The organism is Comamonas sp. C11, from assembly GCF_024496285.1.
Taxonomy (GTDB): domain Bacteria; phylum Pseudomonadota; class Gammaproteobacteria; order Burkholderiales; family Burkholderiaceae_C; genus Comamonas; species Comamonas testosteroni_F.
In genome coordinates, this window is sequence record NZ_CP101743.1 from 2,800,348 (window position 1) to 2,855,249 (window position 54,902).

At 57.6% G+C, this 54,902-nt stretch carries 60 protein-coding genes and 1 pseudogene (2 of these 61 only partly in view); 41 read left to right on the top strand and 20 right to left on the bottom strand.

From position 1 onward, the window contains the following. Together NOX35_RS12765 and NOX35_RS12770 are read right to left on the bottom strand one after the other, a co-directional pair. Positions 1–7 carry the beginning of an efflux RND transporter permease subunit gene (locus tag NOX35_RS12765; protein WP_256496808.1) on the bottom strand. 3,248 nt of this gene lie to the left of the window's left edge, so the window shows 7 of its 3,255 coding nt (coding positions 1–7); its start codon is at positions 5–7; its stop codon lies beyond the left edge, outside the window. Beyond that, a complete protein-coding gene (locus NOX35_RS12770; protein ID WP_256496809.1) occupies positions 8–1,294 on the bottom strand; it encodes an efflux RND transporter periplasmic adaptor subunit in 1,287 nt (428 codons plus the stop codon). It lies immediately after the preceding gene. Between the two features lie 184 nt (positions 1,295–1,478). On the opposite strand from NOX35_RS12770, the gene msrA reads away from it, so the two are divergent. From msrA to NOX35_RS12785, 3 genes are all read left to right on the top strand, one after another. Beyond that, positions 1,479–2,015, top strand: coding sequence for a peptide-methionine (S)-S-oxide reductase MsrA (gene msrA / locus NOX35_RS12775; RefSeq protein WP_256496810.1), 537 nt, complete (start codon positions 1,479–1,481; stop codon positions 2,013–2,015). 91 nt (positions 2,016–2,106) lie between these two features. Further along, a complete protein-coding gene (locus NOX35_RS12780; protein ID WP_256496811.1) occupies positions 2,107–2,613 on the top strand; it encodes a hypothetical protein in 507 nt (168 codons plus the stop codon). 160 nt (positions 2,614–2,773) lie between these two features. Then, complete coding sequence (locus NOX35_RS12785; RefSeq protein WP_256496812.1) at positions 2,774–4,915, top strand: TonB-dependent receptor domain-containing protein; 2,142 nt, start codon at positions 2,774–2,776, stop codon at positions 4,913–4,915. Between the two features lie 62 nt (positions 4,916–4,977). Here NOX35_RS12785 and NOX35_RS12790 read toward each other — a convergent pair whose 3' ends face one another. Together NOX35_RS12790 and pdxH are read right to left on the bottom strand one after the other, a co-directional pair. Then, positions 4,978–6,057 (bottom strand): site-specific integrase, encoded by a 1,080-nt coding sequence (locus NOX35_RS12790; RefSeq protein ID WP_256496813.1) that lies wholly within the window; start codon positions 6,055–6,057, stop codon positions 4,978–4,980. A 143-nt stretch (positions 6,058–6,200) separates the two neighbouring features. Then, positions 6,201–6,848 carry a pyridoxamine 5'-phosphate oxidase gene (gene pdxH / locus NOX35_RS12795; RefSeq protein WP_256496814.1) on the bottom strand — a complete coding sequence of 216 codons (648 nt, stop codon included), beginning with the start codon at positions 6,846–6,848 and terminating at the stop codon, positions 6,201–6,203. Positions 6,849–6,882: 34 nt separating this feature from the next. Here pdxH and NOX35_RS12800 point away from each other — a divergent pair, with 34 nt between their 5' ends. Continuing rightward, complete coding sequence (locus NOX35_RS12800) at positions 6,883–7,515, top strand: NTP transferase domain-containing protein (RefSeq protein ID WP_256496922.1); 633 nt, start codon at positions 6,883–6,885, stop codon at positions 7,513–7,515. 125 nt (positions 7,516–7,640) lie between these two features. Here the strand turns inward: NOX35_RS12800 and NOX35_RS12805 are convergent, their stop codons facing one another. Next, positions 7,641–8,252 carry a superoxide dismutase family protein gene (locus NOX35_RS12805; protein WP_182287035.1) on the bottom strand — a complete coding sequence of 204 codons (612 nt, stop codon included), beginning with the start codon at positions 8,250–8,252 and terminating at the stop codon, positions 7,641–7,643. A gap of 102 nt (positions 8,253–8,354) precedes the next feature. Further along, entirely contained in the window at positions 8,355–8,984 is a 630-nt protein-coding gene (locus NOX35_RS12810; protein ID WP_182287036.1) for a gamma-glutamylcyclotransferase, read from the bottom strand. A 299-nt stretch (positions 8,985–9,283) separates the two neighbouring features. Here NOX35_RS12810 and NOX35_RS12815 point away from each other — a divergent pair, with 299 nt between their 5' ends. Then, positions 9,284–9,808: an OmpA family protein gene (locus NOX35_RS12815; protein WP_182287037.1), complete on the top strand. Its 525-nt coding sequence runs from the start codon at positions 9,284–9,286 to the stop codon at positions 9,806–9,808. A gap of 78 nt (positions 9,809–9,886) precedes the next feature. On the opposite strand, the gene NOX35_RS12820 is transcribed toward NOX35_RS12815, so the two are convergent. The 3 genes from NOX35_RS12820 to NOX35_RS12830 all read right to left on the bottom strand — a co-directional run bounded on the left by NOX35_RS12820 (position 9,887) and on the right by NOX35_RS12830 (position 11,954). Beyond that, on the bottom strand, positions 9,887–10,414 hold the full coding sequence (locus NOX35_RS12820; RefSeq protein WP_256496816.1) for a nuclear transport factor 2 family protein: 528 nt from the start codon (positions 10,412–10,414) through the stop codon (positions 9,887–9,889). 145 nt (positions 10,415–10,559) lie between these two features. Beyond that, on the bottom strand, positions 10,560–10,976 hold the full coding sequence (gloA, locus tag NOX35_RS12825) for a lactoylglutathione lyase (RefSeq protein WP_182287039.1): 417 nt from the start codon (positions 10,974–10,976) through the stop codon (positions 10,560–10,562). Between the two features lie 465 nt (positions 10,977–11,441). Continuing rightward, positions 11,442–11,954 (bottom strand): ClbS/DfsB family four-helix bundle protein, encoded by a 513-nt coding sequence (locus tag NOX35_RS12830; protein ID WP_256496817.1) that lies wholly within the window; start codon positions 11,952–11,954, stop codon positions 11,442–11,444. 120 nt (positions 11,955–12,074) lie between these two features. Between NOX35_RS12830 and NOX35_RS12835 the strand changes: the two genes are divergently transcribed. Continuing rightward, complete coding sequence (locus tag NOX35_RS12835; protein WP_256496818.1) at positions 12,075–12,263, top strand: hypothetical protein; 189 nt, start codon at positions 12,075–12,077, stop codon at positions 12,261–12,263. A 68-nt stretch (positions 12,264–12,331) separates the two neighbouring features. Here NOX35_RS12835 and NOX35_RS12840 read toward each other — a convergent pair whose 3' ends face one another. Together NOX35_RS12840 and NOX35_RS12845 are read right to left on the bottom strand one after the other, a co-directional pair. After that, positions 12,332–12,985, bottom strand: a complete 654-nt coding sequence (locus tag NOX35_RS12840; protein ID WP_256496819.1) for a hypothetical protein — start codon at positions 12,983–12,985, stop codon at positions 12,332–12,334. 1,166 nt (positions 12,986–14,151) lie between these two features. Continuing rightward, the gene (locus NOX35_RS12845) at positions 14,152–14,502 is read right to left on the bottom strand and encodes a hypothetical protein (RefSeq protein ID WP_256496820.1); all 351 of its coding nucleotides are present in this window, start codon (positions 14,500–14,502) and stop codon (positions 14,152–14,154) included. A 144-nt stretch (positions 14,503–14,646) separates the two neighbouring features. Between NOX35_RS12845 and NOX35_RS12850 the strand changes: the two genes are divergently transcribed. From NOX35_RS12850 to NOX35_RS12915, 14 genes are all read left to right on the top strand, one after another. Next, complete coding sequence (locus tag NOX35_RS12850; protein WP_256496821.1) at positions 14,647–14,907, top strand: hypothetical protein; 261 nt, start codon at positions 14,647–14,649, stop codon at positions 14,905–14,907. Beyond that, complete coding sequence (locus NOX35_RS12855) at positions 14,904–15,257, top strand: hypothetical protein (protein ID WP_256496823.1); 354 nt, start codon at positions 14,904–14,906, stop codon at positions 15,255–15,257. Before NOX35_RS12850 ends, NOX35_RS12855 begins: the two co-directional genes overlap by 4 nt. Beyond that, positions 15,254–15,613, top strand: a complete 360-nt coding sequence (locus NOX35_RS12860) for a hypothetical protein (protein WP_256496824.1) — start codon at positions 15,254–15,256, stop codon at positions 15,611–15,613. Before NOX35_RS12855 ends, NOX35_RS12860 begins: the two co-directional genes overlap by 4 nt. Next, positions 15,603–16,790 (top strand): phage/plasmid replication protein, II/X family, encoded by a 1,188-nt coding sequence (locus tag NOX35_RS12865; protein ID WP_256496825.1) that lies wholly within the window; start codon positions 15,603–15,605, stop codon positions 16,788–16,790. Before NOX35_RS12860 ends, NOX35_RS12865 begins: the two co-directional genes overlap by 11 nt. 13 nt (positions 16,791–16,803) lie before the next feature. Further along, positions 16,804–17,130, top strand: coding sequence for a single-stranded DNA-binding protein (locus tag NOX35_RS12870; RefSeq protein ID WP_256496826.1), 327 nt, complete (start codon positions 16,804–16,806; stop codon positions 17,128–17,130). A 1-nt stretch (position 17,131) separates the two neighbouring features. Continuing rightward, entirely contained in the window at positions 17,132–17,488 is a 357-nt protein-coding gene (locus NOX35_RS12875) for a hypothetical protein (RefSeq protein WP_256496827.1), read from the top strand. Further along, the gene (locus tag NOX35_RS12880; protein WP_256496828.1) at positions 17,488–17,652 is read left to right on the top strand and encodes a hypothetical protein; all 165 of its coding nucleotides are present in this window, start codon (positions 17,488–17,490) and stop codon (positions 17,650–17,652) included. The genes NOX35_RS12875 and NOX35_RS12880 overlap by 1 nt, the downstream gene beginning before the upstream one ends. A gap of 26 nt (positions 17,653–17,678) precedes the next feature. After that, positions 17,679–17,885 carry a hypothetical protein gene (locus NOX35_RS12885; protein WP_256496829.1) on the top strand — a complete coding sequence of 69 codons (207 nt, stop codon included), beginning with the start codon at positions 17,679–17,681 and terminating at the stop codon, positions 17,883–17,885. Then, positions 17,882–18,139: a major capsid protein gene (locus NOX35_RS12890; protein WP_256496830.1), complete on the top strand. Its 258-nt coding sequence runs from the start codon at positions 17,882–17,884 to the stop codon at positions 18,137–18,139. Before NOX35_RS12885 ends, NOX35_RS12890 begins: the two co-directional genes overlap by 4 nt. Before the next feature lie 159 nt (positions 18,140–18,298). Continuing rightward, a complete protein-coding gene (locus NOX35_RS12895; protein ID WP_256496831.1) occupies positions 18,299–19,834 on the top strand; it encodes a hypothetical protein in 1,536 nt (511 codons plus the stop codon). 3 nt (positions 19,835–19,837) lie between these two features. Beyond that, a complete protein-coding gene (locus tag NOX35_RS12900; protein ID WP_046462558.1) occupies positions 19,838–20,140 on the top strand; it encodes a DUF2523 domain-containing protein in 303 nt (100 codons plus the stop codon). A 12-nt stretch (positions 20,141–20,152) separates the two neighbouring features. Then, entirely contained in the window at positions 20,153–21,349 is a 1,197-nt protein-coding gene (locus tag NOX35_RS12905; RefSeq protein ID WP_256496832.1) for a zonular occludens toxin domain-containing protein, read from the top strand. 196 nt (positions 21,350–21,545) lie between these two features. Continuing rightward, positions 21,546–21,773 carry a hypothetical protein gene (locus NOX35_RS12910; RefSeq protein WP_256496833.1) on the top strand — a complete coding sequence of 76 codons (228 nt, stop codon included), beginning with the start codon at positions 21,546–21,548 and terminating at the stop codon, positions 21,771–21,773. A 543-nt stretch (positions 21,774–22,316) separates the two neighbouring features. Then, on the top strand, positions 22,317–22,772 hold the full coding sequence (locus tag NOX35_RS12915; RefSeq protein ID WP_256496834.1) for a hypothetical protein: 456 nt from the start codon (positions 22,317–22,319) through the stop codon (positions 22,770–22,772). Between the two features lie 642 nt (positions 22,773–23,414). On the opposite strand, the gene NOX35_RS12920 is transcribed toward NOX35_RS12915, so the two are convergent. The 6 genes from NOX35_RS12920 to NOX35_RS12945 all read right to left on the bottom strand — a co-directional run bounded on the left by NOX35_RS12920 (position 23,415) and on the right by NOX35_RS12945 (position 32,877). After that, a complete protein-coding gene (locus NOX35_RS12920; protein WP_256496835.1) occupies positions 23,415–24,545 on the bottom strand; it encodes a hypothetical protein in 1,131 nt (376 codons plus the stop codon). 1 nt (position 24,546) lies between these two features. Then, positions 24,547–27,243 (bottom strand): MobH family relaxase, encoded by a 2,697-nt coding sequence (gene mobH, locus NOX35_RS12925; RefSeq protein WP_256496836.1) that lies wholly within the window; start codon positions 27,241–27,243, stop codon positions 24,547–24,549. Beyond that, on the bottom strand, positions 27,240–27,788 hold the full coding sequence (locus tag NOX35_RS12930) for a hypothetical protein (protein WP_256496837.1): 549 nt from the start codon (positions 27,786–27,788) through the stop codon (positions 27,240–27,242). The genes mobH and NOX35_RS12930 overlap by 4 nt, the downstream gene beginning before the upstream one ends. A gap of 223 nt (positions 27,789–28,011) precedes the next feature. After that, positions 28,012–29,199: a hypothetical protein gene (locus NOX35_RS12935; protein ID WP_256496838.1), complete on the bottom strand. Its 1,188-nt coding sequence runs from the start codon at positions 29,197–29,199 to the stop codon at positions 28,012–28,014. Further along, positions 29,196–29,669 carry a hypothetical protein gene (locus tag NOX35_RS12940; RefSeq protein ID WP_256496839.1) on the bottom strand — a complete coding sequence of 158 codons (474 nt, stop codon included), beginning with the start codon at positions 29,667–29,669 and terminating at the stop codon, positions 29,196–29,198. The genes NOX35_RS12935 and NOX35_RS12940 overlap by 4 nt, the downstream gene beginning before the upstream one ends. Then, entirely contained in the window at positions 29,644–32,877 is a 3,234-nt protein-coding gene (locus tag NOX35_RS12945) for a hypothetical protein (protein WP_256496840.1), read from the bottom strand. Before NOX35_RS12945 ends, NOX35_RS12940 begins: the two co-directional genes overlap by 26 nt. A 774-nt stretch (positions 32,878–33,651) precedes the next feature. Between NOX35_RS12945 and NOX35_RS12950 the strand changes: the two genes are divergently transcribed. From NOX35_RS12950 to NOX35_RS13050, 21 genes are all read left to right on the top strand, one after another. Next, complete coding sequence (locus tag NOX35_RS12950; protein ID WP_114862530.1) at positions 33,652–34,155, top strand: hypothetical protein; 504 nt, start codon at positions 33,652–33,654, stop codon at positions 34,153–34,155. A gap of 311 nt (positions 34,156–34,466) precedes the next feature. Further along, positions 34,467–35,522, top strand: coding sequence for a hypothetical protein (locus NOX35_RS12955; protein WP_256496841.1), 1,056 nt, complete (start codon positions 34,467–34,469; stop codon positions 35,520–35,522). A gap of 3 nt (positions 35,523–35,525) precedes the next feature. Beyond that, positions 35,526–36,056, top strand: coding sequence for a hypothetical protein (locus tag NOX35_RS12960; RefSeq protein ID WP_019042358.1), 531 nt, complete (start codon positions 35,526–35,528; stop codon positions 36,054–36,056). A gap of 1 nt (position 36,057) precedes the next feature. After that, positions 36,058–36,597, top strand: coding sequence for a PFL_4695 family integrating conjugative element protein (locus tag NOX35_RS12965; RefSeq protein ID WP_256496842.1), 540 nt, complete (start codon positions 36,058–36,060; stop codon positions 36,595–36,597). Beyond that, positions 36,594–36,764, top strand: a complete 171-nt coding sequence (locus NOX35_RS12970; protein ID WP_256496843.1) for a hypothetical protein — start codon at positions 36,594–36,596, stop codon at positions 36,762–36,764. The genes NOX35_RS12965 and NOX35_RS12970 overlap by 4 nt, the downstream gene beginning before the upstream one ends. Before the next feature lie 11 nt (positions 36,765–36,775). Continuing rightward, a complete protein-coding gene (gene traD / locus NOX35_RS12975; RefSeq protein WP_256496923.1) occupies positions 36,776–39,007 on the top strand; it encodes a type IV conjugative transfer system coupling protein TraD in 2,232 nt (743 codons plus the stop codon). Continuing rightward, positions 39,004–39,780 (top strand): TIGR03747 family integrating conjugative element membrane protein, encoded by a 777-nt coding sequence (locus NOX35_RS12980; RefSeq protein ID WP_256496844.1) that lies wholly within the window; start codon positions 39,004–39,006, stop codon positions 39,778–39,780. Before traD ends, NOX35_RS12980 begins: the two co-directional genes overlap by 4 nt. Before the next feature lie 23 nt (positions 39,781–39,803). Continuing rightward, entirely contained in the window at positions 39,804–40,118 is a 315-nt protein-coding gene (locus NOX35_RS12985) for an RAQPRD family integrative conjugative element protein (protein ID WP_019042353.1), read from the top strand. An 18-nt stretch (positions 40,119–40,136) separates the two neighbouring features. After that, positions 40,137–40,379: a DUF3262 family protein gene (locus NOX35_RS12990; protein ID WP_256496845.1), complete on the top strand. Its 243-nt coding sequence runs from the start codon at positions 40,137–40,139 to the stop codon at positions 40,377–40,379. Between the two features lie 27 nt (positions 40,380–40,406). Further along, the gene (locus NOX35_RS12995; RefSeq protein WP_034372443.1) at positions 40,407–40,790 is read left to right on the top strand and encodes a DUF2976 domain-containing protein; all 384 of its coding nucleotides are present in this window, start codon (positions 40,407–40,409) and stop codon (positions 40,788–40,790) included. Position 40,791: 1 nt separating this feature from the next. After that, positions 40,792–41,220, top strand: coding sequence for a TIGR03750 family conjugal transfer protein (locus NOX35_RS13000; protein WP_256496846.1), 429 nt, complete (start codon positions 40,792–40,794; stop codon positions 41,218–41,220). Further along, entirely contained in the window at positions 41,220–41,960 is a 741-nt protein-coding gene (locus tag NOX35_RS13005) for a PFL_4703 family integrating conjugative element protein (protein ID WP_003055196.1), read from the top strand. The genes NOX35_RS13000 and NOX35_RS13005 overlap by 1 nt, the downstream gene beginning before the upstream one ends. A 5-nt stretch (positions 41,961–41,965) precedes the next feature. Further along, the gene (locus NOX35_RS13010) at positions 41,966–43,054 is read left to right on the top strand and encodes a TIGR03749 family integrating conjugative element protein (protein ID WP_256496847.1); all 1,089 of its coding nucleotides are present in this window, start codon (positions 41,966–41,968) and stop codon (positions 43,052–43,054) included. A 7-nt stretch (positions 43,055–43,061) separates the two neighbouring features. Next, positions 43,062–44,480: a TIGR03752 family integrating conjugative element protein gene (locus NOX35_RS13015; RefSeq protein WP_256496848.1), complete on the top strand. Its 1,419-nt coding sequence runs from the start codon at positions 43,062–43,064 to the stop codon at positions 44,478–44,480. Continuing rightward, on the top strand, positions 44,467–44,952 hold the full coding sequence (locus tag NOX35_RS13020) for a TIGR03751 family conjugal transfer lipoprotein (protein WP_256496849.1): 486 nt from the start codon (positions 44,467–44,469) through the stop codon (positions 44,950–44,952). The genes NOX35_RS13015 and NOX35_RS13020 overlap by 14 nt, the downstream gene beginning before the upstream one ends. Continuing rightward, the gene (locus NOX35_RS13025; RefSeq protein WP_256496850.1) at positions 44,949–47,798 is read left to right on the top strand and encodes a conjugative transfer ATPase; all 2,850 of its coding nucleotides are present in this window, start codon (positions 44,949–44,951) and stop codon (positions 47,796–47,798) included. Before NOX35_RS13020 ends, NOX35_RS13025 begins: the two co-directional genes overlap by 4 nt. Then, positions 47,795–48,241, top strand: a complete 447-nt coding sequence (locus tag NOX35_RS13030; protein WP_256496851.1) for a TIGR03757 family integrating conjugative element protein — start codon at positions 47,795–47,797, stop codon at positions 48,239–48,241. The genes NOX35_RS13025 and NOX35_RS13030 overlap by 4 nt, the downstream gene beginning before the upstream one ends. Before the next feature lie 62 nt (positions 48,242–48,303). Next, positions 48,304–49,533: a TraU family protein gene (locus NOX35_RS13035; protein ID WP_256496924.1), complete on the top strand. Its 1,230-nt coding sequence runs from the start codon at positions 48,304–48,306 to the stop codon at positions 49,531–49,533. A gap of 29 nt (positions 49,534–49,562) precedes the next feature. Continuing rightward, positions 49,563–50,945 carry an integrating conjugative element protein gene (locus NOX35_RS13040; RefSeq protein ID WP_256496852.1) on the top strand — a complete coding sequence of 461 codons (1,383 nt, stop codon included), beginning with the start codon at positions 49,563–49,565 and terminating at the stop codon, positions 50,943–50,945. Continuing rightward, positions 50,942–51,355, top strand: a complete 414-nt coding sequence (locus tag NOX35_RS13045; RefSeq protein ID WP_256496853.1) for a hypothetical protein — start codon at positions 50,942–50,944, stop codon at positions 51,353–51,355. The genes NOX35_RS13040 and NOX35_RS13045 overlap by 4 nt, the downstream gene beginning before the upstream one ends. Positions 51,356–51,360: 5 nt before the next feature. Beyond that, the gene (locus NOX35_RS13050; protein ID WP_256496854.1) at positions 51,361–52,977 is read left to right on the top strand and encodes a conjugal transfer protein TraG N-terminal domain-containing protein; all 1,617 of its coding nucleotides are present in this window, start codon (positions 51,361–51,363) and stop codon (positions 52,975–52,977) included. A 7-nt stretch (positions 52,978–52,984) separates the two neighbouring features. Here NOX35_RS13050 and NOX35_RS13055 read toward each other — a convergent pair whose 3' ends face one another. From NOX35_RS13055 to NOX35_RS13065, 3 genes and pseudogenes are all read right to left on the bottom strand, one after another. Then, a complete protein-coding gene (locus tag NOX35_RS13055) occupies positions 52,985–53,221 on the bottom strand; it encodes a hypothetical protein (protein ID WP_256496855.1) in 237 nt (78 codons plus the stop codon). A gap of 677 nt (positions 53,222–53,898) precedes the next feature. Further along, positions 53,899–54,540, bottom strand: a pseudogene (gene ribB / locus NOX35_RS13060) (3,4-dihydroxy-2-butanone-4-phosphate synthase); the annotation flags it as partial. Between the two features lie 16 nt (positions 54,541–54,556). Next, positions 54,557–54,902: the 3' end of an NAD-dependent succinate-semialdehyde dehydrogenase gene (locus tag NOX35_RS13065; RefSeq protein WP_256496856.1), read on the bottom strand. It continues 1,100 nt past the right edge of the window; only the last 346 of its 1,446 coding nucleotides appear in the window; its start codon lies beyond the right edge, outside the window — the gene reads right to left on this strand; it ends in the stop codon at positions 54,557–54,559.

A 54,902-nucleotide genomic window follows, 5' to 3' on the forward strand; every position in this document is an offset into this window, starting at 1 on the left:
ACCACATTTATGGGCTCCCGGGGCGACCTGCTTCCGCCTCCTTGGCACCGGGGGCCTTAACGGCAGCCTGGTTCGACTCCTCGACCAGCGTTCCTTCGCGCAGACCGCCGGTGCTGCCGGCCAGTATCCGGTCGCCCGCATTCAGGCCTTTGAGGATCTGAACCCAGGTTGCGCCTTCATGGGCGGACTGGCGCCCCAGTTCCACGGTCTTGTGGATCACTCGAAGCTCTGTGCGGGCGACCATCTCCTGGGCCGGCTGCGGTGCGACTGCGGCCACGGCCGGCTTGCCGGCTTGCAGCACCTGCACATAGGGCTGGGGCTTGTCGGTGCGCACGGCGGCCAGAGGCACGGCCAGTTGGCTGGTGTTGCCGGTCAGTAGGCTTCCTTGCAAAAACAGACCAGGGCGCAACTGGGGAGTGCGCTGGCTGCTATTGTTCTTGGCGGCTTCGTCCGCTTGTACTGCCAGATAGACGGCCACGGTGCGCGAGCCGGTCTGGGCGCTGGGGTTGATGCGCACCACCTTGGCGGTGATGGCTGTCATGTCCTGGGGGGCACCGGGCACTTGCAACTCGGCCATCTGGCCGACTTGAACCTGCACCGAATCTGCGGGAGCGAGCTGGGCCATGATTTCCAGCTTGCCTGGATCGACGACTTCGACGATGCGCGCTTCCACACCGACACGCTCCCCGTTCTGGACAAAGCGCTGGGCGATCCGACCGCTCATGGGGCTGGTGATGACGGCGTCCGTGACGGCCTTGCGGGCCGCATCGGCTGCGGCCTGGGCGGCAGCCAGATTGGCGCGGGCCGAATCCAGATTGGCCTGGGAGGTCAGCAGTGCCGTGGTGGAGATAAAGCCTTTTTGCACCAGGGCTGCATTGTTGTCCTGATTGCGCTGGGCAATCGCCAGCTGGGCTCTGGAGGCATCGGCCTGCTGCTGAGCCTGACGCCAGCGTGCCTCGGCTTCCGTAGCATCGACGCGCGCCAGCTGCTGTCCCTTGCTGACACTATCGCCTTCGCGTACCGTCAGGCCGCGCAGTTCGCCCGCGACATAAGCTTTGACCACGGCCGAGTTCACTGCTTGAACCACGCCGTTGAGGGGAACGCTCAAGGCAAGCTGAAGGGGTTGGGCCGTCAGAACCTCTTGGGTAGCCAGTTGTATGGGCAGTTCCAGCGGCGCCGAGCCGTTGACCACGGCCTGCTTTTTATGCTGCAGATTGACGACTGCGCGCCAGCCTGTGATGGCCAGCAAGCCGATCAGGGCCAGACTCAAGGCCCAGCGGCTGGAACGCTTCATGTTATGTATCCCTCTGAGGCAGGTTTTTCTGTTCTATGCGCCCCATGGTAGGGCTTGTATTGCAACGCAGCAAGCAGTGTAGTGGGCGCCCTGCAGCATAGCGGGGCCGCAATCGCTGTCACTGGTGGAAATGGGTAGTTGATTTGAGCTACGCTTGACGCGTCTTAAAAACGAGGAGCCGGTGATGGCTGCGGAAACCATTTATCTGGGCGGAGGTTGCTTTTGGTGCACTGAAGCCGTATTCGACCGTGTGCGCGGCATTGTCGATGTGGAGAGCGGCTATGCCAATGGCCACCTGGATCATCCCGGCTACGACGATATCTGTACCGGGCAGACCGGCCATGCCGAGGTGGTGAAGCTCGACTTCGATCCTGCGGTCATCAGCCTGCGCGATGTGCTGCTGATCTTCTTCGGCACGCATGATCCGACCACGCTGAACCGCCAGGGCAACGACGTGGGCACGCAGTACCGCAGCGCGATCTTCACCACCGATGCGCGGCAAACGGCCCAGGCACAGGCCTTGCTGCAGGAAATGCAGAACGAAAAAGCGTTCGATGCTCCCATCGTCACCCAGATCGAGCCCCTGACCAACTACTGGCCCGCCGAAGACTATCACCAGGACTATTTCCTGCAGCACCCGGGCCAGGGGTACTGCGCTTTCGTGGTGGGCCCCAAGGTGCAGAAGTTCCAGAAAGCGTTTTCACGCTGGCTCAAGGATTAAGCCAGGCTTTCAGCGTATGGCCCGGAGTGCAGATACACTCTGCAACCCTTGGCTGCTATCGTGTCGCCAGAGATCGCTTTAGTCCCTTAACGTGTCACTTCACTCCCATCTGCGCCGACCCAGCCGTTCAGCTCCTGCTGACGACCGCCTGTGCCTGCGCGAAAGCTGGGTGATGCGCTGGCTGATGGGCCTGCTGGCCCTGGCCATGGTTCTGGGGCCGACGCTGGGCCAGATGCACCGTGCCGTTCACCTGGGCAGCGCGCCTGGGGGCAAGATCTATGCGGTGCACAGCCATGCGGCGCCGGCCCTATCGGCAGCCTCTGCCGAAGCGGCGGGAGACTGCCGGGCCGACCGCAGCAGTTGCGCCTCGGACCTTTCCTGGGTGCATGCGCTGTTTGCCGGTCACGGACCGGCAGAATGCCAGTTGCTGGACCAGGCCAATCATGGCTATGCCGGGCCTGTGGCCGTACTCGCTTTCAGTGCGCCGCCACCTGATAGCTTCATCCCCCGGCCCTTTGCTCCCGCGCCCAGAGCCGTCTTTATTGCAGCACCGCTGGCTGCACGCGCGCCCCCTCTGTCTCTCAGCTCCCTGGCCTAGGTTGAGGCCATGCTGCGGCATGGCTTTCCGCACAGGTCAGAAACTTCAGAATTGATAGCTATAAGCGCTTTATAAATAAGCGATTCAAGCTGTTTTTATTGAATATCCGTGCGTACTTTCTTTGATCGTCTGCGTGCGCACGGTTGTTTGTGGAACTGAGATGTCTCAACGTTTTTCGAATTCTTCCGCCCATTCCTTGCGCCGCTCTCCCAAGTCGGCTCTGGCCCGCGCCATCGAGGCGCTGCAGCCGGCAGGGCGCGGACTGGCCCTGGGCACAGGCCTGGGCCTGTTGGCCTGTTCACCCCTGGCCTTTGCGCAGTCCGATGCGGCCAAGCAGGAGTCCAGCCTGGCTGAGGTGACGGTGTCGGCGACCGGCATGGCCGCCGGCGATATGGCTACGCCCGTTCAGGTGCTCGGCGAAGAGGAGCTGCGCCTGCGCCGCGCTGCAACCCTGGGCGAGACCCTTGCGGCCGAGCCCGGCATCAATGCCAGCCATTTCGGTGCGGGAGCCAGCCGCCCGGTGATTCGCGGTATGGATGGTGCGCGGGTCTCCGTGCTCAGCGATGGCTCGGAGTTGCTCGACGCATCGACCGTCAGCCCCGACCATGCGGTGACCACCGAGCCTTTGCTGGCCCGGCAGATCGAAGTGCTGCGCGGCCCTTCGGCCTTGCTTTACAGCCCTGGCGCCATGGGAGGCGTGGTGAATGTGCTGGATGGCAAGATTCCGACCCAGGCGCCCGAGAAAGGCCTGGAAGGTTCGGCCGAGGTGCAGGCTGGCACAGCTGCAGGCATGTCGGCAGGTGCGTTCTCCCTGACCACTGCCACACCGCTGAAGAACGATAACGGCCAGCTGGTGCTGCATGCCGAAGGCGTGGCGCGCAACGCGGGAGACTATCGCGTGGGCAGTGGCTGGGGCCAGAGCAAGGTTCCTGGCAGTTTCAGCCGCGGCAACACGGGCAGCGTGGGTCTGTCCTGGGTAGGCAATCAGGGCTATCTGGGCCTGGCCTACACGCGGCAACAGGCCAAGTACGGCCTGCCCGGCCATCAGCACAGCTTCGAAGGCTGCCACGCACATGGCGATCATCTGCATTGCGGCTCGCATGACGGGCACGACCACGACCATGATCATGATCATGAGGAAAGCGGCAGCGTGCCGGTTGTCGATCTGACCAGCGAGCGCTGGGATCTGCGTGGCGAATGGCGCAAGCCCACCGCCGGTATTGCGGCGCTGCGTCTGCGAGGAGGCCTGACCAATTACCGCCACGACGAGATCGAGGACGGCAGCGTGGCCACCCAGTTCAGAAACAAGGCCCATGACCTGCGCCTGGAGATGGAGCATGAGCCCATCGCCGGCTGGCGTGGCACGCTGGGTCTGCAGACCCTCAAGCGCCGCTTCAGCGCCACCGGCGAAGAGGCCTATGTGCAGCCCACGGACACCCAGCGCCACAGCCTCTATCTGCTGGAGGAATACCGCTGGCAGGATTGGAGCTTTCAAGGGGCCTTGCGTCACGACCGCCAGCGTGTGGAGGCCGAGTTGAGCAACGAACGTCGCAGCCACAGCGCCACTTCGGCGTCGCTGGGCACGGTCTGGAAGTTCCAGCCCGGCTACAGTGCATCGGCTTCGTTCACCAGCGGCAGCCGCATGCCCACGGCGGAAGAGCTGTTTGCCAACGGCCTGCACATGGCCACGGCAACCTACGAGATCGGCAATTCCAATCTGTCGCGCGAGCGCTCGCAGGCGCTGGACCTGGGCCTGGCCAAGACGGCTGGTGATACGACCTGGAAGCTCAATGCCTATCACTACCGTATCAAGGGCTATATCTACGGCGCCACGCTGGATGCCCACGAAGGGCTGCAACTGCTGCAATACACCCAGGGCAATGCGCGCTTTACGGGCTGGGAGGCTCAGCTGAGCCAGCGCCTGAGTCGTGAGTTGAGCCTGAGTGTGTTTGGTGACGGCGTGCGTGCGCGTCTGGAAGACGGCTCTGCGCTGCCACGCATTCCGGCCTTGCGTGCGGGCTTGCGTGTGAATGCACGTCTGGCCGGCTGGGACACCATGGCTGAATGGACCCAGGTGCTGCGCCAGAACCGCACGGCCCAGTACGAAACCCAGACGCCAGGCTACGGCATGCTGAACCTGGGCGCCAGCTACCTCTGGAAGACTGGTGGCAACCAGTGGCAGTTCTATGTCAAGGGCCAGAACCTCACCAACCGTCTGGCCTACGCTGCAACCTCGTTCATCAAGAGTGCTGCCCCGTTGACGGGTCGCAATCTGGTGGTCGGTCTGAGAATGGACTTCTGATCCGGCTCTTGGTGAGTCAAGCCGCATCCGGTCCAGGTTATGGCCTGGGCCGGATACCATGGCTATAGATAGTGCTGCAGATGGCGCAGGGAACGAGTGCTGTCCACGCCTATCCTGGCAATCACCTCCGATTCGGGCACGCCGGCGCGCAGCCATTGCACGATGGCCGTGTTGCGCAAGACCTGCGGCCCCACACGCTGCAGCGGAAATTTCTGGCTGTCCTCGGGCTGGGCCTGATGGGCGCGCTGAATGATCTGCGAAGCCACATGGAACAGCATGCGTACCGACAACTCGCCGCCACGGCGCGAATAGAAGACGATATGGTTGCCGTCGATCACCGACGGCCCGCGCTGTGCGGCGCTGAATCTTCTCCAGCTTTGCAAGCCCTGGGCCACGGAGTCGGGCAGCTCAAGCAGCCTTTGCTGAGCATTTCTGCCGCCTTCTATCTGCAGGTAGCGGGGCAGGGGCGACTCTCCGTTCGCAATGCTTTCCGAGCTGCCAACCCAGACCTGATTTGCGCTTGAAAGCAGGTTCTTCCATAGCAGGCAGCGCACCTCTTCGGGGGCCAGAGCCATCTCGTAGAGCAGCAGCACAATGGCGCGGTCACGTGCGTCCTGATAACCATCTGCGCTGGGAAAGTGCCTTGGCAGTGACTGCCAGAGCAGGGGGGGCAGGCAATGGCCTTTGCCGTCTTCCGAGGGAGGTCGTTCGGCCGGCTCTAGACCGGTTGCAGGGTTGGCGCTGATCCAGCCGTGCTCCATCGCATGGTCGTAGATGCGCTCCAGCAGCCGCCAGTAGCGGCGGCGGGTGACAGGACTGATCTTGCGCTCGGGGTGGTGGTGCGCACGTTGGCCGTCGCGTATCTGCAAGAAGCTCTGCACATCCAGCTCGCTTGCCTGATGCCAGGACTTTGAAGAATGCTGCCTGCGGGCAGGGCGCTCCTTGTCTGCGATCGGTGCCTGCCCGGACAGATGCATCAACCAGGCCTGCCAGACCTTTTCATAATTGCCGTCTGGAGAGGTGTCCAGCGCATCCCAGCTCTTGCTGCCCTCATGCTCGAGCCAGTCGCGAAACAGCTGGCTTCCAGTGGGCAGTGTGGATGAATCTGGGGACTGCTTATCCGGAATGTTCTTGTCTTGCATATGATGATTTTAATGTAACTTACATGGATTATTTATCACTACCAACAAAAATGCATTCACTCAATCACAAACCTGTAGTAATCAGCGAAGAGGGCGCTTTCTGTCCCAGCGCCCTCACATTTTCATGACGGATCCATTAAAACTCAGGGCGCCAGCCGTTCGCGAATCCAGTCCTTACCCTCCTGTCGGTAGCTCAGGCGGTCATGCAGCCGGCTCTTGCGCCCCTGCCAGAACTCCCAACGCTCGGGCACCAGACGGAAACCGCCCCAATGAGGAGGTCGGGGGGGATTGAGTAAAAACTGCGCGCTGTATTTGGCGGCATTGGCCACCAGCACGCCGCGACCACTGATGACCTGGCTTTGTGGACTGGCCCAGGCCCCGATCCTGGAGTCAAGCGGACGGCTGGCAAAGTAGGCATCGCTTTCCTCAGCGCTGACTTTTTCCACGCGGCCTTCGATGCGCACCACACGCTCCAGCTCCACCCAGTGAAATTGCAGGGCAGCGAATGGATTGCCCGCCAGTTGCTGACCCTTTCGGCTGTCGTAGTTGGTGTACCAGACAATGCCACGCTCGTCATAGCCTTTGATCAGCACGATGCGCGTGCTGGGTCGCAGGTCGCCGCTCACGGTCGCCACAGTCATGGCATTGGGCTCGGGTACCTGGGCTCTTACGGCTTCCTGCAGCCACTGGTCGAACTGCTGCAGGGGATTCTGGTTGGAAGAGGATTCGCTCAGCTCTGCGCGTTCATAGCTTTTGCGCAGATCGGCAATGGATGAAGATAGGCTGCTCATGTTCATATTGTGCCGCGCAGCCAAAGCCGGCGTTATGCTCGACAGCAATATGAATCAAGAAGTTTTGCCCGCTCCCATGGTTGATCCGGACCTGCCTTGTGTGATGGTTCTCGCTGCGGGCAGGGGAGAGCGCTTTCTCGCATCGGGCGGCTCCAGCCACAAGCTCCAGGCCATGCTGGGCCTGCAAACCGTTTTGCAGACCACGCTGGCTGCGGTGCAGGTCTCTGGCCTTCCCTGGCATCTGGAATGCGGGCCGCATCCCGGCATGGGCGACAGCATTGCGGCGGCCGTCAAGGCCACGGCCGGCGCCAATGGCTGGCTGATCCTGCCAGCAGATTTGCCTTTGATTCAGGCCGCTACGCTACACGAGTTGGCCTTGCAGCTAACGCGGCTGGATAGCCGTGAGCTGCATGTGATTCAACCCTTCTACCAGGGACGGAAGGGCCATCCCGTGGCTTTCAGCCGAGCAGCAGCTCCTGCACTCGCCCTGCTGAGCGGTGATCAGGGTGCGGCCTCCATCGTGCGCAATGCGGCGGAGAATCAGCGTCTGCAACGCTGGGACTGCGATGACATAGGCTGCGTGCTCGATGTGGACACCGTGCAGGCCTTGGAGGAAGCGCGCAGGATCTGGAATGACCGCAATTCACGGCCGCCAGAAAGCCCCTGAAGTAGGGACTAGGACTCGACAACCATTGACTTTGCCGAGCTCGTCTAGGTTTGCCGCTGTGTCTCAGCCAAGGCCTGGTCTTGCTGGCGCGTGTTCGCGGCTCTTTCCATGCGAGGGCGACGGCTTTACGCGCCGCGCTCGATCACGGCACAAGCCAGGCGCGCGCCGGAATTGCCGGTCGGCTGGGTCGTGTAGTCATCCGGATCATTGTGCACAATCAACGATCGGCCCAGAATACCGTTGCCGCCTCTGTCCAGTTTGAGCTCCTTGCTCACAAAATCGATGGTCGCCACGCCCAGGGTATCGGCGTCAAGGCTGGGCAGGTCACCGATGTGATGGGCCTTGGTGTCGCCGAATTTGCCATGCGCCTGTTGTCCAGGGTTGAAGTGGCCGCCGGCGCTCAAGCCATCGCCGCTGGAGCAGTCGCCTTTTTCATGGACGTGAAAGCCATGCTCGCTATTCGGCGCCAGCCCTTCCACGCGGCCTTGTACTCGAATGCTGCCGTCGGGCTGCGGGAAGAACTGCACCGTGCCCGTTACCTGGCTCCCCTTGGTGGCTTCCAGGCGTGCAATCGATTGCACGCCTTTGCTGCGAGTTGCTGCAGGGGCCGTCTCCGAAGAAGAGGGTGCGGCCGTGTTGCTGGTCGTGGAGCAGGCCGTCACGGCCAGGCTTGCGGCAAGCGCCAGACCTGTCCAGGCAGGGCGCGAAAAGAGGGCGGCAACACGGTTAAGGAGCATGGCAGTCTTTCCGAAATCAAAAGGCCATTGTGCCCCGGATCGCCAGAACTTCAAGCTTTTTTGCCTCGTATCCCAATACAGTAGAGCGATGTTAGCTACGTTTCAAATAGCAGCAACAGCTGAGCACCTGGCTTGCTGGAAGTCCGCATAGGCCAGCAGGCGCCTGAGTGCCTTGTCGTCAATGCCCAGCCGTTGCAACTCGTCAAAAGTGGCCTGGGCGTAGTCCAGTGTCGTGCCGTATATGCCCTGGGCCTGAGAGAAGATGCGCCGGTATTCATCCGGCGCCAGCTCGCCGGTATGGTGCGGGCTTTGGCGTGAGAGCGTGAATGCGAGGGCCTTCACAGCCCCATGCGGGGTGCGGCAAGGCAGCCAGCGCGGGTCATAGACGGCATTGGGCATCTCACGCAACCAGAGCTTGCGCATCACGGTATCGCCCTGGTTTCGCGGAATACGGAAGGCCATGCCCTGGCAACTGCCGCCCGAGAGCATGCCAAACACCAGGCCTGGTACCTGGGGCGTGCCACGGTTGATGGTGCTCCACATTTTCAGAGCACGATGCCAGCCATGTACATGGGCTGAACGGCGTTCGCTGAAGTCAAATTCGGGGCGCCAGATCAGAGAGCCATACCCAAAAATCCACAAATCCTCGTCACCTCCCCACTGCACCAGAGCCCGCTCCAGCATCTGGTCAGCATCACGCATGGAATGATTCAACAAAGGAAGGGCGGACATGGAAACTCCTCAAACCGGATTCAGAGCTGAATTGACTTTGATATATAACGCGCGGGCGCGCCTTCGGTGCACCTGTGCACGCACGAAGGCGTAAAAGCAACGCTTTGCCGCTGTGAAGCGGCTGAGATGAATCCTTTTTGCGATTGCCGTGAAGGCAGTCGTGAAGGCCTTTCACGGCAAACCTCTAGAATGCGTGGTTTTGTCGCTTTGTCGGCCTGAAGCATGTAGTCAGGCCGCAAAGTGTCATGAATACAGGTTTCGTACTTTCATAATCACCCGCACATACGGAGATTTCATTCATGTCCTTCAACAGCTCTGACGACGATAGCCAGCAACGCTTTGCCCTGGGTTTTCTGTTTGCCCTGATCGCTCTGGTTGTCTCCACCGTCGTTGGCACCGTCGTCTACAAGCGCGGCATTTCCCACGCTCCCAAGGCTGAAGCCGCTGTGTCCGCACCCAGCGCGACCAACGTACCTGTGGTGGTGGTTGAAGAGGCGGCCCGCGTGATCGTGGAAAACGGTGTGGTCAAGTTCTACTTTGTCTCTGGCAAGGCGGAAGTGGCCGCTGGCGCCAACGAAGCGCTGAGCGATGTGGTCAAGGGCGTGGCTGAAGGCAAGCGCGCCGTGATCTCCGGCTTCCATGATGCAACCGGCAGTGCTGAAATCAATGCGGAGCTGGCCAAGCACCGTGCGCAAGCCGTCCAGGCCGCTCTGGTGGCACTGGGCGTGGCGGAAGACAAGGTCGAGCTGAAGAAGCCCGAGCAATCTCAGGCCGACGGCTCCAATGCCGAAGCTCGCCGTGTGGAAGTGATTCTGGTCGACTGATAGACCCTGTTTTCTTGCACAAAGCCCGATATGGCATTCGCTGTATCGGGCTTTTTGATATTTGCGGCAGAGCAAGGATCAGTTGATTCCAATGAATCCAGCTGCCGGAGGCTTGCCCAGGGCAATGACTCTTTCAATACCGCCGGCATCGACCTGGCGCATGACAAACGATCCCCGCGCGAAGCGCATGGAACGGATCTGCCAGTAACCGTTGATTCGCTCGTACTCATCGCTGTACTGACCTGAGAGATTGACGATGGTGCGTTCCTTGACATTGACCTGGCAGAACTCCAGATCCCACAAGCCTTTTGCACTATCAGCTCCCATAAAGCTGATCTGAGGGTTATGGCCGTGGTGCATGTCCTGGATTGATGGGTTGGCAACTGCCAGTCTGCTGAAGGTTTCAACCCATTCTTCTCGATCCGTAAAAGCCGGAAAACCATCGGCTTCGATGACCGCACCATGCTCCACAAAGCACTCACGCATTGCATTCGGCTGCTTCTGGTCACAGGCTCGCAAGTACCGAGCCTTCAAAGCCTGTATCGACTGAATATCCTCAAGATGCCGCAAACGCTGCTGGAGTTGCTCCAGAACCGAGTCACTCATTGCCTGTCTCCTGATTGGTGTTGGAGTACCGAGTCTGGAATGCCGGCCAATGCCTGAAAACCCATGTTTGAACGATAGGTAGGCCGTTCAGGCAAAAAAAGCGGCACCCATGTGCCGCTCGGTTCAGGAATCTGAAGAAAAATAATCACCGCAGACCGGTGCCGGTGCCCAGGTCGTCTTTGCGTTGGATCAGTTCAATCTTGTAGCCGTCAGGATCCGTCACAAAGGCAATCACGGTACTGCCGCCTTTGACGGGACCTGCTTCACGGGTCACATTGCCGCCGGCAGCCTTGATTTTCTCGCAGGCTGCATAGGCATCGGGCACACCCAGAGCAATATGACCGTAAGCCGTGCCCATGTCGTAGCTCTCGGTTCCCCAGTTGTAAGTCAGCTCAATTTCCGCCTGACCCGGGTTACCACCTTCGAAGCCAAGAAAGGCCAACGAGTACTTGTACTCGGGGTTCTCGGACGTGCGCAGCAGTTGCATGCCGATGACGTTGGTGTAGAAATCAATAGAGCGCTGGAGATTGCCAACGCGCAACATCGTGTGGAGGAATCGCATGGTCTCCATTTTGCCAGCAGGTTCGAAGCTGCATATGATTTGACCATGCCGCGCGCCTTCATGGCCTTTGTGATACGAGCGAATCTAGCGGCCGAGGCGCGTTGTGGGGCGCGATGTATTCCAGACAAGACGGCCAAAAGGCAGCACCAGTTGCAGCGCCATTGCCTCTGCATGCTTCCTGAAACTTGCTGCTATTGCCATGATGCGCCGCCTTGCTTGGGCGGACTACTTGAAGCGTTGTGGTTGGAGCGCAGCAGCAAGGGAGGGATAGGCCAGCTTTTTCGCTTTCTGAGTAGGGCAGTTGACTCTTACAATCTTCTCCTCGAAATCCCTTGGCGTCGGGCAGTCACTCATCCCGTTCCGCGCTGCTACCCCGGCCGCTGCTCGATCACCGGCCTCCACGGAGCCTTCCATAGCCCTTCGGCCACGTGCTCCACGATGTCCGCCCAGGGCTTCGCAAGCCTGTCAGGCGATTCCGTTGGCCTTCTTCCATTTGCGCAACCGTCCGCGCGCATTGGCATAAGGCGACGAAGTGTTGAACTGGATCATCCGGCCTTGGGTGTATTTCTCATACCAAGGGACGCCGTAAAGCGACACATCAGTCTCTTGCTCGACCAAAGCCGCGATGCGGGAATGCACGTCTGCAAAGTGTCGCAGCAGATCGGCATAGGCAACGTCTGCATGGTCGGCATAAAACTTCTGTGCCAGACGGCCCAGCTCGTTCCACTTGTAGCCCGTTGCGGGAAAGTCCACCGAGATTCCTCTGGACTTGCCATCGCACCATTTCAGCACCAGCAGATTCCAACCGATCAGATAAGCCACCAGATCGGCCACGCTCATCTGCGTGCCCTGGGCATGACCTTCGAGCGTCGATTCTCGCGCTCGCTCCGGTGGCACGTTGACGAGATCGGCCATCAGCTGCTGGTAGCTCTTGCGAATCGCGTCCAGCAATTCCTGTTTGCTTTGCGGCACAGCCATGCCAGTCCTCCTGAGGTTTGGGCGGGATCTTCACTTACCGCTTGCATTGTCGCCCGGCTGCGGGTCGGAGCGCTGCTCTTCTGCAACGGCCAGCCTGTTGGCTACTTTTTGGATTGGCGCATGCCGCTACGCCAGGCTCCAGAGCGACCACCGCAGACCGCGGCGAAGGACGAAACGCGCCAGGCGCCACAGCATCCCGTGCCGGTCACGCAGCCTGTCCAGCTGGCCCAGCAGCAGAAAAAGGACTTGGAGTACCTGGAGAGCCTGGCCATTCGCAATGCTCAGATACGCTCGAATCTCATGGAATGAACCGCATCAGCCTAGACGCCTGATGAGCTGCTCGCTCGTGTCCAAGAAGACAAATTGGGATTTGAGGTTCATCTATCGTATTTTGTTATCTTTGAATATTGGAAATATTCGTCGTTGTAGAGAGCATTGCGAAGCTTTGCTGTTAGTTCAGTAACCTGCTCATTGAGATGTGCTAAATCAGCATCGCTTAGAGCTCCGTCTTTTGTTGCAATGTTATAAGAAAAAAGACCTGCCCAGTCAAGTTCATTACACGCATTAGCGGCGCGAACAGAGGATAGAAAATATTTTCGATCTTGCTCTTTGCTTACCTTTATCGCTTTCATGAAGAACGTGGAATCGGCGAAAAATACACAGGAACACGCAATGCAAAGAAATACAGCGCCGAGCCCAGTTTGGGTACCTATAAATGCAGCCAGAGCAACCGCCAAAGACACTCCACCCATGGCGCATAGAGCAACCCCTTTCATTAGGGAACGGCTTGCTTGTCGCTGAAGATCTAGTTGCTCTGAGGAGTTCCGTATTCCTTGAAGCTTATCGTCGAAGACTGACCAGTAGACGTTGTGGTTCTCGCTCTTCGGGTAGTAGTGGTGCAAGCTCTTCAAATAGAAGACAAGTTTCTCAATTTGATCGGGGCTCAGTCGCTGCAGCGCGGGAAGTGCGCCCTTAACAGCTGCATACAATTCTTGGTCTTCTTCTAAGTAAATGAGGTATTGATTTTCCATTGCCTATTATGTTCTGAACTTTAGCTCTGCATGAGATGTAGTGCACCGCATAAAGTGCTGTGCTCTATGATCTGACTCATAAGTGGAGGGTGAGGGTATGGGGCACTATGATCCTGGGAGTTGGAAGACGGAAAATCCGTTTGTAAGTGGCCGGAATGAAATGAGCTTTTTCACAAAGCTCGTTCTTACTGTTGCAGTGCTTTTGACTGGCGCGCTAGCGTATAGGTACCAGTCCGAAATACTGCGCTTCTTAGTTGGGCCTCCTCCGGCGGCTTCTCAACGACCTGTGCCTCGGCCTCCGCCGGAGCCGACTGTCGTTGCCCCAAGAGTCTTGGTACCTGAAGAGCCTCGCACCGAAGCTACAGGCCAGATTTATCGATGTGGAAATACCTACAGCAATACACCCTGCAAGGGCGGTCAACAGATAACGCAACAGAGCAGCCGTCCGGTGAATAGGTCGGAGACAAAGGAAATTTACCTCTGCAAAGACTTTCAAGATCGGCTCACATGGGAGAGCGTTCCGTGCTCAGCAAACGGTCGTTTTATGGATCGTATTGCACGTGTTCCTGCCCACGTATCTTGGGAAGAGCAGGTGGCAATCGCCAGACAGCAGAGAGATAAAGCCCACGCCATAGCTGCGGAGCAAGTCGTTCCAGTGGCTTCTCGATCTGCTTCTTCAACTCCGAGCGAATGCCAAATGCTTGAGCACCAGATTCGAGTGCTTGATGCCGAGTGCCGAGTGAATGCATGCGGGATGAAGAAACTCGATGACGTTAGGGCCGCACGAAAAGAAGCCCGAGACCGACAATTTCGTATCGGATGCTAGCCAATTTGGAAAATTGGTGCGTTTGCAGACGCAGTTTTATGCCTCGCAAGCTCCTTTTCCATGGTCAAGATTTGCTTGACAAGCCTAGCGTTTTTGCGCTTGATAGATTCAGCTAGTGCGTAGTTGCCCGCTGCATGATTGAAAGCGGTTGCGTCGATGGTAGAAATTCCCCATCGTGATTCCCAAAACAATGCCAAATGAACGGCGCGAGGAGCTTGCCCTCGCGCCGATATTTCTTGATGGTGGATAGCCTGAGGTCTAGGAGACTAGCCATTGCCTAGGTTTCGGCATGCACAACCTTGAGAGACCTGCAATGAGAGGGCGTACTGCTACAAGTAGCCTAGCATTTGTGATTAAACATAATATACAAACCGTCGGCGGCTTGAGTAATGTTTGCTACGGCGGCAGTAGCAGCACCACTAGCACCCATCAGCGTTCCGGCGAGGGCGGCGCCGGTTAGAAACTTGCGCACCATGCGCGATTTGCACGCGCTGTCCTTCTCGCTTTCTAGTGCGGCTACAACAATCCACGCTTGGACATCAAGGCCGAGCTTTTCCGCAAGAACACCCGCCACAGATGGGCTGAGGTGTTCCCGATATTTGGCTGTGTAAAGCACACGCTTAGACAAGCCTAGCTCCTTCGCCCAGGCGCTCAAATCCTTAACCTTTTCAGCTTCGGCTAACAGATTCATTGTGTTTTGCATAGAGCCTCGTACATGTGTTGCGTAAATGTTACCCAACTTGGATAACGCGCGCTTTCTTGGTTGTTATCCAACTTGAGCAATGGTAGCTTCGGGCTGTTACCCAAAGTGGGTAACGCAAAAGGAGCCGCCAGCATGTCGACAACCGCTTACACATCCCCCATAAGTTCTCCACCTGGTCAAGAAGACCAAAGCGCTCGCCTGGCGGCTTCCGCCGAGGTCGGCCAGGTGGAGGGCACCATTCCCCAGGTCTACCAGGACTACATGGCCGACAGGGCCACGCTTGAGGAGATGCTCCTCAATGGGTCGTACAAAAACTGCAGAGAAGAGAGTGCCCTTTGCGCCGGTGTTGCTGCCATCACGAACCTCTTGCGCGACAGAGGTATCGAGGTATGAACACCAGCTACCTGCGCCCGTTCGCTCGCTTCCGAGCTGCTTTGGCCTGGGCACGCTGCCGGTCGATTTCTGCTTTGTGTGCCTCGCGCTCTTTCCGTTCGCTTCGCTTGATGTGCAAGCTCACCGCTGTTGTGATGGCTCCAAAAACGATTGCCGCAGCGACTGCGGCCCAAACGATCCATACGACATCTGCTGATATTGGACTCACGAATTCCTCCCTGTTGCTCTGGGTGATGCTTTTTGTGGGTTGCCAAGTGCTCTCTATGTGCCTGTTCTGGCTGCTCATTGTGCCGTTTCACGATTGGCTGATTGGGCGTCTTGCCGACCTGTTTGGGAGGCGTCTGTCATGAGCATCACGTTCTACATGGGCAAACCAGGTCAGGGCATGTCGTTTTCGGCGGCACGCCTCAATGACGCACACGACCAGGTCACGGCCATGATGCGCCGCCCACATCGCATTGACGATTTGCGCCTCTATGAGCTCTCCAATCGCATCCGCGTGGAGGGCCTTTCGCTTTTGTCCACGAGCACGCTGGATCTCGATTTCCTGGCCTTCCTGGGCCGGGAAAAGGCCGCTGGTCGCACGTATTCATCGCAGGCTCTCGCAAAGCAGGTTTTTTCTCAGGCGGGCGTGGTAGCACCGCCTGAGAGTCCTACCGATAGGATTTCGCCAGTTTTGGGGAAGGGGTCACAAAATGGCCTATGACACCCTCAAGCTGAAGAGCCCATCCATGGACGAATCGTTCGTCCGAGCGATCGAGCAGCAATGCGTTTTGCGCTCCGGTGTTGACCTGGCTACAGGTGCAATGCTGTACGAGCTGCACACAGGCGAGCTTCTCGGTTCCTGGGATTCGCGCATCAGCGTGCGCCCCATGTACGAGGATTGGGTTACGGACAAAAACGGCCGGCCGCGCCTGGCTCCCTGCGAGCCTTACATCCTGGTCGAAGGATCCGTGCACAAGGCCATGATGGGCCACAACGTCTATGGCGGGCCCCGCAACTTCCAGAAGGCTTGCTCGTTCTTCGTCAACCTGGTCGAAAAGCTGCTGGGCGTGGATCTGCCGCCGTCGGGCAATTGGACGGTCCACCGCGTGGACGTTGCCCATGTCTACGCGCTCACGAAACCGGCCTGCAAAGAGTTCTTCGACAGCATCCAGTTGCGTAATTTCCCGCGCCGTCAGAAGAAGGCAGCCAAGTACGACATGGCTGTGTACTTTGCGGGCAAGACAACGACGGTCAAGTTCTATCACAAGGGCTCCGAGTTCAAGGTTCACGACTATGCGCGCCTGCGCAACTACTTCCGTCAAGCCTATGCGCTGATGTACGGAAAGAAGGATATGCGCAACTTCGAGCGCGCAGAAAACAAGCTCAAGGCATTGCAACGCCTGGCCGACAACCGCCTGCGGGTTGAGGTCGAAGTGCACTCCGACAAATTCCAGTACGACTTTGGGCGTAACCCGCTAGTGAGCGAGGTGGACGACGCCTACCTGGAAACGATTCACGACAAAGAAGTAGAGCGCCTCCTGCGCGAAGGGAAGCAAGCCATGGAAACAGTACGCACGACCAAGGCAGTGATGACCCGTTTGCAAAACATTTACGGCAGTACTAGGGGCTTGCAGCTCTATGGCTTCTGGTCTGCCATGTGCACCCAAAACGAAGACGTAATGCGCAAGGAATTCACTCGCTCCACGTTCTTTCGCAATCGTAAGCAGCTTGAAGACGCTGGCGTGTCCTGGCGCTCTTCTGACATCCATGTCACTGCGAACGACAGCCTTGTTCATGACTTCACGCCGCACCGCGTGGACAGGCGTTTCTGCAATGCCCCGGCCAGAAACCGCCCCGAACTCAACTACAGCCGGGACGAACTGCGCTTAGCCGCTTGATGGAGAAATGACGATGAGTGATGCAGCAACTGCCGCGCCTAAGGCCGGTCGACAAATGGGCTTCAACCAGATGATGGTGCGTGGCCGCGTCGAAGAAACACGCCGTCATGGCAACACCAGCTACACGCGCGTTCTGTGCCCTGCGGCCGACGAATACAGCCGTCCTCAGACGCTGGAGATTCGCAGTAAGTCGCGCCTGGGCCAGAAGGGCGAGACCATCACGCAGCTCTGCGTCGTGGGCGGCTACACGCGCAAGGCGTTCCGGGCCACGGATAAGGAGACTGGCGAGACCGCCATGGTCACGCCTGTGGATCACACCGTCGATGCGGTAGAGGACTGACATGGTCCAGGCGCAGCTTGATTTCATCGTCCCGCAGCTCTTCTGGGCCGCTGTTGGTGGCGGCATCTTGGGTGCGTGCCTGGTCAATTGTGTGCTGCTGCTGATTGAAGGTCTCGCCTCTGTTGTCGTTGCATTTTTCGCACGCCGCAACCGCATCGAAAACGCTCGCAAGCGTGCCGCGCTTTTCTCGCGCCTGGCGGTCAAGACTCAAGCCGAGTACGACCGCTTGCTGGTGGAGCTGGCGAACGGCCAGGCTGTACCCGCTGGCGGCGTTGTGGGGCGAGCCTGCGAGACACACGACGCAGCAAGCGCCGGCGCTCAAGCGGTTGCACTGCCACTAACAGCAAAGGAGATCTGATGGACGCGTTTTTGTGTGAAGGCTGTAGTGAGCCGCTGACTGACGAAATGCTGGTGGATGCCTGTGAAGAGGATGAAGACCTGTCCTTTGAAGAGGAGGCCTACGCCAGCAACCTGCCTGGTGCCTGCCCCCATTGCGGCGCTCTTCAATACGACCGCAGCTAAGAGAGATTTTTGTGTACTGCGTATTTGTGACCAACCAGACCTATCAGGAAGTGTCCTGCGACACGCCTGACGCGTATGTGGTCATGACCCGTGTAGAGCTGGCCCAGTACAGCCCGTTCTACATGGATAACGAATCAGCGGTGGCAATTTCAGGGGCCATGCTGTTGGCTATGGCGGTAGCGTTTGTGCTGCGCCAAGTCCGTAACTCCCTGAGTTCAAAGGAAGAAGAATGAAGACCCAAATCAACGCTGTGAAGCGCCGTGCTCTGCTCGCTCCTGCCAAGCTGGCTACGGCTGGTAAGGCTCTGGCGGCTGGCTCGACCTTGGCATTGGCATCTGGTGCGCATGCTGCCGGTGTGACGATCGACACGACTGACATTGTTTCGACCATCACAGGTGGCGTGACAGCTATCTCCGCTATCGGTGTGGCTGTGATCTCGCTGGTTGTCGTGATCAAGCTCTACAAGTGGGTCCAGCGCGTGCTGTAAGCGCGTGCGGCGGGCCTTGATGGCCTGCTGGTTTCTGGGGCGCTCACGCTGATGTGTGGGCGCCTTTTTTCATGCCAGGGAGGGCTACGAAATGGGGTTCTGGATCGTTATCACGATGGTGCTGTGCGGCTGCATCATCTTTTGGCCGTGAGGTGCGTTATGGCTCATCTGTTCCGCCTGATTCTTGTGCTGCTTCTGCCTGTGCTTGGTGCTAATGTGGCTATGGCTGCTGTCCCCAAGGTTGACGGTTTCCGCGTTCAGTATGGCACTAATGTCTCTATGGTCTATCTCACACTGGCGGGCGCTTGTGGTGACCCCTTGGCTGAGACTTATGCGAAGCAGCTCGTCCGTGGACAACCGGGGGCGTACACATCGCATCAATTGCGTGTTGAGATGAATGGGCCTACCGAGGAATGCGCTGTTTATGGCTTTGGTGGTTTTGCTAGGCCAGAGGGTACGTGGGTGGGGGCTGTTCCTATCGCCAAATCTGTGCAAATCTGTCCTGCGAACTCGACGGCCTCTCAGATTGGCAATGGCTGCCAATGCGACAAGGGCTATTTCGAGCTGGGCGGGCAGTGCGTGTCTGCTGAGACTCCGGACGCTAAATGCGCTGGTGACTTCAACATGTCCGGCTTCGGTGTCGGCAATGGCACGCTGAGCCAGACTGTCACGCTTAAAGGTGATGTTCCATCCGGGACTATGTGTCATCCCCATAGCTCGCCTACGTCTGGCTGCACAGTGCAGTTTCGTGCGGACAAGGTGGTCGAAATGCCTGATGGCTCAAAGCAGACGATTGGGCAATACGGCATGTACAAGGGTCCACCGGGCGAAGTGCAGGGCAAGGCCTGTGACATACCTGCAGAGCAGCCCGGTGAAGGCACGGAGGTCGAAGCCAACTGCAAAAAATCTGGCTATGCCGGTAGCGAATCGGTCGGCGGTCGCAAAGTGTGCCTAGACGCTCCGGAGTGCCCTGGCGGCTTTGGCGGTGAAGTGAATGGCGTGTCCGTTTGCGTGAAAGATGAAGGCACAAACATCGTCAAGAGCGAGAAGAAGACAGAGAAGAAAAACGCCGACGGCAGTACTGAGAAGAAGACTGAAAAAACGACTTGCCAAGGCAAGGAATGCAAGACCGAAACCACGACCACGACAACGCCTGCTGGTGGCGGATCTTCGGTCACGAACGTCACCAACGTGTCGCAGTCCAAGGACGACTACTGCAAGAACAATGCGGATTCTGCGCAGTGCAAAGGCGACTCAAAGGGCGATGGCAAGGACGGTGGCGGCAGCTTCGGCGGTTCCTGCGAAGGTGGCTTTACCTGCGAAGGCGATGCTTTGCAATGTGCGCAGCTCAAGGAGCAATACAAGCACAACTGTGAAACCATGGGTAAGGACAAGGACGCCAACAGTCTGACTAACAAAGCGTTGAACGGTACTGACGACAAGTCTGCTGATGCCATGAAGGAAAGCGCGGGCCAGGTCAACGTAGGCAGCTCATTCGATCAGACCGGCCTTGGCTGGGTCAGCTCTTGCCCCGCAGACCCAACTATTCCATTGAATTTTGGCGGTCGCGGTGGTGACCTGGTTATTCCCTTCAGCCGCATTTGCGGGCCCCTGGGCGTGCTTTCTCTGGCTGGGGTAGGCATAACCCTGCTCGGTTGCGGCGTGTGGGTTCTAGGCGGCAAGAAAGAGAGCTAAACCATGCCAATGATTGTTTCGTGGATCCTCGCCGGCCTGATTCAGGTTGCAGGTAGCCTGGTCGGCCGCGTGCTGCTCGCGCTCGGTTTCGGCTTCGTTGAGTACGTCGGTTTCAGCGCGCTCATAGACAACATCAAGAGCCAGGCTAGCAGCCTGATAGGCGCGGTCGGTAGCTCCGAGCTCGCCGCCTGGGCCGGCTTCTTTCGCATTGACGTGCATCTGTCCATCATCTTGTCGGCCATTGGCGTCAAGGTGATGCTCAACGCGTTGGGCGGCGACAAGGTGCGCCGCCTGGTACAAAAATAAGAGGGGATCGACATGCCTATCAACTTCGTGACGGGCTTGCCCCGACAAGGCAAAACGCTGTTCACGTTCATCCAGGTCAAGGAACGCGCGGCCAAGGAAAACCGCCCGGTTTACTACTGCAACATTCCAGAGGTTACGCTGCCAGGCTGGACGGAGATTGCGCATCCTGATGAATGGATGAACTGCCCTAATGACTCCATCATCGTCGTCGATGAGCTGCAGGATTTCTGGGGCATGGCCCCGCCTGGCTCTAAGGTGCCTGCGCCGATCTTGGAGCTGTCCAAGCATGGCAAGCGTGGCATCGATTTCTACTTCATCACGCAGGACCCGCAGCTCGTGCACGTCACGCCGCGCAAGCTCTGCGAGATCCACTGGCATGTGGTGCGCGCCTTCGGCTCAGAAAACGCCATCGCGCACAAATTCAACCGCATGCAGACCGACCCCGAGCGGGTAAAAAAAAAGAGCGAGAAGCTCCCGTGGCGATATCCAAAGGAAGCGTTTGGAAAAAAGGACAAAGCCGGAAACTGGATATCAAAGCCTTGGTACAAGAGTGCCGATGTGCACAACATCAAGAGGCAGATCCCGCTCAAGGTCTGGGCAATACCCGGCGTATTGGTACTCGCTGCGTTAGCTGTCTGGGGTGGAATCACACTTTTTGGAAAGACGCTCGATAAAGCCAAGGGTGGTGTGCCTGGTCAAGCTGTGGCCACCGCGCCAGGCGCAACAGCTGCTGCACCTGGTCAGCCTGGCCAGGCCGGTGCGTCAGCCAAAGCAGCACCGCGCACAGCCGCGCAATATTTGGCTGACTACAAGCCGAGGATTGAAGGCTTTCCGCATACCGCTCCTGCTTACGACCAGGTCACCCAGCCCGTTGAGGCACCGTATCCCGCTGCCTGCGTCATCATGAAGTCCAAGGGCTGTAAATGCTTCACGCAGCAGGCCACGCTGATGACCGTCAGCGATGACGTGTGCAAGCAGATCGTGGAGAAGGGTTATTTCGTCGACTGGCGCATGCCGCAACGTCAAGTGTCAGAGCGGCCGCAGCAGACCGCGGCGAAGGATGAAAAGCACCAGGTGCAGCAACAGCCCATGCCGGTAGCTCAGCCCGTCCAGGTGGCCCAGCAGCAGCCACAGCAAAAGAAGGATCTGGGGTATCTGGAGAGCCTGGCAATGCGCAATGCCCAGGTTCGGTCGAATCTCATGGAGTGATTCGCAGATGTATGAATTTGCACGTAATATTTACTACAAATAATGTAGCAAACATTACATGATTGGCGCGTGATTGAGTGGATTTTGCCACAGGTAAAACAGGCTTGAGGATTTCGTCGGGGAAATCGCAGATTTTCACGATGAAACCGCAGGGCCGCGCCTTGATTCCGGCCAGGCTTAAGAGGAGGGGAGTCCAATGAGCCGCATCAGCCTAAAGACCAGGCCGACGCCTGATGAGCTGCTCACGCTGGTTCAAGCCGGCCACCAGGTCGACTTTGAGCAATGGAGCGTCGGCGAGATGAGCGGATGGATTTGGGCCACCAATCCCTATGGCCGTGACTGCTGCTGTGTGGATGTGACAGCTGCAGGATGCGAAAGCATTCTGCGAGCAGTTGCGGATGACGCGCATGAACGTGAGTGGTAGATAAGCCAGAGGATTTTGCCGGGGAGGTCGTAGACCTTCTCGGTGAAACCGCAGGGCGGTGTCTGGGTAGTCACTGAACCCCGGAAGTTAGGCCGAGAGGCAGAAACAGAAGGTTGTCAGTGGTCATGGGAGGATTTCGGCGGGGAGACTGGAACAGTCTTCACGGTGAAACCGCAGCATGAAAGCAGGGCAAAGAGAAAAAAAGGGGAAGGGTCTGGGCAAAGCCCAGCTCAGGAGAGCTTGAGGGAGTTGCACCAGGTGCGCGCATGCCTCGTTTGAGGCTCAGGACTTCGCAGTTCGCCTCACGCCGCGCGACAGACCGGACGTCAAGATGCGAACCGCCAGGCAGCGCGCCGGTGTTTGACCAGGTCAAACCACGAATCCAACAGCATGCCGCGTCCCGCAGCTCTTGCAAGGCGAAGCGCATAGACGGAAGGCGTGCACCTGGTGAATAGCAGGGGGTGGATCACTCGCCCTGAAAAACCGGTATTGGTGCGTCAGCACTCTTGTCCCATAAACTCAGCAAGATAAGGAGGAGGGGATATGGCCCGTTATATGGCGAATGAACCGGAGAGCACATTTTTTATGGACGTGCTCAAAATCGCGCTTGGCGTGTTTATTGGTGGCCTCTTGGCTGCGCTTGCGTACACCAAAATAATCGCAATTGGCGTTGAATATGCTGCGGATCAAGCTACAGCGGCAATGAAAAGAGATCTTCAAAAAATGAAGGCTCAAGAGGAGCAATCGCGCTTGCAAGCTGAGCAACGACGCCAGCAACAAGACGCTCAGAACCGAGCAGCACAGGCGGCCGCTCAGCAGCAAGCATTTCAACGTCAACAGGCAGAAGAAGCGCAGAAGGCATTTGAAGCACGTAGAGAAGCTGCTTGGAAGCGCACATTTAGGCCGACTCAGATCTGTACCGACGATCCATTGACGGTCGAATGTATTGACGCCGCAAATGCGTCAAGACGCCGTTTTTATGCTCAGTACAAGGATTAGCCAACGCTGAAAATGGGGAGATTGGCTGGGCCTGTTTCAGTCCTGGTTATCTCTGCTTCCAGTTTGGCTATTTGATCCTTTAAGCGCTCGTTTTGTCGTTCAAGCGCTTTGGCTTGGGCGAAATATGTGGAAGTACGAAGCCCAGAAATTGATTCGATGTACTGAATGCCCCAGACTGATTCCCAGAACAGCGCTAGATGGATGGGTCTGGGTGCCTGGCCTTTGGTGCGATATCTGCGCAATGTCGCTGGAGAAATGTCTAGCAGCCTTGCTTTCTGTTCAATGTTGCCGGGGACGTTTTCCAGGATGCTGAGGAAGTGAGGGAGATGTGCAGGGTATGGTGCTCTAAACATCAACTGACGTTGGAGCAATCGTTATGAAAGTTGGAGCGTTGTTAGCTTTGTCTGCAGTCGCAGCCTTAGGCGAACCGCAATACGATTAAACATAATATACATCGTATCTAGTAGATAAGCTCTAAAAATAGGAGCGCTAAGACTCTGATTTCTATGGCTTTTGGCGGACCTCACGGCCAGCAACGCTACTACAACCTCTTACCCAAATTCAGCGAGAAGAACAACTCACCTCGTTGACGCACGGTTCGCACTCTAAGGACTTCGCTCCCAACTGTCAAACATTTTTGTTTCACCTGTCATGTTTTGGCGGCTCAGGCATTGAGTCGATTGCTACAAACTCGCAAGCATCAGGCCAACCATGAGCGGCCAATGGGTCGCCGCACTTCTTGCACGGACTTAGGTCGAACTCGTCCTGCTCGTCGTCCCCAGAGTCAATGTCGCCACAGCCCATTGGGCAGCAGTCTGGATCTAGGCCATGGCTGCAGAAACCGTCATCTCTCTGCATTTGTGCGGCCACTGCGCGCTCCACAGGCGTTGTGTATCCGTGCTCAGTAGCGATCTCGATGGCACGAGCCCGCAGGAGCTCGGGGACCTGCTGCAGCGCCAGGTCGATGCTGGCTCCGACGCGCAGCTCGTAGGTCTCGTACACCAGGCCACAGCCCCGATTGGCAGCGTCCGACAAGGCTGCGCACTTCGCTGCCCAGTCGTTTTCCGAGAAGACTTCCGCCTCGCGAGCTGGTGCCACTTCGAGCGCTACGACACTTGGAGACGTAGTAGTAGTTCTTTGTATAGAAGACCCTTGTATATAGAGTGCAGGAAACGGCAAATCCAGTTTGCAGGTTTCGGCAGACGTTTTTGGCTCAAGTTTGCAGGTTTCGGCAGCCAATTGAGGCTCCAGTTTGCAGGTTTCGGCAAGCGGCTTTGGGGCATGCTTGATGACTTGGCCAAGCCATTGGCCATCGACGTAATCGAGTAGCCCCTCCAGGACGGCCTGCCGCTCGTCATCGGTCATGGGGCGACCTGGGCATTGCGTGGGCAAGGCCCTGCCAGATCCGCCGCAGTTCCTGCACTGGGTACGATCGTGGCCGATGCTGTGGAGTGAAAAGACAGCGGCCCGTGGCGCTGGCTGGTCGGAGTCCATCATGGTGCGATCGATGTGCTCGAGCTCAGCAATGACGGCTGGGCAGACTGGCATCAATCCATTGCCTGGCGGCCAGCGCTGCAGCCACATGACCTGATCCGGGTATTTGAGGCCGAGCTTTGCGTGGTGCCAGGTCAAACTGCCTTCGGCAAAAGCACTGAGCACGTTCCATCGGTGCCGCAGCCGAAACAAGAAGCTACGCGATTTCCATAGCTCTAGGCGCTTGTCTGGCGCGGTGTTGTCGCCAATCTCGTAATCAGTTGAGCAGGTGGATTTCATATCAAACCATCTTCAATGCGGGATTGCTGGGGGGGATGGGCTGGACCCACCGGCCTGGGCTGGTGAGGACAACACAGGACAGATGGGCCACTACCGTGCCGCGGCTGTGGATCTCATAGCGGACGATGTTTGTGCGGTTCGCGGCTGGCAGGTGCCAGCCACACTTGATGACCTCCCGCTGGGTCTTGGTGCTCAGCTCGTCGACGGTGAGATCCTCGTGGCCGTCCTCACGGTCGCCATGGCGTGCGTACTCCTTGAAAATCTTGGGCGATACCAGGGCCATGCCCTCCTCCACGAAGTGAATCGCCGCGCCGGTCTCATTGAACTTGAGCTCGCGATTGACCAGGCCCATTTGCACCCACTGCATGAAAGCCAGAGCCAAGGGGCTAGGCTCGGGTGGCGGCTTGTCGGGGTTTTCGTCGATGTCGGGCAGCGGCTGCAGCAGGAGAACCGGCCCTGGTGTTGCTGCGGCCGCCGGCGGCGGACTTGCAGTGACGGTGCGTCCCTTGAGTACGGGCAGGTCATCGAGCTCGTCCAGCTCAGCGGCCATGCGCTTGAACTCGGCACTCACGCTTTGAGAGCGCGGCACTTGGTCATGACGTAGCTCATGGGCGGGATGCTTAGGCGCGTTTGGCGCTGGCGGCGGCGCAGCTGCTGCAGGTTTGACAGAAGGCGGCCTTGCGGCCGCAGTTGCGGCAGCTTGGGGCGGCTGGTGCAAGGTGGCGGGCTGAGGAGGCGCAGCTGGTGGTGGCACCGCTGCGGCATCTTGGAATGGTTGCTCCATGGGCGCTACGCCCTTCTCTGCCGGCTGTGGGTTCTTGGCCGGCTTGTTCTTTTTGCCAGGCTTGTCCGATGCTGTTGCAGATTCGGATGGATCGAGGAAGTAGCTGCCCTCGCTGTCGCCCTGCAAATACGCGGCTTCGCCGTTGTCGAGGCTGTCGTAGTCCAGCTTCAATGGGGAGGGCACGCCGGATCTCGATGCTGCCCCAGCTTCAAACTCGTCGTAGGCTGTTTCAGCTTGGGTCTGCTGCACTGGCGCCGTAGGCGCTCCAACTGCCAAGACTGCCGCAGTTTGGGATGGAGTTTCTGGTGCAGTGGTCTTAGCTGCTGCCGCACTGGTTGCCGCAGGCCTGGGCTTTGCCGCAGCATTCGGCGGCTTGGTAAAAGTGGGCTCCCGCATGATGGCAGCATGCTTTTTAGCTTCTGCCGCATCCTGGGGCCGTTGCTTCGCAAGCTTTGCCGCAACCTGGGATGGTTGGGCTGAGGATGCCGCAGCTGCAGCTGCAGGTGCATTGGCATCGATTGCTGCCGCAGATTCCGATGCACTGAGAGTTGCAGCAGCTTGATGTTCGTCCTGCCCTGCTCCATCCTTGCGACGGTCGCGGATCTCCAGGCGCCCGCGCATGGCGGCCGGGTACTTGCTCTCGTGGTTGAACAGCTTGGCCAGCGGGAACTTGAGCATGGCAAAGTCATGCATGTAGGCCCCCTGCTCTGACCCATCCTCGGCGTAACCGTGCACTGTGACATGCCAGACGGCCTGGCCGCTGGCAGGGTTGAGCTCGATCGCGCCGTAGTCCTGCCAGGTGTCGAATAGCCGGTCGTTCTTTGCGTTGCCAGGCACGCTTTCGTCGGGCTCGTTTGCTTGGATGTGCTCTCGCACGGTATCAGCGAGGCGCTTGGCCACGAACCAGATCGCCCCCTCGAACACCCAACCTGCCGCACCATTGCGGTTCAGCGGGAGTTGTGTGCCAGCTTGGAGCATGGTCCTCATGGATTGCATCAGCAGCTCGATGAGAGGCACAGCCTTGGCCGTGGCGAAGCGGGCCTTGGAGCCTTTTTGCAAGGCGCGCTGCGTGGACAGCTGGTCGGCCCGCTTGACGATCTTGGCAACGAGACTGTCCTTGTCCTGGCCGGTGAGGTATTGCTCCAGGGCATCCAAGGCTGTGGGCGTGTGCGCCAGGAATCGCAGCGCACTTTCTGGCGCAATGCGGGGTAGCAGCAGCTGGGCAAGTTTGGCATGGGCGCTGTAATCGCGCTGCCCCTTGGGCGCAAAGTCCACCAGGTACTCGGCAGTGCGTTGGCCAGCGATCTGAGACAGGCTTCCGCCTGCAGGTGCCCAACGGATTGGATCGTTCTCGCCGACTGGACGCCACGCGATACGTAGGTCGGTCATCGGCTTGGCGATGTCATGCAGCAGGGCGCAGAAGAACACCACATAGGTCCACTGATCGCGCTGGGCGTCAACGATCTCGATCTGGCTTCCGCCTGGCAGCAGATGGGCATTGCGCCAGGTCATGGCCGCAAGCAGCATTTCGATGGTGTGCGACAGCAGGCCGCCTGCGTGGGCGTGGTGGTGCGCTTCGGAGGCCGGCATGAGCTGCACGAACTCGGCGTACCGTCGAATCGCTGGCAGCAGGTCCCGTTCCCAAATGGCCTGCGACTGATGCGACTGGCTCCAGATCTGGGTGATAGCCCGTTCTGCGCGGACCGTGGCCAGCAGCTGCTGGGCATTGAGCACGCGCAACCATCCGGGCTCACTGCCCGCGATGTGGATCTCGTCTGGCTTGAGTGGCAGATGTTGAGCGCCCGTCGATACTGGCGCGTCGGGGAGCGGCAGCGGGCCTGCAGGCGCAGACTGCACGGGCTTGGCCTTGCTCCAGGGCACCATCGCAAGCAACTTTGAAGCAATACTCTTCACGCGCACTCCTCTTGGAGCAGGATTCGAGCGAAGTGCTGGGCACGCGCTGACTTGCCATCGGTGGGTGTCCAGATAGACAGTTCCTCCCCCGGCTGGCCCAGCGCGAGGAAGTCCATGAAACTCTGCTGCAGCGGGTTCCATTTGATGCGTGAGGCGATGCCGTCGCGGCCCCAGTCGCCGCATGTGTGCACGAACGGCTGCGCCACGACTCGCATGACAAAGCCGTGCCAGTTCTTCTCTTGCTGAGGTTTGGGCACATGCGGCATTTTGGGATGGTCAGCAACCAGCTGCAGCAGGATTGAGCGCACGCAGAAGATTGGGTCAAGCTCCTCCTCCAGATGCTGCTCCAGCCCCTCAAAGCGACCTAACCAACGCATGAGCGGATTGGTTTTGCTGGCAAGGCCCAGCAGCTGCAGGCTGTCTGCGATAGCGAATATCGAGCAGCCTCGATCAAGCGGATCTCGGCCTAGAAATGGTGGATCACTGTTGGCTCTCTGCTGGATGTGCTGACTATGTAGGTGCGGTGCGCGGGCGAGGTCGTCCATGGGGCGCAACCGTACCTAGTGCGCCCTCACCTGTCAGCGCGAAACCCTGCGGTGATGACCGGAGGCTTTTCGCTTGATCTCCAGTCCCAGATATGTTATTTAGTTACATTTTGGTTCAAAATAGTGGGTATCTAGCAAAAAGCAGCCCGCTAGGACCTCCGTCAGATGGCTGGGCGAAAAACTTCCGCCTGCTTCGTTATGCGATTCGATCGTTTGGGGAATCTTAAAAAAGAACCTTATATAACGCAAAAGGGGGAACTATAACAGCCACTGCAAGATAAATTTTGTTCTTAAAGAAACCGAAAAATCGAGCAGCACTTCCAAGTGTTGCACTAAGGCTGCTATATGAATGGCGGTTTTCGATATCATTTGCAATCCCTGCGGTGCTTAGTAACGGCAGCCAGTACATCCTCATGAAATCACTGCTCTTGAAGTAGTGGCTGTGCCCTCCTCTAAAGAAACGGTTTACTATCCTCTTCGAGCTGAAGCCATTGAATCCCGTTCGCCCTGCCATTCCTGTTCCAGAGACGAATGCCTCACTAATCAAGAGCACATCATCATCGACGCCGCAGTCATTAATTATGTTAATTGACCCGTCTCCTGGGAGGAATCCCCAGTCAAAATCACAAGAAAGAACGCTGCCCGCAAGGACTATGGTGCAGCGCGGAAAAGTAATTTCCTCCGCAATAAGAATCTTTAGTGCTTCGGCCAATAAGAGTGTCCCAAAGCTATGGCAAAAGACAAATACATGATCGGATTCTCCACTACTGAATTCACTACGAACTCTATCTGAAAGCCTTTTTGCCTCAGCCATCCGCATTGATGGAACTGCGAAGAATAGTGTTGGAAACCAGCCGTACTTATATGTGTTAAATGAGCAGGTGTCGGTATGTTCCTCGATTAGCAAGCGCAGCTTATTCTGCCATTGACCGTAGGTCGCAATACCGTGAATGCTAACAACAGCGATATTTTTTGGCTCTACCGCACGCGAAATCTGGGATGAACCAGTATACCGAAGGCTTGATGTAATCTTGTCTCTCCACGTACTACTTCCTGCAGAGGCTTCAATTACAAGTAGACAGTGCTTTTCAAAATCCTCGCGATAACTACCGATATCATTCGCATGTGCAGTGATACCTATTATTTTCTCGGGCTTCTTTAGCTTCGCATTCTTACCCAGCTCTTCAATTAGTTGCAAGCTTAACTTTGAGCTGCCTTTCTCACCTTTGCGCTTGGGGAAAACAACATCCAATAGCAACACATCATAATATGATGCACGCATTGCTTTTTTTGCTTCATCAAAGCATTCCGCAATGCAGATATGATTTTCTGGGACACTTAAAGATTCTTGCAAATGTGCGCTGAGGCGTTGCGCACGCGCAAGATCATCATCGGCTATTAGTATTCTCATTGGTCCGAAATTTTGTCGATAAGGCGTAATACGTCGCTGATTTTCTGTCTCCACATGGACTGTGAACTGTCATACTGAACGATGCCGTGATATCTACTTCCAAACTCAGATCTAAGTTCTTTATCCAAAGTGTCAAGTGTATGAGATACATCGCCTTCACTGAAAGCGTCATACTGAGTCACAAACAATACTGGCGTTGTCACACCCTTACGGTAGGCTTTACGGGCAACTTCACGGCCTCCAAGGGTTCGAAATCGTCCACCTGATTCGCTAGACGACTTATCATAGGTCGGCAGGCTCATGTCCATCAGTATAAGTTCGAATGGCTCGTTACTTGTCATCAGGCGAAATCCTGACGTAAAGGAGCCAGCATGTTGCACATCAACGCTGAAATCGCTTCCATCTAGAAACGACAAAATTCTATCCCGCTTATGCGGATTGTCTTCAATGAGCAATATTTTTATTGCCATGCTTTATCTCCACAGTGAAGCCAAAGTCATTTACACCGAGCTGAACATCAAAGTTTTGGCTAATTAAGCGTAGCTGATTGAAAACTTTACTCAGTCCTGTTCCGCCTTCCTTACGCATTAGCGCTATCGATTTTGGAGACCGCATCCTCGCATCTAGGTCTTTGATGAAGTCTTCGCTATATTGGGACCTGCGATCTGGGGATATGCTATTTGAAATACGAAGCGAGAATACTTCGTACCCGGCGCTGAAATTGATGAGTACAGGCGTGTCCTTGCCCAGGCCACTTCTTCTAAATGAATTTTCAAATAGAGTTACAAGCACTAAAATAAAATCCTTTACATCAGCGCCATTTACTTTTGCCACGACGGGGCCTTCGATATATTCTATAATCGGGTGAAATGCTACTCCTCCGATTCTTCGAAAGCATTCGACGGAAATATCAATGAGATCCGGAATTGGTCTAGCTGAAACTACGCTTGTATCAGACGGCTTGAACCACTCTGCCGCAACAGTAATATCTTCTTGGATGCCGTGCCTTGCTTGCTCAATTGCGGCCATCAACTCGAGCATGGCGGCACCTCTTTTTGATGCGACAATGCTGTCGGCTAGATTGTCTAAGAGATCTAACACGTTCCTCCTGAATTCAACGTTTAATTTTTCCCGTACTTGGCTTAGGAAAAAGTACGTATTCTTAAGGAAAAGATTAATAACGACATCCAGGAAATCGTCGGCACTCATATTAAGTGCATCGACTTCAAGCTTGGAAAAATCGTCTAAACCTATGGTGTAGGAAAATACTCTACGGCCTCGCTCGTGACCATCAGTTGCGATTTTCATCCATTCTTCCGCCTCCCGAACAAGATTGTTAAATCGTTCAGAAAACGTCGCTAGATCTAAATCTACGGATTCGAGAATATCTGGATTCAGTAACGCATTTGCTGCGAGCCAGAACTGATTGCTGACATACTTTCCAGTTGCATCTGCCTCAGTGAGGAGATGTTTCTCTTCTAGTCGAACACGCATTAGATTTGAGAAGAAGCCGTGCCTGATTTCTGTGCTCAGATTTTTATCTAGGCCATACTTTTCATCAAATAGGAATGCATTCTGTACGAGATTTATTGCTCTGAGGAGAGTAGTTTTTCTGTCGCCGACTGCGATTGCTCTCTGGGCCGGCTCATCATCCTCCTCCGCGCCTTCTATTCGGATAAACCGGTCAGCGTGAGACTCATCGAGTGACTTATACAGGGCCATAAGTGGCTTAAAATCACCCGAAACAAGCTTCTTTAATTCTGTTGTATTAATATCAATCTTGCTTTCGTTGAAATGCGCAGCTCCTGCATCCACCACAATCTGTCCAAGGATCTCATCTTCCTCTAGGTCGTGCGCTTCTTGATCGATTACTCCTTTGTCTAGGAGGTGATCTAGTATTGAAATCCTCTCAGCTCTGAGTTCGCTACTGGTTTCGTAGGAACCTAAATAGTCCATTACATCAAGTGCAGATATGTCCTTGAAAAATATTGCGACAAGAGGATCGTTGCAATCTAGTCGATCAAAGAGGGCGCTAGGCCTGTCGACATCCTCAGCCTCCAGATACTGCTCAAAAGTTTCATTGAGTACATACTCTTTTTTCCTGTCGATGTATGTAACGTAGACGTGTGCGATGACGACAGCCTCCAAAGAGTGAAATGATTCACTCTCGACCAGTGCCATCATTGCAGCCATCGGCAGAGCAGCATAGGTGTTTACATCAATAGCGAGTTCCCTTGCAGCAAAGCTAATGAGCTCAGAAAGGCGTTTTGTAGAGAGGTAGGCCGCTGATGTTATCTCCAATGCATCTTTTTTTAACCTGCATTCTTCTTGATACTGATCTAAGAGATTGTCAAGAGTGTCATATGATGCCTCTGGATCTCCGGCGACTTGAATTATTCGCTGTTTAAGGCGCCTATGGGCGGGAAGTGATGCACATTCAGACTGATACCGTAATGCAAGAGTGAATGCCTTTTGGTCTCCTATCCATGACGTCATTGGAGTTGCTACGGCGCTGGATGATAACGACTGAGATATTTTTTTTGTTAGGGCCTCTGCGATCCCGTTTGGCATGGCAAGACATAATGCTGTGTCTAAAACCTCGAACCCAGAGAATCCATTTAGATTGGCAACTTGGCTCAAATGATCGTCTCGAAGCTTCTTCGGTGAACTATTTATGGAATAGATTTCTGCCAAGTTGTTGACGATCTTAGCCAGTGGCGACTTTTCAGGAATTATTCGAACCTGGCTTTGCGCTTGTATTTTCGCTACTATATTAAGGACAGCGAATTCGAATTCGGCACTGGGTTTAAGACTTCTATACACCCGTGAAAGCTCTTCATAGTCTTCTTGTTCATAAAGAGAGACGATTTTTGAAAGACTTGTTATCAGTGTTTTTTTGTCTATACCTAGTTCATTGCGGACCTCGTCCTTCATTTCTTCAATGTCTTGGGCAAGTTCTTGAAGGAAAAGGTGAGAAGGATGTGGATCTGCTGACCGTGTATCGGATGCCATGGTTTCGATTAGCCATATTTGGTCTACCAAGGGCAAGGTATGAATTACGTGAAAGCATGGCTCATCAAGCCTCAATAACCCCATGGCTTTTGGGATTAATAGTAGCTCAACCATCTTTGCCCAGTCTCGTTCTCCTCCTTCCGCTAGTTCCCGAATTGCGATGATCAGCGTCTTCTCGAGATGAAGCAATGGGTCGCTGGCGACAAGTAAAAACCAATTAAATGTGAGACGTATAAAAGGATGGGTCGAGCGGGCCTTGCACTGCTCAACGTATTCTTCCATCTCGTCAATTTTCCCTTGCTGGGATAATAAAGCTATATTTGCTCTGATGCTCCACAGTGATTCTCCAAGCCGATCGGTTAGAGCTTTCAAATTCGCTGAAGCTTCACCAAATTCGCCTTTTAGAAAGCTTGCCTCATATAGAAATCTATGTTTTTGATATAGCTTTACTTTCTCTCTATTGAGTTTGAGAGTGTTTCTGTGAAGGAGGAAGTTGTTCTTATTCCCATCTTCAAAATGCCTATACCCAAACATGGGTTGGCCGAGCATCTCTTCAATGGTCTTTGCTTCAGAACTCAACTCTTGGCGAAATCTCTCTCGTGAGTAAAGCTTGTCGAACTTCTCCTCAAAGGACTTAGGGTCTTCGTGAACAAGAAAGCGAGACATAGCTTGTACATATGCCTCTCGAGTAAGGGATGCAGATACTAACGGATTTAGCATTAGGCTATAGCCGTCAGTCATCGCTGGGTTGAGGCGCCTCGCTCGTGGTCTTGGCTTCATCGTCATTCAAAAGTGCTTTCGGTGCTGTTTAACGGCGGAGGCGGTTCTAGTTTGTGTAATCCCAAGATCCTGCCGAATATTCACATGAGGTTACCAGCGAAAGGGGTCGAGTCAAGCGAGATATAGCCATGAGTAACCTTTACATCGACGGATTTTTTGGAGATGAGCGCAACAGCAGAAGTAAGACCTTAATGGTTCCCTCTCTTGCCGGCTGGTCGATGATCGGCTTGGTTGAGCGGCGATGCATTGGTCCTTTTCATTTAGAGCTTTTGGCTCTCCTAGAGCCAGAAGCTTGTTCTAGTTGACCCGTACAGTCCTTGCCGGTACCTGTAAATCCTTTGCGCATGCTCCGAACTTTGAGGAGCATGCGCGCCCTTTGGATAGGTCCTGTACCCAGTAGAGCCGTTTGCCCCGTATGTGAGCGGACCCTGACGCTCGCCTTCCTTTGAGCCGTTTATTTTCAGACATATATTTTAAACTATGTCAAGCGTAAACCGTTAGGTATGTAACGCACGGTTTCCGCTGGTGAATAAGGTACAGGTCTAAGAACATTCGGCCCGGCGACTGACGCATTGCGTCGACCCCCCCGGGCCACTGATCTTCTTCGCACACCTCCTCTTGGTTGTGGTCCGGGTTCTTTTTACGGAGTTCCTACGGTCCATGACCCGCACGCCCAGATTCTTTGCCAGCATGGCTTTGCTGGCCATGGCCTCAGCCCAGGCCACCCCTCAGCTTGTTGACGGCAACAAGCGCCTGCAGTTGGGCCGCTACACCACGGCCGAAGCCCTGCCACAGCCGCATCTGAATGAGCCGCTGGCCCTGGTGGCCCAGCTCACATTCCCGCGCGAACAGGTGACGACCGTTGGCGAAGCCATCGAGTACACGCTGCTTCGTACTGGCTATGCCCTGGTGGATTCCCAATCACTGACTTCCGATGCGCGGCGCTTTCTCGGTCTGCCGCTGCCCGAGGCTCAGCGCACGCTGGGCCCGTTTTCTGTTCAAGACGTTCTGAATGTGCTGGTAGGCACAGCATGGCGCTGGCACACCGACCACATCACTCGCCGCGTTTGGTTCACCCTGGCAAACGCACCCAAGCCTCGCCGCCTGGAGCCCATCGTCAGCCCTAGCACTACGCCTCAGCCGAAGGCATCCGCCAAGGAGTGAGCATGTCGGAACAAAGCACTGTCGATGCAGACGTACAAGTGACTGAGCCAAGCGTGCCGCCGCCGCCGCCTCCCGATGTGGCAGATTTGTCGCCTGCGGCTTCTGTAGCCCCCGAGGTCACTGGTGTTGATGATTCAGCTGTCGATCATTCTTGGTTGAGCGAGCTTGAGACTGCCGCTCCTCTCAGTGCTGCCACTGCACCTGCGTCGGCAGCTGCTGCGCCTGTTGAGGTCAAAAACCGGCCAGGATTCCTCGCCCGCGCATTTCGTCGCGCACCAGCTGCAGCAAGGCCACGCAAGGCCGAGGTGCCTGTGAGTGTTGAGTCCAGCGATATCCCGTCTCGACGCAAGCTGACGAACCCATGGGTGCTGCGCACAGTCGGCATTGCGGGTGTCGTGGGAATATTGGCAGTGGGGTACCTTCAGTACGGGCCGAAACGACTACCAGCACTGGATCTGCTTGGCTCATCGCTTCCCGAGGCCGGCCTGGTGACGCCGCAGCCTGCTTTCGATGCGTCCGAGTTTGATCCACGCCTGGCCGACACCTCCCCGCTGCCCCTTGCGCCCTTGGCTGATGCGGCTGCGGCACCTATCGGCGGAGCACCAGCTGGCGATGCGGACCCAATCCCCGTGGGCATGCAGCCAGAATTCGATCCAGAGGCGGTTATGCGGCAGTCTGCAGCTGATGCAGGCGTTGCCAGCCTGGGGGACGCAGGCGCTGTGCCGCAAGCCGTGGCCAACGTGGCCCTCCAGCGAATTGAGGCCGCTGCAGCAGCACCGGCTGGTAGTGCCCCTATTACTGCCGCACCAGCGCCGACTATGGCCGTGGCCCCCACGGCAGTGGCGACTGCAACACCAGTCGGCGTCGACCCCCAGGTGCTTGATCGCATGAAGCGCATGGAAGACATGATGTTGCTGATGTCCCAGCAGCTGGCCGCGATGCAGCAGGCCAACGCGCTTGCTGGCAAGACCTCTGCGGCACCGGCTCCCGCTCCTGCGGTAGCGCCTGCAGTGGCTCCGGCAGCCACACAGGCCGCCCCCGTCGAGCAGCCGTCGCCGCGCCCAGCGCCCAAGCGCGTAATGGTGAAGGCGAAGCCGGCGACTCCCCGCCAAGCAGCAAAGGTCGTTGCCGCGAAGCCAGCTGCAGCTCCTGCTGGTGCCCAGCTTGTGTCCGTCGATATGTGGAACGGCGAGCCTTCGGTCGTGGTCGCGTCGGGCGTGCCCGGTGATCGCCGCGTGCGTGTCTTGCGCCCAGGTGATGTGGTCAATGGTCTGTCGCTCAAGTCGGCAGATCCTGTGTCTCGCACAGCCACATTCGTGGCTCCAGGCAGCCAAGGCCTGACCCTTTCAGTGAGCAATGGAGGCTGATTCATGAAAAAAACTGCCTTTATTGCCACCGTGGTCGCATTGCAGCTGAGCACGGGCGCTCTTGCGCAGCTGCGCACTGGCCGCACTGCAGAAGCGAGCTCGCTGCCCAGCACGACTCAACAGGGCCGCTCGCAACTGGACGAGACAGCGCGTGCTGTGCAACAGATGTGGGGTCTGACTGCCGATGAGATGCAGCGAGCCAAGGTGCTGTCGCTAGGACCTCGTGCCAATTTCTCGGTCAAGGAGCTCTCGCCCCTGGAGGTGCTGGGCATTCATGCTCGCAACGATGCAGAGCGCCGCCAGTATGCCGAACGCATGGCGCGGATCTTCCACCAGGATGTGGAGCGAAGCATCTTGTGGGACCGTGAAATGCAGGCGGCTATGGCCCGCCTGTATCCCAATGAGCCGATGGTGAACTATGACGGCCTGCCGCGCGTGCAGTCGTCTGTCGGTGCAGCCGACATGCTGAACGTGCCGCGCACGCAGATCATCGAGCGCGCATCGCCAGCTCCTGCCAACCGCGGAAAACGCTGATATGCGCTGCCGGTTCGCCATCCTCGCCCTTGGATTCGCTTGCAGCGCGCCGGCCCTGGCCGGCGTGGAGCTGGAGATGCTCCACGACAGCGGCAAGTCTGTGCCGTTGGCGCCCTATGTGGCCCAGATCGTGGGCGGCACAGATGAGGCGAATGTGCTCGACGGGCTGCGTTTCCCGTTTCGCAGCCAATTGCGCGGCGGTGTGCTCGAGCAAGACGGCGTGCAGGTCTTTAATGGCCAATGGCTGACTCAGCCCATGTTCGTGATCGGCGCGGACGACGCGTCTTTGCGCTGGGTAGCCTTCAATCACAAGAAGCTGGTACAGCTCAATGCCGTCGGCATTGTGGTGCAGGCAGCAACGCCAGCCGCATTCAAGCTGCTGCAGCAAGTGGCCAGCCCCTTGCAATTGGCTCCTGATACAGGGGCATTCCTTGCAGACACATTGATCGCCAAGGGCGCGCCAGTTTTTCCCGTGCTGGTGCACAGCAATGGCCGCGCCTACCAGATCCTGCCTCAAAGCACGTTCGGAGTGGCTCCATGAGGGAACTCGGCCTGGTGCATATCGGATCGGAAGGCGCTGTGAAAGCATGCGCCAATGCTCGACTGTTGCGTGGTGTGCTGAGCCAGCTTGGAACGGCTTTTGGGCCTGAACAGTCCCAAAATGTTCCAAGCCATCACGGCATGTTCCAGCTGGAGGGCATGCAGTGAGTGACGGGACCATGGAAGGCGTGCTGAGGCCGCCAGTCGAAGCATTGAGCGCAGCCACAGCTTTTGGGATTGCTGGCGTAGCTGCAGCCGCGCCATGGGCGCTGATGATGCCCCACTCGCTGGGCGCAGTCTCGGGCGCAATCGCTGCCGGCTTCGGTTGCGTGCGTGCGCGCCAGGCCTTCCAGGTCTATAGCTATCAACGCGGGCTGAAGTTCACCAAGATGACGCGCTTGGCCCCTCACAAGCTTCCTGTCAATCTCAAGGAGCATCTCTACCTGGGCGAAGGCTTTGAGTGGACGCAGTTGCACACCCAGCGCTTGCTGGACGCGCGTGAGACAGATGTTCAGCGCTTCGTGAAGGCCTCGCCAACCGAGCTCAAGCTCGCAGCGACTGGCGAAAAGATGCGCAAGTGGGCGCAGGCCAAGACCGACAGCCTGCTGGCCAGGGTACTGGAGCGTGCGCTTGATGTCGGCGGTACCGCCAACCCCTTCGCCACGGGCGTGGACCTGGGCGGCAACCCTGTGCTTCATGGCGTGGGAGTGCAGAACGAAAAGCCGGTGGTGTTGCGCCAAGGCTCGCGCTCTGGCCACTTGCTGGTGATGGGCACGACTCGCGTGGGCAAGACGCGCCTCTTGGAGCTTCTGTGCTCTCAGGACATTCATGCCGGTCATGTGGTGATCGTCATCGACCCCAAGGGCGACGCGGAGCTGATGCTTCGCATGCATGCTGAGGCACGACGCGCTGGTCGCCTGGATCAGTTCTATATGTTCCATCTGGGCTACCCGGAGATTTCTGCACGCTACAACGGCATTGGCAATTTCGCGCGTATCACCGAAGTCGCTGGCCGTGCCACGAATGCCCTGCCCTCCTCGGGCAACTCGGCTGCCTTCAAGGAGTTCAGCTGGCGGTTCACCAACATCGTGGCTCAGGCCCAGGTGGCACTCGGTCGCATTCCGACCTACGAGACGCTGCTCAAGGACGTGACTGGCATTGACCCGCTGTTCATGGACTACGCGGGCATGACGTTTCGCAAGCTCGCGATTGACCATCCCCAGCGCTTCGGCAGCTATCAGGACCGCCTGGTGGAGCTGGAGCGCGCTATCGTGGCAAAGAAGGCTCCGGTTCCAAGAAGCCTGCAGGATCGTTCGCCCGATCAGGTGGCGATGTATCTGCTCATCAAGGAAGCACGACTGGACGACAAGGTACTGGTCGGCCTGGCGGCCGCATTCAGCTACGAGCGTTCGTTCTACGAAAAGATCATTGCCAGCCTGGGGCCATTCCTCGAAAAGCTCACCTCCGGCGCGGTGGGCAAGCTCATCAGCCCTGACTACTTTGACCCGAACGACAAGCGGCCGATCTTCGACTGGATGACGGTGTTCCGCCAGGGCGGCATCGTGTATGCCGGCCTGGATGCCTTGTCTGACTCCGTGGTTTCGTCTGCCGTGGGTAATTCCATGCTGTCCGATCTCGTTTCGACCGGCGGCAAGCTCTACAAGACAGGCCTCGACCCACACGGCGACGGGAAGCTGCAGCTGCCGACTGTGTGTTGCCATTTCGATGAGGTCAATGAGATTGCAGGTCCCGAGTTCGTGCCCATGGTCAACAAACTGGGCGGATCTGGCTTTCGCATCACTGCATACACCCAGTCGATGTTTGACATCGAGGCGAAGGTTGGTGACAAGGCCAAGGCTGGCCAGATCCTCGACAACTTCAACCACCTTTGCATGCTGCGGGTGCGCAGCAAGGCGACCGCGAGCCTGCTGACGGACCAGGTGCCACAGGTCAATGTGACGGTGCTCACGCCAGTATCGGGCGTGTCGGACACGGCTGCCCAGGGCAATGGCGTCGATTTCACCAGCCAGAACAACGACATAGCGAACAAGTCGAAGGCGCCGCTGATCGAGCCTTCTGACGTTCTTTCATTGCCACAGGGTCAAGCGTTTGCGCTGCTGGAAGGCAATCGCTGCCACAAGATTCGTATTCCTCTGGCTGATACCAAGGACGACCCGTTCATACCAGCTTCGCTCAAGGCGGTTGCTGAGGACATGAAGCGCCGCTATCGCACGAGTGAGACGTGGGCCGCAGAAACCGACTGGCTCAGTACACAGCCCTTGGGCGCTGGGGCAGGTGGGCTGATCGACACGGATCTCGCCTCTGCCTTTGATGACGATATGCCTGGCTACGCGATGGCAGGTGCAACATCGTCCGCCGTGGCCGGCAACGTGATGGGGCCGCACTCATGACGGCTCCGAACTCGCCCGCCAGAAAGCCAAGCACACACGGCCCTGTGGGGGTAGCCGTGTTGGTTGGCTTTGGACTATTCAGCGTGACAGTGTCCTCGTGGCTCATTGGTCTGGTGATTGAAGTCGGCGGTGGCTATTTCTTCTGGCGTGGCCAGGGCATCCGCCATGCACAGGAGATGGTGCAGCAGGATCTGCGCTATATCGCAGCCGCGCCACGCAGTCTGCTAGTGCCAGACACCGTGGACTTTTCGCTGCGCATCGTGAAGTGGGTACGTATGCCCTACGAGCGCCTTGGTGCGCTGCGCTGGTATCAGCGCAACGTGGCCGCCCAGCAGGCAGGTTCAGATGCGGCACTGCCTAGCTTTCTGGGTCAAAGCGTGCAGCCTCAACTCAAGGGGTTGGCCAAGGCTGGTGCGTCGTTCATCTACATGCTCAGCGAATGGGTGGTCATCAGCATGTTTGTCCTGCAGGACGTTCTGCTGCGCCTCTGCACTGCAGTTTTCGCACTCCCAGCATTTGCCCTTGCCTGCCTGATGGGGGTGATCGACGGGTTGGTGCGCAGGGACCGGCGCCGTTGGCAAGGCGGCCGCGAATCCTCGTTCGTCTACCACCACGCCAAGCGCTATGTGGGATGGGCGCTTACAGGTGGCTTTGGCTTGTACCTGTCCTGGCCGTTCGGCGGCTTCAACCCAGCCTACATGGTTCTGGTGTTCACCGTGCTTGTGGCATTCACCCTATCGACAACGGTAGGTGCGTTCAAGAAATACGCATGACATTGATTTTGAAGGAGATATTGATGAAACGCTCACGACATTCGTTCTTTGCCCTCTTGGTGATTGGAGTGCTCTCCACCACGGCGATGGCCTGGGCAGATGTTGCCGACGACGAGCTGGAGCGCGAACGCTTGGCGCGCATCGCTGGCGAGATCGAGCAGGTGCAGCTGATGGTTGCTGACGCGGAAAAGGCCGCGCCGACCGGCCAGCGCGTGAAGTTCCGCTACGACTGGCTGCAGCGCGACCTGGAGCTGCTGCGCCTGGGCGTAACAAACCACGTGGATGCACCTCGCCAGCCTCGCCCAGTCGCCCCATTGCGTGGTGACTATCGGCAATAACCAAAAGAAAAACAAACCATGCGTTCAGAAATGGCGACGGCATTCGTACAAGGGGCAGGCTTCAATCCTCAAAACTTGAAGTACCTACTTTTTGTCGTGGTTTTTGCAATGGTGTTTTCTATTGGCGCATGGCTCGGCACGCTGGTATTGAAGGCTTATGGAGATGGAGAAATGGATGCATCGGAAGCCATGAGGGCGTGTATTGGAGTTGCCATTACTGTTCTGTTAGTGGTAGGCGTGGTGGGATCAATCATTCTGTAAAAAACCAATTAATTGATTGGAGAAATTATGAAGAAGCACTTGAAAAAAATTAACTCTGGCATCGCATCTATCGCATTGGCCCCGGTTGTGCTGCTTGCAACCTTCCCTGCATTTAGCGCTCTGCCAACAATTCAGCCTCCTGCTGGTGGAAGTATCGGCGGCGGCACCACACAAGAAGGCGATATTCTTGGGATCATAGGCGCTTATCTGAAGCTCGGATTTACCATCCTGGGGTTGGTCCTTGCGGTTGCCGCATTTTTATATGTGGTAATTGCTTCGCTGCAACGCTATCGCGACTACACCAAAGGCACTATTCAGCTTGGTGATCTAAAAGAGCACGTAATTGTTAGCGTCATTATTCTCAGCCTCGTGGTGTTGATGGTCAATTACGCTACTCAGACCCTGGCCTGACATGACAGCGAAAGACACCCGTCCTCAAGGCATGGCCATTGCTTCGGCTCCGCTGACCGATCGCGTGAACTCTGAGCCACCTATTATCAACGGCATGGCAGCAAGCGAAGCCGGGTACATTGGGGCCGTGTCTTTCGCTGCCAGCCTGTTTGTCGGAGGCGTGGTTGCATATATCTCTGGACTTTGGATTACTGTTCCAGTTATATGCATTATCGTGCCTTTCACAGTGCTGTGGTATTCATCACTGTACCTGCAAGAAGTAAAGAGAAACCGCCCTGAAGGCTACTACCTTCATTGGATGCATTTTTTTCTCGTGTCGCACAACTTGGCCAAGCCAAAATTTCTGGTCCATGACGGCCGGATGCAATTGGGTTGCAGCTATCGCTTGAATTCGATCAAGGCTGAAGCCAAATCATCGGAAACCAAATAATGAGCAGTGGTGATTATCTGGACGCACTTGCGTCCGAGCGCAGCCATAGCGCAAAGCTTACCAAAATCATATTTGGCATAGTAGGGCTGGCAGTGGCTGGCATGTGGTTCGCTTCGCGCGTTCCAAAGAATATCGACTTGCACGTCGCGCCAGATATTAAGGCGGGTGACACGATACGGGTTATTGATGGGCAGTCTCCAGTGCCGTCTACAAATGCCTACGGTTTTGCGTACTACATCTGGCAGCAGATTAATCGCTGGCAAAGCGATGGCTCTCAAGACTATGGCAAGCAGATTTATGCAATGCAGTTTTATCTGACTCCGCGTTGCCAGGCGCAACTGCAAACCGACATGCAACAGCGTCACGCCAAAGGCGAGCTGCGCCGCCGTACGCGCCAGATCAGCGAGATTCCCGGCTTTCCGTACAGCGAAAACCGCGTGATCCGTGAAGGCTCGGATGCCTGGACGGTGCTGCTGGATATGCAGGTTCAGGAGACCTTCGCCGGGCAGCCGGTCAAGGACGTATTCATTCGGTATCCGCTGCGTGTGGTGCGCTTCGATGTGGACCGTGAGCGCAACCCTTGGCGTCTGGGCTTGGATTGCTTCGGCAGTAGCCAGCCCGCACGCCTCAATCCTGCGGAGCTCAAGCCTGGCGCGCCGGTTCAAGCGGACCTGAAAGCACCGCGTCTGCCCGGAACTATTGCCCCTTCGAGCCTGCCTCGTGACACCTCTGTCGATTGATCCACATGATCCAACGTCGTTCTCTTTCGATCTGCCTCCTGGTCGCCCTGCAGCTTCTGCATGGCAGCGTCGCTGCTCAGCAGGTCGAATCGCTGGCGGGCAGTACCGAGACGCCCGAGTTCAATGAGCCTATTGACCTGGGCCAAACGGGTGCAGCAGCTGCAACACCAGCTGCAGGAGCCAATGCAGGACGCGCCCCAGCTGGCGGGCGCATGGTGGCAGGCGTTAGCGTGCCCGCACCGCTGGCGAATACAGCCGTGGGTTCCGCCAGGCGCGCAGCTGCCGAAGCGTCTCTACGCCGCGTTGGCCCAGCTCCTTTGACTTCTGGCCCCGCCGAGCGTGCTGTGTTTGCGCGTGAGCCGGTCCGGGTGAATCTGACGGTCGGCCAGGAGCGCCTTGTGACCCTGCCAGCCGATGCGTTGCTGCGCATGCCCAGTGACATGGATAGCGTGGCGCGTATCGAGACGATCGCCGGCACGATCTATGTGACTGCGCTCGTGCCATTCACGGCGATCCGAATCATTGCCGAGCTGGTGGATAGCGGCCAGCAGATTCCGATGGATCTGATTGCGGTAGCTGCTCCAGACGCCAAAGACTCCAAGGGCAAGGTCGTGTCCACGCAGTCCGCTAAAGGCGAGCTGCAGGTTTCTGTGATCGAGCCCGCGACCGTGCCGAACCCCATTGGTGGAGCTGCATTGTCTGGCAGCCAGTCTCAACAGCAAGAGAGCGTTGCTGCGGACATGGTGCAGCTCACTCGACATGCTGCCCGCCAGCTCTACGCACCTCGACGCTTGGCTGGTGGCACGCCAGGTGTGAGCCAGGTTGGTGTAGGAACCGAGCCCGTGTCGACACTGTTCCGTGGCGCTGCCGTGGACGCTGCGCCCGTAGGCCAATGGAAGTCGGGAAACCTGTATGTGACTGCGGTGCGCGTCACCAACCGCTCGCGCTTTGCCCTGGAGCTGCCCTTGGAGAGCTTGCGCGGGCGCTGGCTGTCGGCCACGGCCCAGCATGGCCGGATCGGTGCTGCCGGTACAGACACCGACACCACGGCGGTCTACCTGGTGTGCGATCGCACTTTCGAGTCTTGTCTGTGAGGCACCCATGGCAGTGAAAAGCAACAAACTCACCCCTGTTCTTGTCATCGTGGCCTTCGTCATCGTCGGCTCGGTCATCGTCATGCGCCAGAACAATGCACCGACCGCTGCGCCCATGGCAGCCGCCCCCTTGCCCAAAACGGCGGGCGCAGATGAGGACACGCCCAGCGAGACGCTGGCCACAGTGGTCGCGGCCAACAAGGATCTGCGAGCAGATATTCAGGAAGTGCTCCGTGCTAACCAGGATTTCAGCAAGCGCCTGGAGCGCTTGGAGAAAGGTTCACCTGCAGGCACCTCTTCTGCTGGTGCTGTCGGTGGTGTCAGCAATGACACAGATCCAGCCCCAGTCGATGTCTTTAAGCCCATCGGCGACGCCATCGACTCTGTTACGGGGCTTGGCTCTAATGGCGCCGGCGGAGGTCATCGTCCCGTTGGTGGCTCCCAGGATCTAGGCTTGTCCGGTGGCAGCACTGCCTACAAGGTGGTTCCGCCCATGGGCTACACCACCGAGACAACTCAGCATCAAGGGAAGATGGTTACGCGCTACGTGCGGGTAGCCCCGGACGGCACGCAATCCATGCCCAGTGCGGTCAGCGCGGCCCAGGCCGCACAAGCTGCTCAGGCCACTCAGCCGGCCACGAAGCAGCAACCCGTGGCTTATTTCACGCTGCCGGAGAACTCCACGCTGGCGGGCGTCACCGCGATGACCAGTTTGATCGGCCGTGTGCCGGTCAATGGACGTGTGACGGACCCCATGCAATTCAAAGCCATGGTCGGGCGCGACAACTTGGCAGCCAACGGCTGGGAGTTGCCCGAAGACCTCGCCGGGATGATCGTTACCGGCGTGGCCGTAGGCGATATGGCGCTTTCGTGCACCGAGGGAAAGATCCGCAGCATGACTTTCGTGTTCAACGATGGTGCGATCCATACGGTTTCGGCGCGTCGTGCGCCGCAGACCCAGGCAGGTGCCGGCATCACAGCCATGGCTACCAATGGTTCCACAGACCTTGGATTCATCAGTGATCTGTACGGCAACCCCTGTATTCAAGGCAAGTTCGTGACCAATGCGCCGGCTTACCTGACCGACATCATTGGTGCCAAGGGCTTGGGCGTGGCCGCCGAGGCCTTGGCGCAGGCCCAGACCACCACCATGGCCAGCAGCAATGGCACCACCTCCTCGATCACCGGAAATGCCGGCAGTTTTGCACTGGGCCGCATGGGTTCTGGAGCCACCGATGAGCTGGTGCGCTGGCTGACTGAGCGCCTCAAGAGCTCGTTTGACGCGGTGGTCACGCCCGCTGGCCAGCAGCTGGTCGTGCATCTGGACCGCCAGATCGAAATCGACAAGCCCGCCAACCCAAGAAAGATCGTGCACCGCACGCAGTCCCCCAATGTCCTGTCTGGAGCCCGCTATGGCCTCGAATAATCCCCTTCTTCTTGCCATCGTGCTTCCCGCGCTACTGGCTGGTTGCACGGCTATTGGGTCGCGCGAGTCTCCGCTGAAGGAGGCTACGGCTGGCAGTCCGACCCTGGTGGATGTGTATCGGGGCAAGTTTCAGCCCCCGCAGTCAGCAGCTTCCTCTCGTGAGACGGCGCGTGACCGCCTGGAGCGTGCGTCGGGTGCGCGCCCGATCGCGCGCGGCGACGAAATGACGCAGCGCTACTGGTCGGCCCTGGAGCCTATGCAACAGCGCTTTGCACGCGTGCCCAACCCGGATCTGGTCATGGTGGTCTATCCCCACCTGGCCAAGGGCCGCTACCCGGTGCCTGGCTATGTCACGGTTTTCCCAATGTATGAGTCAACGGAGTACGCCATGCCCGGTGAGGTGGCCGAAGAGCTGCAACAAGGCCGCGCCGCATTCTCACGCGGCCGCACTGCGCGGGAGGCTGGCCAATGAGCGGATTGCTGGAAATGCTGGGCCTGTCTGGGGGCACCAAAGGCAAGCACAAGCGCCGGCTCATGACAGCCGCCGACCGCAAGCAGATGGCCGCCCGTCCGCCCTCCTTCACTGAGCTGCTGCCTTGGGTCAAGTTTTCACCCAAAGACCGCAACTTTGTGATGCGCGACGGCAAGACCTTGGGCGCGCTGTTCGAGCTGGGGGCTGTCGCTACGGAGGCGCAGCCGCTGGAGTACCTGCAAGAGCACTGCCGCAAGATTCAAGAGGCTATCCAGGCGATTCCCGAGGTCGACTCTTCTCCTTGGGTGGTCCAGTTCTTCCTGAGCGATGACCGAAACATCGACGGGCTGAACCAATACCTTCACGACTACATCCTGTCCCAGCACAAGGACGCCAATCGCGCGCAGGCCATCATCGACTCGGAATACACGCAGTCCGTGCTGAAAGAGTTCCGCAGTCACCTGTCGCAGGTTTCCCGAGAGCAAGGGCTGTTCACCGACACCTTGGTGACGGGCCAGACCTGGCGCGGCCAGCAGCGCCGTGTTCGCTGCTGCATCTATCGCCAGTTTGATGACTTGGTCAATGAGCGCCGCATGGCCGAGCAGCAGATGGAGGCGGTGGCCACAACCTTGCTTGCCACGCTGAACGAAGCCGGCGTGACGGCGCGGCGTGCCAACGGCAAGGACTTCTACGAGTGGATGCTTCCATTCTTCAACCGTAGCGTGCCCTGGGCCAGCACGGGCGCCGAGCTGTTCCGCGGCGCGCCCTATCCGGGTGATGAGGGTCCAGAGGGTATTTATGACTGGGATTTTTCCGAGTCGCTGAACCTTTCGGAGCCCTCGTGCAACCAGGAACAAGGCTGCTTCGAGTTCGATGGCCAGCCGGTGAAGTTCCTCACGCTGCAAAACCTTCGTGCTCACCCTAGCATCGGGCACTTCTCCGCAGAAAGCCGGATCGGGAACGAAGCCTATGCGCGGTTTGACCGATTGCCGCCTGGATCGATGTTGTCTGTGACGGTGACGATTGCAGCGCAGTACCAGGTCGAGCGCCACGTCGAGGACATCAAAAGGGCTTCCCGTGCTCAAAACGCCGTGGCGCAGGAGACCCATAGAGAGTCGGAGCAAGTGCTCCAGCACATGGCAACCGGGGACAAGCTCTATCCGATGTTCATGGGGCTGTACCTGAGCGGCAAGACCCATGCGGATCTGGATGCGGCTGTTTCCGAGGTCAATGCCCAGCTGACGCCGACCGGAATGCGTTTCATCGAATCCCGAGAGGACCTGGTGCCGCATGACGCGTTCCTGCGCGCATTGCCATTCGCATTTGATCCCACGTTCGATCTACGCAGCATGCGACGGTCGCGCCTGACGTTTGCGAGCCTGATCGCAGCCATTTTGCCGGTCTATGGGCGCTCACGCGGCACGGCCAGCCCCGGCTTTTGGTTCTGGAATCGGGGCGGCGAGCCCTTGTGGATCGACCCGCTCAACAAAATCGACCGCAAGAAGAATGCCCATATGGTGGTGTTCGGCCCCACAGGAGCGGGCAAGTCGGCGACGTTGAATTACCTGTCCATGCTGGTCATGGCCATCCACCGCCCACGCCTGGTGATCGCGGATGCAGGCAAGTCCTTCGATCTGATGGTCAAGGACATGGCCACCAAAGGCTTGAGCGTGTATCGCGTCAATCTGAGCGGTGACACCGATGTGTCACTGCCCCCATTCGTATACGCCAGCGAGCTGCTGCAGGACAAGGAGATCATGGAGTCCTTCAAGGCAGCTGAGGAATACTTCGGGGCTGGAGCGGGCATTCCCTCCGAAGAGGATGCTGAGCTCGTCGGTGCCGAGCGACTGATGGAGTCGGTCAATGAAGTGATGGAGTCGGCTGACGCCGACGACGACTCGGACGAAGAAAAGCGCGACTACCTGGGCGAGATGCTCATCTCGGCCATCATGATGATTACGGGTGGTGAAGACGCCGAGCTCAAACGCATGACGCGCGCCGACCGCTATCTGGTCACCAGGGCCATTATTCGAGCTGCAGTGCGCGTGTCTACGGAGGGGAAGCGCCATCCTCTGACACAAGACGTTGCCCTGGAGCTGACGGCCATGGTCAAGGACGCATCTCTGTCGGAGCACCGCCGCTCGCGCGCCGAAGAGATGGGCCATTCGATGATGAGCTTCACGACAGGCCTGCGCGGCAAACTCTTCAACCGCTTGGGCCAGGACTGGCCCGATGCCGATGTGACCCTCGTGGAAATGGGCACACTGACCAAAGACGGCTATGAGGATGCGCTCGCTGTGGCCTACACCAGCCTGCTGGACTCGGTGCAGTCGCGCGCAGAGGCCGCTCAGCATGAGGATCGCCCCCTCATCATGCTGACTGATGAAGGGCACTTGATTACCACCAACGAGCTGCTTGGCCCGAAGGTGGCCAAGGGCACCAAGATGTGGCGAAAGCTCAATGCCTGGTTCTGGCTGGCCACGCAGAACTTGAAGGACTTCCCCGGGAGCATGTCCCGCGTGCTGTCCATGTGCGAGTTCTGGATGTTGCTGACTATGGACAAGAACGAGATCGAGGAGATCGCGCGCTTCAGGTCGCTCACACCAGAGCAACGCCACATGATGGAGTCTGCCGTCAAGGAGCCGGCGAAGTACACAGAAGGTGTGCTCATCAGCGCGAACAATCAGTGGCTGTTCCGAAACGTGCCGCCGGCACTGCCAATTGCGCTGGCAATGACCGAAGGTCATGAAAAAGCGGAGCGCCGCCGCCTTATGGACGAGCATGGGTGCTCCGAGGTGGAAGCGGCCTACCGCGTGGCGGCACGACTGCAGGAGGCGCGCGCATGATGCGGTCATCCCTCACTGCCCTGGTGCTGGGCCTTTGCGCTCATAGCGCCCTGGCCCAAGGCTCTATCGGCCCTTCGGTCACGACCGTGGAGGTCTTCGCCAATTCGGCCACGGTGGTGCGGCCGCCGTTTCGCCAGCCTGGCTATGTGCTCAAGGTCTATCGCGTGGACGCCATGGCCCAACTTGAGCAGCAGCTCAATGCAGGGCTGCCCAAGAGCGAAGCCGACGCCATGGCCTATATGCGTCAGCACGAGGCCGAGATCCGCCGCCGCTACAAGGACCAGATCACCAATGCGGCCTCCGGCATGACGCTGGCCGTCCAGTACCGATTGGACCGGCTCCCGGCCATCGTCATCAATCGCGCCAAGGTCATTTATGGAGTTGCGGATGTGGACCGCGCCATCGAACTGTTCGCCGCCGCTCAGCAAAGGCCTTCCCGATGAAAAAACGAGCTTCCCTAAATCTCAGGCTGCGCCGTCTCGTCGCGGCCGTCAGTACGGCTTCGATGTGCGCCGTGCTCACACCGGCCACCACCATGGCAGGAACCACCACCCCGGCCATCATCGCGAATACGGCCAAGGCAGCCTTGTCTTGTGTGTCGTACTCCGTCGAGGGCGTGTGCTTTTTCTTGAGCTGCGGCTGGACCGGATGCTGGATTCGGACCTCGATCAAGATCTCCCACTATGTGCCAGACGTGGTGGTCAGCACCTACAACGAGCCGCTGCGCCACCCTTGGACCGACATCGGCACGGTCGTGGCCACCACGTTGACAATGGCTGGATCTGCACTGACAGGACGGCTGCTGGACTCGTCCGCCGGCGGCCTGGACAGCAACTCGGCCATGGCGAACTTCAAAGGGGCGGATGCCATAGGCAATCCTGCCGGCATGTTTGCCAGCATGCTCGCGTCTGGCGGCATGTTCACAATGCCGAAGTCCATCGCATTTCCCACGGTTAGCGAGTTGGCCAAGTTTCCCTCGAAGGAGCTGCCCAACATTGGGCGCCAATGGACCCAAGTGCCTGCCAGCATCGCGGAGACCGTGGCATCTGATGCCAAGGGCCTGTTGAGCTCGGAATCATTGCTGGCCAGCCTTGGAACGATCCTCAAGACCATCGAGGGCGTGAAGCAGGTGATGGAGATCGCCGAGACAGTGCAGCAGATCCAGGCAGGCATCGCCGGTCTGCAGCAGCTCTCTGAAATTCTCTCGGGCAGCACCGGAGGTGCCCTCTTCTGTCCTGGCGGAGCCAGCTATTTCAACCTGCATTTCCAAAGCGAACTCGATGCGCCTTTCTGGCGCGGCATCGTGCCCGTGGAAATGATATATCCGCAGGCCTGGGTACCCGGACTGGGCGAGATCGGCTCGGGCTATACGCAGACCTGGGGCAACCTGCACCCACGTACCGGTGAAATCATCCAGTCGCACCCCGTAAAGGCTTCTGCAGTGCTAGCTGAGCGTGTCGCCTCGATCATCTACAAGGAAGCTCAGCCTCACATCTACTCGCGCGTCCAGCCCTCAGGGGGCTATCGCTACTTCAACTATGGCGAGAAGCGCAAATGGCAGATGTTGTATCCGCAGGCTTGGTCCGGGTGCCAGCAATTCGGCCAGAACGACTCGCTGTCGCTGACTTCGTTCGGGGATGGAGCCACCAGCTCCGATGACGGCTACGCCTGGAACCTTTGGCAGAAATACACCTGCTGCCGACGCCGGGGTGTCTACCTCTACTCCGTGCCTTGATTCCCTTGCCGTCCCACTCCATTTTCACTATGACAAACGCACACTCCCCTTCCCTGCGCTTTAAGCGGATCTGCGCGGCCGTGACCTTGGCCTGCGTGCTGGCTCCCTCGGTCGTGACACCTGCGGCCGCCCAGACGGTTACCTCGTCGGGCCTCTACTACCGGATGGGCGGGGGCTCGCCGATAAGCGCTGCCCCCCATCGCAGCGCCTTGTCGATGCAGCTGGGCGCCGGCGTCCGCGCCAACTATTCCTGCGGCAAGTTCGACATTGGGCTGTCCTGGTCGGACCTCATGAACAGCATCCAGAACTTGGGTGCGACGATCACCGGGGCAGTGCAAGCAGGTATCTCGGCCCTGCCGCTGTATTTCCTCCAGCGCGCGCAGCCAGGCCTCTATCAGCTCTTCCAAAACTTCAGCCAGAAGGCGGATCTGCTGGTCTCTGCATCGCTGAAGACCTGTGAGGACATGGAGGCGATGATTAAGAATGGCCAGGACCCTTACGAGGAGTACATAGCCCTGGCCAAGGGTGATGCCTGGAAAGTCAAGGCCAATACGGGCGGCAGCGTGGTTAATGCCAAGCTCGATATCAACAAGAACGAGGCGGGCCAGCGTGCCGGATTGCCATGGGTATTTGGCAGCCGTGCCGGTGGGGCTGGGACCCCACCTATCCAGCCGATCCGCGACCTGGCCGTCGCCGGCTACAACGTCACCATCAACAAAGCAGCCAACTCGCTGTCGACGGCGAACTACGGCAGCTCCTCGCTGGCATCGACGCGCCTAGTCCAGGCCTTCAAGACCCCGGACGACCTGGCTCGCTGGAGTGCCGAAGTTCTTGGCGACCAGAAAATCTATATGTGCACCCAAGGCTCCGATTGCCCGAGCCCCACCATCACCTCGACGGCGACCGGCCTGGCCCCGAAATTCGAGCGCGAGCTGGACGAGGTACTGCCCACGATGCGCAATATGGGCTTCAGCACTTCAAGCAGCCATGCCGACCTGGCCAAGGTTAGCGCTCCCGGCATGGCCGTGAGCCCACAGCTGATGGACGCCGTGCGCAAGCTGCCGACCGATGTGCGGTCCGTGGCGATCAACCGCCTTGCCCAGGAGGTTGCGGTCTACAAGACCATCGACAAGGCACTAATCGCGCGTAACGCGCTGATCTCCGGTATGAGCCTGCCCGAGGCCACGGGCGCTGCTCCCGTTAGATCCGAAGTGCAGACGAAGATTGACCGCCTGACTCAGTACATCAACGACATGATGTTTGAGTTCCGCATACGGAAAGAAATGACCGGCGAGACAGCTTTGTCGATTATGGGCAACCAGCAGCAAGCCGGGGCCGCCTCGATGGATGTGCAAGGCGGCACGCGTGCAGATCCTGCGCCGTTGGTCGACGGACGTGTGAGCACAAGATGACCGACACCGAAAAAGTCGTGGAAGCGTCTCAGTCGGTTCCAAAGCGTAAGGGGCGGCTTCGTCGTTGGCTGCCCTGGCTCATCTACGGTGCCTTGATCGTTTTGATTGGCGGCACCTTATTGACCTGGCTGCTCAAGCTGGAGCCCTCACAGGTCGTCTCTGTCTCAGCGTGGTTTCGCAAGGGCGCGCAACTCGGGACGCTTACTCAGACCGCCCTGTGCTGCTGGGTGATTGTCAGCTGGCGTCCGATCGTGGCCTGGGGATTCAGACGCGGCTACGTGGCCAAGCATGAGCTGCGGGCGGTGCTGGCTATGCGCTGGCGCGTTGCCGGCATGCTGACGATGTACCTGGCACTCGTGCCAATAGGCGCGGGCAATATTGCCCGATTCATCATGGGCCTTATCTCCTGATCGATATGCAGCTCGATAGCTATCTTGAACTTTTTACGACGCTCTACGGCTGGGCATTTGCCAACCTTCTCGGCGAAATTTTGACCGGAACCGGCCTGGCGGCCCTGCCCTTCGCGCTCATCGCGTTTAACGCGTGGCATAGCGCCAAAGAAGAAGGCGCAGGGTTTAACGGTGTGCTGGCTCTCATCGAGTCCATACAGACCAAGCTGATTACGGCATTGCTGGTCATGGCGCTGTGCTTCGCGACAACGCCTTTTACCTCGCTGCACAACATCAATCTCAGCTACAAGCCAGAGCGGGCTGCAGATGGTTCTGAGACCCAGGTCGTGTCGACACAGGGCGGGACGAACTCGGGCTACGACCGAGCGATGGCCGACGCGGTGAACGGCTCTTTTGCCCGATCTGGAAACCTGTCCTATGTCCCCTTGTGGTGGTACAGCGTCATGGGGCTGTCCTCTGGCATCAATGGCGCTTTTCGGGCGGGTATGACCAGCTCTGAACGCGATCTGCGCGTCGTAGCAGATCTGGCCAGGATGGCCACGATTGAAGATCCGGCTCTGTTGCACGATGTGCAGCGCTTCTACAGCGAGTGCTTTGTGCCGGCACGGAGCCAGTATTTCTCGATGGACAAGAATCAGATCTCAGCAAATGGCCGAGGCATTCTCGCTGAGGGCAGCATCTATGGCCCCACGGATGTGGACTGGGTCGGCAGCCAGTTTTTCCGATTAGAGCCCGGTTTCTATGACGTGATGCGCTCATATAACCCGGTGCCTGGCTGGAGCATCGACTTCAATCGCGACAGCGAATACATGCAAGGTGGCGCTTCGGATCAGGGCTTTATGAACCCGGACTGGGGGCGCCCAACCTGCAAGCAATGGTGGGAAGCTGACGCTGCTACAGGAGGAGTGCGAGAGCGCCTCACCAGCAACACCTCGACATGGCGGAGTCTCTTGCAAGTTGCCCAAAACACTATCACGTTTAGTTCGACAGATGAGGCCAAGGATGCCATGGCAAAGCTAGCCTTTGAGAAGGCCAACCCGACATTTGTGAGTCCTGACAAGATGCTGGGCGATGACTATGGCAAGGGCACGAACGCGTGGCGTACTGTCACAGGGGGGATTAGTACCATCGGGGTGGGTAAACAGGCATTTGAATCCTCACTCGGCATGGTCCCATTGTTGAATATGCTTCCCATGCTCCAAGCACTTGTACTGATGGCGTTGTATATGTTCCTGCCATTGATCGTAGTGATTAGTTGCTACGATTTAAAAGTGATGGTGGTCGGTGGATTAGCAATATTCACGGTCAAATTTTGGGCCGTGATGTGGTTTGTGGCCCGTTGGCTCGACGCTCATTTAATCGAGGCGATGTACCCAGGTTTAACCGGATCTGCATTGATGCAGGAGATTACGCAAAGCGTGAGCTCAGGTCAGCCACAGCTATATAAGCGCATGATTCTTAACACGTTATTGGCGCTTATGTTCATTGCGCTTCCGCTCATCTGGAGCTCCATGATGGCGTGGGTTGGCTATCAACTTGGGTTTGAAAACTACAGCATTAACAAAGCAGACAACCTCTCTAGCAAAGCTGGCAAGGGGTCTGGTGTTCGATTAAAACGTTGAGAGCTAGTTAACGGTCTTTTTCTTGTTCGCACCAATACTGAAGATCACCCATACCAATTTCTCCATTTTGGAATGCAGTATGGGCATCGTAAGCGCAGGCGATCGAGGTGCTTTCCTCATCATCCGTCATGGGCGAAGTGAAGAAGGCCCAGGCAGCGTTCCAGAGCGATCCGAGCACTAGACTGCCAAGGATCAGCAGGACTCGCCAAAGCAGGCCGATGAGCGCGGTAAAGAGTTTGAGCATAGGGACTCCATCGAAGTGAAATAGATCTTCGTGGCTCCCTGTGCGATCGTGCATCGCACACGACCCAAATTGAGTGGCCTCCACATCCTTCTGGATGTGCGCCAAGCAGATCACATACCTGGCGAGTCCAAATCTTGGCTATTACAGCGCAAGCGTTTCAGATGGTAACGTATTCCCGCCGTAGCGTAAAGCTTGCCTCTAGGCCGCGGGTGCGGGCGATCGTTGAGCTCCATTCCGCTTTGAGCTGACCAGCGGCAGCATATGTCCGGTAGGCGACCGTCTCAGAACGACCGGTTGCGGCCATCCACTTGCTGTCGTTTATAGATACAGCACCACCTTCCGGTTAGCGCTACTTAGCTGTCATTCATTCCCTCTGCGTCAGCAGCCTCAAGAGTAACTCTGAAGTGCCGCAATCTAGGCTGCTCGATCATGGTCAGCCTTGTTTCCCGCACTCACACGTTAAGCGTTCTAGTAGACCGAATTCCTGTCGCCTACGCGGTGGTTAATTCGTTGCATCAACCGGTTGAATCCGCCACCCGAGCCGCCAAAGGGCAAATTCAACGAGGCGATACAAGTGCTTCTAGTTAACGGGTACAGCGAGGCAAATGACCAGCATCGCCGATGCAGAGTCAGGCACACCGCACAGGGATCTCGAACCCGATCAAATCGTCCTGGTACTGCGCCAGTGCCTGTACCCGCTGGCGGTATGTGATGATATGGGCAATCGCTCCTATCTTCAAACCATGCTGCAATGCAAACTGCTGCAGATCCGGAAGGCGGGCCATGCTGCCGTCATCATTCATGATTTCACAAATCACGGCCGCCGGCGTCAGCCCAGCTAGCGCTGTGAGATCGCAGCCGGCTTCAGTATGGCCGGCGCGTGTTAGCACGCCGCCGTCGCACGCCTGCAAGGGGAAGATATGCCCTGGCCGGACGAGATCATTGGCTTGAGCGTTTGCGCCGACGGCCGCCTGTACCGTCCGAGAGCGGTCGGCTGCGGAGATCCCTGTACTCACGCCGCACGCGGCTTCGATCGACACCGTGAACGCTGTGCCATGGGCTGTACCGTTCTGCGACGTCATCAGCGGTAGATCCAGCCGCTCGCAATGTGCTTTGGTCAAAGTCAGGCAAATTAGGCCCCTGCCATTCTTGGCCATGAAGTTAATTGCCTCCGGGCTCACATGGTCGGCGGCGATGACAAGATCGCCTTCGTTTTCACGGTCCTCGTCATCGACCAAAATCACCATGCGTCCTGCGGATAGTTCGGCTAGCAGTTCTGGAACTGTGGCGAGCGCAGCGCTCATAGGGTTGGTTTGCATCGCAGTCATATACGCCTCACACAGCCAGAATCGACACGGACTTGGTATTCAGATAGGCTTCCATGGCTTCGGGGCCCCCTTCTGAGCCGTAACCGGAGTCCTTGATGCCACCAAAGGGCATTTCCGCCGAAGTCACGGCCGGCTGGTTAACCCACAGCATGCCGACTTCCATCTGCTGGGACAGCAGGTGGGCATTCTTGAGTGACTTCGTGAATGCATAGCCAGCTAGGCCGTAAGGCAGGCGATTGGCTTCATTGATTGCATCTTCCAGCCGATTGAAGCCACGCACCGCGACGATGGGGCCAAACGGCTCGTCGTTGAACACCTCGGCATCCAGCGGTACATCGGCCAGCACTGTTGGC

Excerpts from the sequence above, each read along its gene's own strand:
- NOX35_RS12770 (WP_256496809.1), bottom strand. The coding sequence starts at position 1,294 with ATGAAGCGTTCCAGCCGCTGGGCCTTGAGTCTGGCCCTGATCGGCTTG.
- msrA (WP_256496810.1), top strand. The coding sequence starts at position 1,479 with ATGGCTGCGGAAACCATTTATCTGGGCGGAGGTTGCTTTTGGTGCACT.
- NOX35_RS12785 (WP_256496812.1), top strand. The coding sequence starts at position 2,774 with ATGTCTCAACGTTTTTCGAATTCTTCCGCCCATTCCTTGCGCCGCTCT.
- NOX35_RS12790 (WP_256496813.1), bottom strand. The coding sequence starts at position 6,057 with ATGCAAGACAAGAACATTCCGGATAAGCAGTCCCCAGATTCATCCACA.
- pdxH (WP_256496814.1), bottom strand. The coding sequence starts at position 6,848 with ATGAGCAGCCTATCTTCATCCATTGCCGATCTGCGCAAAAGCTATGAA.
- NOX35_RS12800 (WP_256496922.1), top strand. The coding sequence starts at position 6,883 with ATGCTCGACAGCAATATGAATCAAGAAGTTTTGCCCGCTCCCATGGTT.
- NOX35_RS12805 (WP_182287035.1), bottom strand. The coding sequence starts at position 8,252 with ATGCTCCTTAACCGTGTTGCCGCCCTCTTTTCGCGCCCTGCCTGGACA.
- NOX35_RS12810 (WP_182287036.1), bottom strand. The coding sequence starts at position 8,984 with ATGTCCGCCCTTCCTTTGTTGAATCATTCCATGCGTGATGCTGACCAG.
- NOX35_RS12815 (WP_182287037.1), top strand. The coding sequence starts at position 9,284 with ATGTCCTTCAACAGCTCTGACGACGATAGCCAGCAACGCTTTGCCCTG.
- NOX35_RS12820 (WP_256496816.1), bottom strand. The coding sequence starts at position 10,414 with ATGAGTGACTCGGTTCTGGAGCAACTCCAGCAGCGTTTGCGGCATCTT.
- gloA (WP_182287039.1), bottom strand. The coding sequence starts at position 10,976 with ATGCGATTCCTCCACACGATGTTGCGCGTTGGCAATCTCCAGCGCTCT.
- NOX35_RS12830 (WP_256496817.1), bottom strand. The coding sequence starts at position 11,954 with ATGGCTGTGCCGCAAAGCAAACAGGAATTGCTGGACGCGATTCGCAAG.
- NOX35_RS12835 (WP_256496818.1), top strand. The coding sequence starts at position 12,075 with ATGCCGCTACGCCAGGCTCCAGAGCGACCACCGCAGACCGCGGCGAAG.
- NOX35_RS12840 (WP_256496819.1), bottom strand. The coding sequence starts at position 12,985 with ATGGAAAATCAATACCTCATTTACTTAGAAGAAGACCAAGAATTGTAT.
- NOX35_RS12845 (WP_256496820.1), bottom strand. The coding sequence starts at position 14,502 with ATGAATCTGTTAGCCGAAGCTGAAAAGGTTAAGGATTTGAGCGCCTGG.
- NOX35_RS12850 (WP_256496821.1), top strand. The coding sequence starts at position 14,647 with ATGTCGACAACCGCTTACACATCCCCCATAAGTTCTCCACCTGGTCAA.
- NOX35_RS12855 (WP_256496823.1), top strand. The coding sequence starts at position 14,904 with ATGAACACCAGCTACCTGCGCCCGTTCGCTCGCTTCCGAGCTGCTTTG.
- NOX35_RS12860 (WP_256496824.1), top strand. The coding sequence starts at position 15,254 with ATGAGCATCACGTTCTACATGGGCAAACCAGGTCAGGGCATGTCGTTT.
- NOX35_RS12865 (WP_256496825.1), top strand. The coding sequence starts at position 15,603 with ATGGCCTATGACACCCTCAAGCTGAAGAGCCCATCCATGGACGAATCG.
- NOX35_RS12870 (WP_256496826.1), top strand. The coding sequence starts at position 16,804 with ATGAGTGATGCAGCAACTGCCGCGCCTAAGGCCGGTCGACAAATGGGC.
- NOX35_RS12875 (WP_256496827.1), top strand. The coding sequence starts at position 17,132 with ATGGTCCAGGCGCAGCTTGATTTCATCGTCCCGCAGCTCTTCTGGGCC.
- NOX35_RS12880 (WP_256496828.1), top strand. The coding sequence starts at position 17,488 with ATGGACGCGTTTTTGTGTGAAGGCTGTAGTGAGCCGCTGACTGACGAA.
- NOX35_RS12890 (WP_256496830.1), top strand. The coding sequence starts at position 17,882 with ATGAAGACCCAAATCAACGCTGTGAAGCGCCGTGCTCTGCTCGCTCCT.
- NOX35_RS12895 (WP_256496831.1), top strand. The coding sequence starts at position 18,299 with ATGGCTCATCTGTTCCGCCTGATTCTTGTGCTGCTTCTGCCTGTGCTT.
- NOX35_RS12900 (WP_046462558.1), top strand. The coding sequence starts at position 19,838 with ATGCCAATGATTGTTTCGTGGATCCTCGCCGGCCTGATTCAGGTTGCA.
- NOX35_RS12905 (WP_256496832.1), top strand. The coding sequence starts at position 20,153 with ATGCCTATCAACTTCGTGACGGGCTTGCCCCGACAAGGCAAAACGCTG.
- NOX35_RS12910 (WP_256496833.1), top strand. The coding sequence starts at position 21,546 with ATGAGCCGCATCAGCCTAAAGACCAGGCCGACGCCTGATGAGCTGCTC.
- NOX35_RS12915 (WP_256496834.1), top strand. The coding sequence starts at position 22,317 with ATGGCCCGTTATATGGCGAATGAACCGGAGAGCACATTTTTTATGGAC.
- NOX35_RS12920 (WP_256496835.1), bottom strand. The coding sequence starts at position 24,545 with ATGAAATCCACCTGCTCAACTGATTACGAGATTGGCGACAACACCGCG.
- NOX35_RS12930 (WP_256496837.1), bottom strand. The coding sequence starts at position 27,788 with ATGGACGACCTCGCCCGCGCACCGCACCTACATAGTCAGCACATCCAG.
- NOX35_RS12935 (WP_256496838.1), bottom strand. The coding sequence starts at position 29,199 with ATGAGAATACTAATAGCCGATGATGATCTTGCGCGTGCGCAACGCCTC.
- NOX35_RS12940 (WP_256496839.1), bottom strand. The coding sequence starts at position 29,669 with ATGGCAATAAAAATATTGCTCATTGAAGACAATCCGCATAAGCGGGAT.
- NOX35_RS12945 (WP_256496840.1), bottom strand. The coding sequence starts at position 32,877 with ATGTCTCGCTTTCTTGTTCACGAAGACCCTAAGTCCTTTGAGGAGAAG.
- NOX35_RS12950 (WP_114862530.1), top strand. The coding sequence starts at position 33,652 with ATGACCCGCACGCCCAGATTCTTTGCCAGCATGGCTTTGCTGGCCATG.
- NOX35_RS12960 (WP_019042358.1), top strand. The coding sequence starts at position 35,526 with ATGAAAAAAACTGCCTTTATTGCCACCGTGGTCGCATTGCAGCTGAGC.
- NOX35_RS12965 (WP_256496842.1), top strand. The coding sequence starts at position 36,058 with ATGCGCTGCCGGTTCGCCATCCTCGCCCTTGGATTCGCTTGCAGCGCG.
- NOX35_RS12970 (WP_256496843.1), top strand. The coding sequence starts at position 36,594 with ATGAGGGAACTCGGCCTGGTGCATATCGGATCGGAAGGCGCTGTGAAA.
- traD (WP_256496923.1), top strand. The coding sequence starts at position 36,776 with ATGGAAGGCGTGCTGAGGCCGCCAGTCGAAGCATTGAGCGCAGCCACA.
- NOX35_RS12980 (WP_256496844.1), top strand. The coding sequence starts at position 39,004 with ATGACGGCTCCGAACTCGCCCGCCAGAAAGCCAAGCACACACGGCCCT.
- NOX35_RS12985 (WP_019042353.1), top strand. The coding sequence starts at position 39,804 with ATGAAACGCTCACGACATTCGTTCTTTGCCCTCTTGGTGATTGGAGTG.
- NOX35_RS12990 (WP_256496845.1), top strand. The coding sequence starts at position 40,137 with ATGCGTTCAGAAATGGCGACGGCATTCGTACAAGGGGCAGGCTTCAAT.
- NOX35_RS12995 (WP_034372443.1), top strand. The coding sequence starts at position 40,407 with ATGAAGAAGCACTTGAAAAAAATTAACTCTGGCATCGCATCTATCGCA.
- NOX35_RS13000 (WP_256496846.1), top strand. The coding sequence starts at position 40,792 with ATGACAGCGAAAGACACCCGTCCTCAAGGCATGGCCATTGCTTCGGCT.
- NOX35_RS13005 (WP_003055196.1), top strand. The coding sequence starts at position 41,220 with ATGAGCAGTGGTGATTATCTGGACGCACTTGCGTCCGAGCGCAGCCAT.
- NOX35_RS13010 (WP_256496847.1), top strand. The coding sequence starts at position 41,966 with ATGATCCAACGTCGTTCTCTTTCGATCTGCCTCCTGGTCGCCCTGCAG.
- NOX35_RS13015 (WP_256496848.1), top strand. The coding sequence starts at position 43,062 with ATGGCAGTGAAAAGCAACAAACTCACCCCTGTTCTTGTCATCGTGGCC.
- NOX35_RS13020 (WP_256496849.1), top strand. The coding sequence starts at position 44,467 with ATGGCCTCGAATAATCCCCTTCTTCTTGCCATCGTGCTTCCCGCGCTA.
- NOX35_RS13025 (WP_256496850.1), top strand. The coding sequence starts at position 44,949 with ATGAGCGGATTGCTGGAAATGCTGGGCCTGTCTGGGGGCACCAAAGGC.
- NOX35_RS13030 (WP_256496851.1), top strand. The coding sequence starts at position 47,795 with ATGATGCGGTCATCCCTCACTGCCCTGGTGCTGGGCCTTTGCGCTCAT.
- NOX35_RS13035 (WP_256496924.1), top strand. The coding sequence starts at position 48,304 with ATGTGCGCCGTGCTCACACCGGCCACCACCATGGCAGGAACCACCACC.
- NOX35_RS13040 (WP_256496852.1), top strand. The coding sequence starts at position 49,563 with ATGACAAACGCACACTCCCCTTCCCTGCGCTTTAAGCGGATCTGCGCG.
- NOX35_RS13045 (WP_256496853.1), top strand. The coding sequence starts at position 50,942 with ATGACCGACACCGAAAAAGTCGTGGAAGCGTCTCAGTCGGTTCCAAAG.
- NOX35_RS13050 (WP_256496854.1), top strand. The coding sequence starts at position 51,361 with ATGCAGCTCGATAGCTATCTTGAACTTTTTACGACGCTCTACGGCTGG.
- NOX35_RS13055 (WP_256496855.1), bottom strand. The coding sequence starts at position 53,221 with ATGCTCAAACTCTTTACCGCGCTCATCGGCCTGCTTTGGCGAGTCCTG.